This window comes from Salmonella sp. NW645 (assembly GCF_051703725.1).
In the GTDB taxonomy this organism is placed as follows: domain Bacteria; phylum Pseudomonadota; class Gammaproteobacteria; order Enterobacterales; family Enterobacteriaceae; genus Salmonella; species Salmonella enterica.
The window spans coordinates 403,700-461,370 of sequence record NZ_JAMMKR010000003.1 but is presented as its reverse complement, the minus strand read 5'-3'; the positions used below and the strand labels follow the sequence as shown (position 1 = coordinate 461,370).

The following is a 57,671-nucleotide window of genomic DNA, read 5'->3' as shown; positions in this document are numbered from 1 at the left end:
AACGCGATATTCCTAAAACCAATACTTTCTGCAAAGTTACCGACAGCCTGGCGTTGGCGCGGAAAATGTTCCCCGGCAAGCGTAACAGCCTTGATGCGCTGTGTTCGCGTTATGAGATAGATAATAGTAAACGTACTTTGCACGGCGCATTGCTCGATGCCCAGATCCTTGCTGAAGTGTATCTGGCGATGACGGGCGGGCAAACGTCCATGACGTTTGCGATGGAAGGAGAGACGCAACGGCAGCAAGGTGAAGAGACCATTCAGCGAATCGTTCGCCAGGCCAGCCGGTTACGGGTCGTTTTTGCCTCTGATGAAGAGCTGGCTGCGCATGAATCGCGGCTTGATCTGGTGCAGAAAAAGGGCGGAAGTTGCCTTTGGCGGGCGTAATTTATTCCTTTTTAGGCTATAAAAATCATCCTTCGGGCGATTTTTGCAGCAACTGATTCAAAAGGTGAGAAAAAGCGTTGACGGGCGACACCGCAAACCGTAATATTCGCCTCGTTCCCAGCGGGAACATAACGGAGCGGTAGTTCAGTTGGTTAGAATACCTGCCTGTCACGCAGGGGGTCGCGGGTTCGAGTCCCGTCCGTTCCGCCAGATACAAATCTCAGGGTGTTTTTATACATCCTGTGAAGTAAAAAAACCGTATCCCTGTAAAAGGGATACGGTTTTTTTTCGTCTTCAAGAAGTTCCTCCGTCTATCGTGGAATCTGACGCAAATGGGCCTACGCCTGGATGACGAACAGGATATTACCGCCACTTCTTTCACTGCCATGGTTATTTTGATCCCACTGACATTTAAGGCGCGGCCTCATGGCGGTGCTTAACCGGGATCGGGACATGTTCAGCGCAGAAGCAGACTGCGTAATGTTGATGTCACTCAGATAATCACGGAGAACCGCCAGACATGCGCATCATCATTCCAGGGCATCCCACTTCTCCAGCAACTCCACCGGGATCTCATTGATCACCTCCGAGAACCGTTTTCCCACCAGTCTTTCAGCCTGGCGTAACAGTGGGATGGTCGGGCTGCTGGGTTCACTGCTCTCAAACCAGCGACGAATGCACCGCAGGCGTTCCAGCGCATCATTACGATCGCGAATTGGCCCCGGTTCAGCATTGTGTGGGAGGGATATACCGGGGGGCGTGTTGACAGGCGGCACATCCTCTGCCCGTGCCGGAACGGCATTAACCATAACCGTGCCTGCGGGGTCTGGCGCTGGCGACGGAGGAATTTCCGGCGTGGTTGTCTGTACCACGTCAGGCAGTAGCGCCAACAACTGCCGCAGGCGTGAAAAATCTGGAGCCAGATCGCCTAATGTCTCACGCGCCCACACTTGCAGGCGTTCTGCGCTTTCCTGCGCTTCGCGAAACGCCGCCAGCGGTAATGCCCCACGGGCTTCGAGGTCGGCCAGTTGCTGGCGGACGGATTCGGGGGCCAGCGCATCAGCCGGGCGGGGATTGGATAACGCGCGCTCGACATCCCGTACCTGCAGGCGCAGGGCGGCACTGTTTGACAGCGTGATACCGCGAATGTCTGCCATCACGCCTTCGTGATCCAGCAGCGCCGCCAGGGCATTACTGCGCGCCAGCGCCGCATCTTCAATAGACTCTGCGGATGCGCCTTCGCCGGTAAGCAGCTGCGGATGGAGTGCATCAGACCAGATTACGCTCAGTTCTGCCAGTTGTGTGAGCATTTCCGCCAGTCCCTGTGCGCCAGCCTGCTGGATGCGACTGCGCAGCAGCAGGATCAACACCCGGATATCCTTACTGCGCGTGAGCAGACGGCGCGCATCACGCTCAATTTCCGGCCAGTTCACGGCTTCCGGCGTACTGACAAAATCACCATATTGCGCCTCCGCCTGGGGGGCGGCGCGGCTGAACAGCAGCAGGTATTCCGGATCGTACTCCGGATCGGGGCCGCAGGGTTGTTCCGCGCTTACCGGTTTAGTCAGGGACATATCCATATCATTACTCTCAGTGGGTTAAGCCGTGTTCAGGTTCAAAAATCATGCCGGTCACCGGACGGTCATGCATGGCTTTACCTGCCCAGGCCGTCCAGCCAAGCCGCTGCGCGCCGCCGATCACCGCAGGCGGTGCGGCATGGGGCTTCAACTGCAGCTCAATTTCCCAGCAATATTCAAAACCGATGAACGTACGCACCAGTTCTGTCAGCACGGGCAGATTGTTGCCGCCGGGCAGAAAACGCAGGTAATCCTCCAGCGTGAGCGGGCCGATAATTAGCCGGAATTTGTACTGCATATCCGGTACGGCCTGGCCGATAAGCGCCCCGTTGCCCAGCACCGAGGACTGCGCGGGCGTGCCCAGACGGGTGATTTCATCGTCCGCCACCGTTATCCAGTGCAGGGCGAACTCTTTCACCGCAAAAGGCACGCTGAAATAGTGCGCCAGCGTGGCGGCCAGCCCGTCAGGATTGCGCGATTCGCGTACCAGATGGGCGGAGGCCGCCAGGCGAACATGATCTGACAGCGGGCTTTCGGCGCTTTCCCGTAGATCCTGCCCGCTGAGACTGGCGATATAAAACGCAAAACGGTCGTGTTCCGGTTTGTCCAGCCCGCCACCAGCGGACTGGGCGCTGCGCCATGCCTGCCAGAACTGCGTCAGCCAGCGGTGGTGAAAAATATTGGAAAAATGAACCAGCGTCGGATCGTGACGGCTCTCTGAGCGATTTAGCGCCAGCTCGGTATAGTGCAGCGGCAACGGGCCGTTTGGCCCCCACAGTCCGAGGCTGTACAGGCTCAGGTGCAGGCGTCCATCCTGCCAGCTGACCTGGGCGATTTCCCGTGGCGCAAAGGTCATCGTCGGCGTCTGTCCCAGACGGAATTTTTCCATCCGTGGCTGCCAGATACTGCCTGCCGGAGTATCACAGAGCTGGGCATCCACGCGCCGCATCAGGTTCAGGAATCCGTAACGCCATGGGGTTTTCTGCGCCTGGTCGAGAGCGCCGGTCATACGCTCCCCCGTTGCCCGGTTCTTACCGGCCAGGTCATGACATGCCCGCGTTGCATCGAGTGCAGCGTCATCTGTGAGAAGGTATTAATGGAAACATGGCGGGCAATATAGTGTTCCAGCACCAGACCGAACAGGTAAGGACTGATACCGGAAAATCCTTCTTCGTCCACGGTCAGTTCGCAACTGACGCCCCGGCCATAGACCAACAGACCGGAGCCGGGCAGGCGGCGGGTTACTGGGGTGGTTTTGCAGCCAATCAGGCTGCGCACCTGGCGCGACTGCGGGCTGTCGTGAGCCGGAATAAACAGATTCAGCAGATCGCGCAGCGCCTGGCCGCCGGTGCGGTGATCCAGATCGGCCAGCGGCAGATAATTAAACGACAACTGCCGGATCAGCCGCCAGGCCATTTCGCGTTCAGCCAGCGGCGGCTGCGGCGGGCGCGGCGGTCTGATAAGACCCACGCCCGCCACCGGGATCGCCGCATCTACGGTCAGATCATCCCGGCCATTACGTGGAATAAGACAGGGCAGATCGCGGTTAGTCACCATTGCCGTGACGGTGATATGGCGCAGATTTTCCGGGTAGGGCGCTTCATGCTGATCAACCAGCGACAGGAAGATTTCCGAGCCGGTATAGGGGGTTCGGGTGCCATAGCGGCGGGCATTTTCTGACGAGCGGCGCGGTTCACGACGCAGTGAAAAATAACGCCCGTGGTTGCCTTCGTCATTATTACGGGTGTGATACAGCGGACGAAAAATCATCTTCCGTGTGGTTTCCGCTTCCAGGCCTTCGACTTCCTGAACAGAAAACACCTCGTAATCCAGCGGACGGGTACGATCTACCACCAGATGCTGTTCCGTCACGCTGTGAGTGACTTCAATCCGGGTGGTGGTGCGGGGAAACAGGTTGATCACCGGCGTACAGAACAGGCTGAACTGTGCAGCGTCCGTCTGATGAATCAGCCAGTCCGGCGGCAGGCGATTAAGCAGTATGACAATTTCCGCCACATTGCCCTGCACCTTTTGTAACCCGGCAGACAATCCGGTCGGGGTGAAGAAGTAAAACCGTTCCGGACAGGCGAAAAATTCATGCAGCAGATTATGGCCGTGAAACACGTTCCAGGCGAGCGGCAGCAGCCCCTGCCCTGGCTCCAGCCCTTCGTGCGCCACCGGGTGTTGAAGATTCACATTCAGTTCGCCGTCAAAGTGACCGGGTTCACCGGCCAGTGTGGCGACGGCGCTGGTATGCAGCAGCTCAAACAGGTGTGACGCAATGCGTTCTTCGCCGCAGAGGTAAAAGGGCAGCCGTGCCGGACCGGCCAGCTCGCTGAAAGTCAGTTCCCCGAAGGTTCGCAGGGTGATGCGCAATGCCCCGGCGACATGAATATTAGGCGGCAGATAGCGGTGCAGGGCGGGCATATCCGGTGGCGCGGCGGTCAGGCGTACCTCCTCGATGGACAGCGGCCACAGCGTGACGTCCTGGCTGCTGCGAAACTGGCAGGCGGTATTTTCGCCTTCCGGGATAGGGGAAACGAACGCGGTATCGCGCGGCACGGTGACCCCTTTCGCCAGGTCGCCTTCCTGCGTATCGGGATACAGCTTTACCACTGCCATCGATGGCGTGGGGGTGACGTAATTGGGGCTGACGACTTCCAGTAACCGCTGTGTGAAGCGGGGAAACTCGGCGTCAATTTTTAGCTGAGTACGGGCGCTCAGAAAGCTGAACGCCTCGATCATGCGTTCCACATACGGGTCGGCAATATCGGTTCCCTGCATCCCCAGTCGGGCGGCAATTTTGGGATGGAGGGTGGCGAACTCAGCACCAGTCTCCCGCAGGTAGCTCAGTTCGCGGTTGTAATACTCCAGTAGCCGTGGATCCATGAATAATGCCCTGTATTAAAAGAACGTAATGCGGCTCAGCTCCATATCCAGCGCGCTGCGTACCAGAAACTCCGTGGGATACGGCTGCGTCAGAATTTGTCCGCGAATTTCAAACTGTAGCGTGTTATAGCTACCCTGCCGGGTTTTATCGAGCAAGGGCGTGACCCTGAGTGTGGCGGCGTTCAGCCGGGGTTCGAAACGGATAATGGCGCGCCGGATCGCCTCGCTGATATCGTCCCACTTATGCTCATACATAAAGCTGCCCGCCAGCGGCGGCAGGCCATAGTTGAGCACTGACGCCGCCGCCTGCGGATAGCGCCGGGCGTCGATGTCACCTTCGTGGCTAATGGTATTGAGCAAAAAGGAGAGATCCCGACGAATGATCTCCTTCAGTTGTACCGGCGTGACGCTGATATCCCGGTCAATTTTCTGATACGGAGCATTGTCACACAGCCGATCAAATAGGGTGGGCAGCAGGTGGTTAGCGGGTGTAAAACGAGACGTGCTCATGCGCCATCGTTTTCCTGAGCATGAAAGGTACAATGGGCCATGTCCAGCAGGCTGATATCGCCGTGGCTGGTCAGCCACACTTTCTGCCCCAGCGCCCGCACGGTGGTTTCGCCGGGGCCGTCCTGCCAGGCGGTTTCCCGGCACAGACGCAGGGCGTCAGATGCACTTTCCGAACCGCTGTAACGGGTAAAGAGCCAGGCGCCGTGCGTATCGCCATTCATCAGGGTGATATTAATGGGTTTCCACAGCAGATCGGTCAGGCGCGTCGGTTGCGGCGATTCCAGCGAGCGTATTTGCGAAAACGGTAGCCAGATATACACGCCGCCGGTGACCAGCTCAAGTACCGGGCCAAGGCGGGAATCGCTGTCGCTCGCCCAGTCAAATGCGCCGCCGTTCCACTGCCCGCCCGTGTCTGTTATGGCTTCCAGTGCGGTATTACGGTGTTTATCAACCTCACCGGTATCGTCATGACAGGCGAGTGCCGCCAGCAGTGACTCCACCCAAACGGGCTGCGGCAGAAGAAAACCGGGTCGTTGTTCACCCTGAAAAACGGTGTGGCGGAACATTTCGCAGCGAACCAGCTCCCGGTACAGCCGGGCCTCCTGGGTATAATTGGCCTCCATCCTGGCACATAGCTGAAGCTGGTGTAGCGCCCGCGACCAGTCTCCGGCCACACACAGCAACTGAAACAGGCTGTGGCGGCAGAGCGCCTTCGCCGGATTTTCCCGAACCTTCTGCTCCGCCATCTGAATCCCCTCCGCAATAGAGTATTCCTGTAGCAGCGCGGACAGGGTAGCAGGAAGCGTGTCAGTTTTTTTCATAGGCGGTATTTCCATTTTTCTGTGTCGGAGTGATTCGGTAGTGGCTATCGATGCCAATAATACGATGCTCGCGGCGGGTCAGATCGGGCAGTATCTCGCTATGTGCGGTTTTCCCCCCCAGTTCCGGCGAGAGCAGTTGTAGGATATCGGGCATTGATTCCATCGCCAGCCAGTGCATTTCACCCTCACCGGTCGTGTCCAGCGTATCCAGAATGGCATCAATACCGGGCGCGCCTGCCACCATATCCTGTAACGTGTCGGTGTCGCCCTTTTTATCGTATAACGACGTCAAATCCTGGGTGACAGCGTCTTCATTTCGGGGAAACGGTTTAGGACGGAGGGGCTTTTCCTGCCCGGAGGGCCGCAATGCCTGCTGATATTCCTGGTAAAGCTGGTGTAGCGTGCTATCCGCTTCATGGCCGGTGTAAGAGGACGCGGTTTCCCGGACGGGAATAATATCGAACGGGTTCTGCGGATTGAGCTGTTGTTGTTTAAACCAGTCCAGATCCAGGTACTCAGCAACGGATTCAGATGACTGAACCAACTGAGGAAACGAAACATCGGGACGGGACTCATCATTGGTGCGGGCAAGGCACCAGGATGACAGACCCCATTCAATCGTATCTCCATCATTCAGCCGCATACGGTGATGAGGTTCCATCACCTGCTCATTGACGGCACAGCACAGTTCATCAGAGTGATTAACAATCCACCACGCCTCTTCGTGGCGAACAAGACTGAGCGCGATATCGTCTTTCCCATGTTGCTCAAAAAGCGGAATGTAGGGGGCGGCGGCAGTAAATACGATGTATGTCCCTGCGGGATACTGTGCGTTATCCGTTATACCCTGCGACTGTATTTTCCGTAATTCCCACATGTCTTGTTTCATTATGTCCCTTAAATGTATTTATTTTTCTGGAGGAAACGTTTAGGGAGTTTTAATTCATAAATAATTTTAACTAAATTCATAGGGAGTCATTATTGATGACACCCTTTTTATTATTTTCGTCGTGAATGCATTGTTGTATGCATAGATGTCTTTTTTGAAATATTATTTCTTTTAATTCTTCAATTGCGATTTTTATCTTGCTGTTCATTGATTATTTAATATTAACGGCTTAGTTGCTAATTAGTCCCTGATCTGTATCATTGTTTTGTTTCGATATTTTTTCGATGCTATCAATAAAGAATTGTTTATATATTTATATGCATTGATGCATTATTTTTATGAATTTTTATGTCACAAGGCATAACACATGGAAACTCCTGTTTCACGCAGTGCGTTGTATGGAAAACTGGCCGGCCCACTATTCCGGTCGCTGGAATCGGCAACGGCATTTTGCAAACTACGCTCTAATCCCTGGGTTGAGCTGACTCACTGGCTGCACCAGTTAACACAGCAGCCCGATAACGATATTCTCCACGTTCTTCGGCATTACCAGATCCCTCTTTCTGATGTGGAGAAAGCGTTACTCCGGCAACTGGATATGCTGCCCGCCGGGGCCAGCGCCATTAGTGATTTTTCTCACCATATCGATCTCAGCGTTGAAAAGGCCTGGATGCTGGCGAGCGTCCGTTACGGCGATAACAAAATTCGCAGCGGCTGGTTGCTGCTGGCCTTGTTGACCACGCCAGAACTGCGTCGGGTACTGAGCAGTATCTGCGCGCCGCTGGCCACGCTTCCGGTTGATGAACTGACGGAAATACTGCCCTCGTTGATCGAAACATCGCCGGAAGCGCAGGAGCGCCCTTACGACGGCTCCGGCCTGGCATCAGCCATTCCCGGTGAAAGCAGTCAGGCGATTCCCAACGGCGGGCAGGACGGTAAATCCGCGCTGGCAAAATACTGTCAGGACATGACGGCACAGGCGCGCGACGGCAAAATCGACCCGGTGACGGGGCGTGAGCATGAAATCCGCACCATGACGGATATTCTGCTGCGCCGTCGCCAGAATAATCCACTACTGACTGGTGAGGCGGGCGTCGGGAAAACGGCGGTCGTCGAAGGTTTTGCCCTGGCGATTGCGCAGGGGGAAGTGCCGCCCGCGCTGCGGGAAGTACGGCTGCTGGCGCTGGACGTTGGCGCTCTGTTGGCCGGAGCCAGCATGAAAGGCGAGTTTGAATCGCGTCTGAAAGGGTTACTGGAAGAGGCCGGGCGCTCGCCGCAGCCGGTTATTCTGTTTGTCGATGAAGTTCACACTCTGGTGGGCGCGGGCGGCGCATCCGGCACGGGCGATGCCGCTAACCTGCTGAAACCGGCGCTGGCGCGCGGCACCCTGCGGACTATCGGCGCCACCACTTGGAGCGAATACAAGCGCCATATTGAGAAAGATCCGGCGCTGACCCGGCGTTTTCAGGTGTTGCAGATTGCCGAACCGGAAGAAATCCCCGCAATGGAAATGGTGCGTGGTCTGGTGGATACGCTGGAAAAACACCATAACGTACTGATTCTGGATGAGGCGGTACGTGCGGCGGTACAGCTTTCTCACCGCTACATTCCCGCCCGGCAGTTGCCGGATAAGGCCATCAGCCTGCTGGATACCGCCGCGGCCCGCGTGGCGCTGACGCTGCACACGCCGCCTGCCAGCGTACAGTTCCTGCGCCAGCAGCTAAAAGCGGCGGAAATGGAACGGTCGCTGTTGCAGAAGCAGGAAAAAATGGGGATTCAGTCAGATGAGCGGCGCGATGCGCTGACGGCGCGAATTTTCTCGCTCAACGATGAACTGACTGCATCCGAATCCCGCTGGCAGCGGGAGCTGGAACTGGTACATACGTTGCAGAAACTGCGTCTCGCAGAGTCTGATGCTGATGACAAAACCACGCTGCAACAGGCCGAAACGGCGCTAAGGGAGTGGCAGGGTGACGCGCCGGTGGTGTTCCCGGAAGTCAGCGCGGCGGTGGTCGCGGCGATTGTCGCCGACTGGACCGGTATTCCTGCCGGGCGCATGGTGAAAGATGAGGCCAGCCAGGTGCTGGAACTGCCTGCCCGACTGGCGCAACGCGTTACCGGGCAAGACGGCGCGCTGGCGCAGATTGGTGAACGTATTCAGACCGCCAGGGCGGGACTGGGCGATCCACGCAAACCGGTGGGCGTGTTTATGCTGGCCGGGCCGTCCGGTGTCGGTAAAACCGAAACCGCGCTGGCGCTGGCGGAGGCTATCTACGGCGGTGAGCAAAACCTGGTAACCATCAATATGAGCGAGTTCCAGGAGGCTCACACCGTTTCCACACTGAAAGGCGCGCCGCCCGGCTATGTGGGCTATGGCGAGGGTGGTGTGCTGACGGAAGCGGTGCGTCGCCACCCCTGGAGCGTAGTGCTGCTCGACGAGATCGAAAAAGCGCACCATGACGTCCACGAACTCTTCTATCAGGTGTTTGATAAAGGGGGCATGGAGGACGGTGAGGGAACACATGTCGATTTCAAAAACACCACGCTACTACTCACCACCAACGTGGGTTCCGACCTCATCAGCCAGATGTGTGAAGATCCGGCCTTAATGCCCGATGCTACGGGGCTTAAAGAGGCGCTAATGCCGGAATTGCGCAAGCATTTCCCGGCGGCATTTCTGGGCCGCGTGACGGTGATCCCTTACCTGCCGCTGGATGAAACGTCGCGTGGCGTGATTGCCCGTCTGCACCTTGACCGGCTGGTGGCGCGGATGGGTGAACAGCACGGCGTGACGCTGACGTATAGCGAGGAACTGGTCGCACATATTGTGGCGTGCTGTCCAATGCATGAAACGGGCGCGCGGTTGCTGATTGGCTACATCGAACAGCACATCCTGCCACGACTGTCGCGCTACTGGTTGCAGGCCATGACGGAAAAAGCCGCTATCAGGCAGATTGATATCGGCGTTAATGGTGATGAGCAGATTGTTTTTGAGACAACCTCGCAGGAGGGAATATGCCAAAAGAGTTAAGTGGTGCGCAGTGGGTTTATGGCGTGACTAAGTTTGTCGGCGGAAATACAGATAAACCCCACTGGTCAATTGATGGGCATTAAATATGACATTACGTTACCCGGCGTTATTGACTCCTTTGCTAATGATGTTCGCTTTCAGTGTTCATGGCGAACCGCCTTTACCACAGGATGTGCAGCATTTTCTGAGCAATGCAGAGATGTGCCAGCATCTGGCCGGCGAATGGGACAGTTCTTTACCGGAAGAGGATAAAAAAGACATAGAAAAGGGCATTAATACCTGGTGCCCTCCGGCGAAAAAAGCACTTCCTGGGTTACGGGAAAAGTACAAAGAAAACAAAGAGATTATAAAAAAACTCTCTGAGTATGATTTTTAAACTGTGCCGTTGCACCGCTATCCGGGCGGTCGTCGGTAGATTGATAAGGAAATGAAAGAGTATGGCTATCAACAATAGCGCGCAGAAATTCATCGCGCGCAACCGCGCGCCGCGCGTGCAGATTGAATATGACGTAGAGATTTACGGTTCCGAGAAAAAAATCGAGCTGCCGTTCGTGATGGCGGTGCTGGCCGATCTGGCCGGGAAACCGCGGGAAGAACTGCCGCCGGTGACGGATCGCAAATTCCTCGATATTGATATTGATAACTTCAATGAGCGCATGAAAGCCATTGCGCCGCGCGTGGCGTTCGCTGTGCCGAATACGCTGACGGGTGAAGGTCAGTTGATGGTCGATATCACTCTGGAAAATATGGACGACTTTTCGCCGGCACAGATTGCCCGCAAGGTGGACGCCCTGAACCAGTTACTGGAAGCCCGCACCCAACTGGCGAACCTCCAGACCTACATGGATGGCAAGGCCGGGGCGGAAAATCTGGTCAATAAACTGTTGCAGGACCCGACCCTGCTGAAAACGCTGGCGAATGCGCCGAAACCGGCCGCTACCCAGCAAGGTGTGTCAGCGGATAATGAATCAGCGGAATAACGTCGAATTTTTAAGGAATTTTCATGGCAAACAGTAATATGCAGGCAACCGACGCGGTTGCTCAGGATACCGTCTCCGCATCCGGTGAATTTGATGCGTTGCTGAATCAGGCCTTCCGACCCAAGACTACCCAGGCGGCAAAAGCCGTGGAAGCCGCGGTGCAGACGCTGGCGCAACAGGCGCTGGCGAACACGATCACCGTCAGCGATGACGCTTATAAAAGCATCAGCGCTATTATTGCGCAGATCGACTTTAAACTGACCGAACAGATCAAACTGATTCTGCAACATCCCGACTGGCAGAAGCTGGAATCCTCCTGGCGCGGTATGGAGCATCTGGTTTACAACACCGAGACCGACGAAAAGCTGAAAATCCGCTTCATGAATCTGTCAAAAGATGAATTGCGGCGCAACATGAAGCGTTACAAGGGCATCGCCTGGGATCAAAGCCCGATGTTCAAGAAACTGTATGAAGCCGAATACGGCCAGTTAGGTGGCGAACCTTATGGCTGTATCATTGCGGATTACTACTTCGACCATACACCGCCCGATGTGGATCTGCTTGGCTCTATCGCCAAAGTCGCCGCGTCGGCCCATGCGCCGTTTATTGCCGGGGCTTCCCCCTCGGTACTGCAAATGGACTCCTGGCAGGAGCTGGCGAATCCCCGCGACCTGACCAAAATCGTCACCCAGAACCTGGAATATGCGCCGTGGAACTCGCTGCGGGCTAGCGAAGACTCCCGTTATATTGGCCTGACGATGCCGCGTTTTCTTGCCCGCCTGCCGTATGGCGCAAAAACCAACCCGGTGGACGAGTTTGATTTTGAAGAAGATGCGGATGGTTCTGACCATACCAAATACGTCTGGAGCAACGCGGCCTACGCGATGGGCGTAAACATCAACCGCTCCTTCAAACACTACGGCTGGTGTACGTTGATTCGCGGTGTGGAATCAGGCGGTGCGGTGGAAAATCTTCCCTGCCATACCTTCCCGACTGACGATGGCGGCGTGGACATGAAATGCCCGACCGAAATCGCCATCTCTGACCGCCGCGAGGCTGAACTGGCGAAAAACGGTTTTATCCCGTTGATCCACCGTAAAAACTCAGACTATGCCGCCTTTATCGGTGCACAGTCGCTGCAAAAACCACAGGAATACTACGATCCGGACGCGACGGCCAACGCTAACCTGTCTGCCCGTCTGCCGTACCTGTTCGCCTGCTCGCGCTTCGCGCACTTCCTCAAATGTATCGTCCGCGACAAAATCGGTTCCTTTAAAGAGCGCGAGGATATGCAGCGCTGGCTAAATGAATGGATTATGAATTACGTCGACGCCGATCCGGTTAACTCCTCGCAAGAAACTAAAGCCCGTCGTCCGCTGGCTGCCGCTGAAGTAGTGGTGGAAGAGGTGGAAGGCAATCCAGGTTATTACGACGCGAAATTCTTCCTGCGTCCGCATTTCCAGCTTGAAGGGCTGACGGGATCGCTGCGCCTGGTGACAAAACTGCCGTCAGTGAAGCAGGGCAATGCCTGATGCATTTATTTTGTGAATGTTTAAGCGAGTGAAGTCAGAGAAGATAGAGAATATAAAGAGGGATATGAAGAAAAGAATTTCGTCTCGCCCACGGTCTCGTAAAGGTGGGTACGTAATGATGACACATATCCGAATGCCAGTAACAATGCCGAAGCTTTTTATATCATTGAGTAGGAAATACATATTATGACCATAAGCCCAACTTTTCATCTGTTACCTGGTATTGTTCTGCTCTTTTCACAATATGCTGTAGCCTGGGAAGTCAGTTGCCCGGCTGTTATTGATACTCAGTCTTCTGCTGTGAGCCTGAAGTCTGATGTCCCAGCGGCGTGGCAGCTTTCTCCCCGATATATGTCGCGTTTATGGTTAAGTAGTATTGGGGTAACGCAGGGTAAACCTGAAAACCTGATGGATCTCAAACCAGAGACTAAAAAAGTAAACGGTGAAAATTGGTCTGTATGGGAAACAGAACGTGTTAGCGATAAAGAAACCGATCGCTATTGGGTTTCGTGTATTTATGGTCATGAACAGATATGGTTGACGCAACCAATACCTGCTTCTTCTACTCGCTGTAAGACTCGTAATTTTGAGGGATCGCCAGAAGACCAGTCTGTATCTTTTATCTGTAATTAGCGATTTGAGACGTGAAAATTTCAGTACAGGTTATGGTTTTTATTATCGGAAGTTATGAAGCATTATTTATATGCATTAAATAATGCAAATTCATAAAATAACTAAATACATTATCGGTACCGGAAAAATATACAGTCCTCTGTTCTCCTGAAGTTATTGGAGAAGGATTCTGTACGGCAATGATTTATCTATAAACAAAAAGATATAGATAAAATCAGGTTTATTTTAAGTAAAACTTAATAAGGATATAAAAATGGCTTATGACATTTTTTTGAAAATTGACGGCATTGATGGCGAGTCAATGGATGACAAACACAAAAATGAAATTGAAGTACTGAGCTGGCGCTGGAATATCCATCAGGAATCCACCATGCACGCCGGTAGCGGCCTCGGCTCCGGTAAGGTCTCCGTCACCAACCTGGATTTTGATCACTATATCGACCGCGCCAGCCCGAACCTGTTCAAATACTGCGCCTCCGGCAAGCACATTCCGCAGGCCATTCTGGTTATGCGTAAGGCTGGCGGCAATCCGCTGGAGTACCTCAAGTATACCTTCACCGACCTGATTGTCGCCGTGGTTTCCCCGAGCGGCAGCCACAATGGTGAAATCGCCTCCCGTGAAACGGTAGAGCTTTCTTTCAGCACCGTGAAGCAGGAATACGTGGTGCAGAACCAGCAGGGCGGCAGCGGCGGCACTATCACCGCAGGTTACGACTTCAAGGCGAACAAAGAAATTTAACGGCTGTTTTTCCGGCCAGATGTTATGTCTGGCTGGTTTTATTGTTTTGATTTTAAAGGAATTTACAGTGAATAAATGGCGTAACCCACTCGGTGGTTATGTGCGGTAGCTATGCCTTTTGCACTGCTCCTGCTTTCCGGATGCGGCCGCTACCTGACCCCTAATCGCAGCGGCCTGGCCTGAGCGTGAAAGCGTTTTACAAGGTGAATTCTGACAATCAGAAGAAAGCGGCGTCCATGAAGATACGTGTTGAGAATTAATGAGCTACACAGAATTTTTAGAGGGTAAGCAAAATGAACAGACCTTCATTCAATGAAGCGTGGCTGGCTTTTAGGAAGGTGAATCATTCCGTCGCTGATGTGGGTAGCATTATTGGTGGAAACGTTGGGAAAAATATAACTGGTGGTTATTTTCAAAATGCCTGTCCTATTCGAATGAGCTATGTTTTGAATGCGACAGGATTCCCAATAGCCCGTAACTCCCCGTATGCAAAGGTTAGTGGTGCCGATAATAAATTCTATATTTATCGCGTGAATGATATGATTGATCATCTTACTCATAATATGGGCAAGCCTGATCTTATTGTTAATAATCCGAAACAGAGTGACTTTATAGGGAAGAAAGGAATTATCGTAGTAAAAGGGCATGGCTGGAGCAATGCCAGAGGACACGTTACATTATGGAATGGCAGTATCTGTTCAGATCAGTGCCACTTATTAAATGACCCAGATAATGGACCATTTGTTCCTGAAGTTGGGACTCTGTGGATACTGCCATGAAATGGTTAATATTAGTTACTTTCAGCATAAGTGGAATGCTGGTATGGCAGCCATCTTTTGCACAAGAAGCATTGACCACACAATATTCACAGTCGGAACTCTTAAAAAATTGGGCGCTGAGTCATTGTCTGGCATTAGTATACAAAGATGATGTCGTTAAAAACGATGCCAGAGCTACGGCCAGTGCTTACCTTGAATATGGTAAACAATCTGTGGAGATTTATCATGAAATTGATGAGATTGCGAAAAAATATTCAGGGTTGAAATATAATGGCTCGATATCATCAGATTTTAATACCATGAAGTGCATAGATTTTATCCACGACAGTGAGTTAAATGAATTAATTGAAAGGCGTGTCGAGAAGTAAAATTCAAAGATATTAAAAGCATATGTTCTCTTGCTCTGATGAATTTATGGGTAATAGAGAGCTGTACAGTAATAGTTAATCTGTTCACCTAATAAAGCAGATAAATCAGGGCTTTATTTAGGTAGTTAAAAGGATAGTAGATATGTCTTATGATATTTTTCTGAAAATTGACGGCATCGACGGTGAGTCGATGGATGACAAACACAAAAATGAAATTGAAGTACTGAGCTGGCGCTGGAATATCCATCAGGAATCCACCATGCACGCCGGTAGCGGTCTCGGTTCCGGTAAAGTATCTGTTACTCATCTTTCATTTGAACATTACATCGATCGCGCCAGCCCGAACCTGTTCAAATACTGCTCTTCTGGCAAGCACATTCCGCAGGCCATTCTGGTTATGCGTAAGGCTGGCGGCAATCCGCTGGAGTACCTCAAGTACACCTTCACAGATCTGATTATTGCAATGGTATCGCCCAGCGGAAGCCAGGGAGGGGAAATTGCGTCTCGCGAATCAATTGAACTCTCTTTCAGCACCGTGAAGCAGGAATACGTGGTGCAGAACCAGCAGGGCGGCAGCGGCGGCACCATCACCGCAGGCTACGACTTCAAGGCCAACAAAGAAATTTAACGGTTGTTTTTCCGGCCAGATTTATATCTGGCCGGATTTATTGTTTTGATTTTAAAGGAATTTACAGTGAATAAATGGCGTAACCCCACTCGGCGGTTATGTGCGGTAGCTATGCCTTTTGCACTGCTCCTGCTTTCCGGATGCGGCAGTAGCGATGCGTTACCTGACCTCGAATCACAGCGACTCGACCTGAGCGTGAAAGCCTCTGATAAGGTGAATCCTGACAATCAGAAGAAGGCCGCGCCCATTGAGATACGTGTTTATGAACTAAAAAATGACGCCGCTTTCACGACAGCCGATTACTGGTCGCTCCATGACAACGACAAATCCGTCCTTACCGACGATTTAGTGCGTCGCGACAGCTTTATTTTGCGTCCCGGCGAAGAGAAAAAACTGCGTCGCCCGCTGAATGCGCAGACCACGGCAATCGGCGTACTGGCCGGATATCGTAACTTGGCCAAATCGGTCTGGCGGGTAACCTACAAAATCCCGGAAGCCCCGGAAAAAGCCTGGTACAGCAACTTTATACCGGGGAAAGGAAAAGTGCAGTTGGATGCGGAACTGGAACAAAGCGCTATTGTAATTACGGAACGGGATAAATGAATTATGAGCTGGAATGACCGCGTAGTCTGGAGTGAAGGACAATTTTTACTGCCGCAGATGTTTCAGCAGCAAGAGCGTTATCTGGAACACGTCATGCATTACCGCAGCCTGCCGCTGACCCCCTTTTTCTGGGGATTCAGCCACTACAATATTGATGGCGAAGCGCTGAACATCGGTAAACTGATACTGAAAGAGGCATCAGGGATTTTTCCTGACGGTACGCCGTTTAACGCACCGGACCATACCCCGCTGCCGCCGCCGCTGACCATCCTGCCGGAGCACCTGAACCAGCAGATTTGTCTGGCGGTACCGGTACGCGCGCCGAACAGCGAAGAAACTACGTTTGACAATAACCCGGAATCACTGGCGCGTTTCTCGGTACACGAACACGACATCCGCGACGCCAACTCGCTGGGACGTGGCGCGCAGTTATTACAGCTCAGTCATCTGCGCCTGCGGCTGCTGCCGGAAAAGGCGGTGACGGGCGCCTGGATTGGCCTGCCGTTGACCCGCATCACCGGGTTGAACCCTGACGGGCGGATAGATATCGACCACGACCTGATCCCGCCCATCATTAATTATCAGGCCAGTTCACTGATGTGTACCTGGCTGTCGTGGATCAACGATCTCATCCGGATGCGGGCCGATTCGCTGGCGGAACGGCTGACCGGCAGCGACAGCCACGGCCATGAAGCAGCAGAGGTCTCCGATTACCTGCTGCTGCAAATTCTCAATCGCTTTGAGCCGCTGTTGATTCACCTGGCGAAAACCCCGCTGGCCCCGGAAGTGTTGTATCGCTACCTGTCCGAACTGGCCGGGGAACTCTCCACCTATGTGCGTCCACAAACGCGACGGCCCGCTGAATACAAAGAGTACAAACACCTGACGCCCTATGCCGGGTTGAAATCACTGGTCGATGAGGTGCAGTTCCTGCTGAACGCGGTACTGATCCGGGGCGCGCAGCGCATCGAGCTGAAAGAGGGGACTTACGGCATCCTGAATGCGGTGGTGGCTCCTTCCGATCTTGCCGATTTCAGCACGCTGGTACTGGCGATAAAGGCTTCAATGCCGACCGATGTGCTACTGCAACATTTTGCCGCCCAGACCAAAATCGGGCCATCCGATCGCCTGCCGGAACTGATCCGCTCGCATCTGCCGGGGCTGGCTTTGCAGGTTTTGCCTGTACCACCGCGCCAAATCCCGTTTCAGGCCGGATACATCTATTACGACATCCGCCGCGAGGGAGCATTGTGGGAACACATTGCCCGTTACGGCGGGATGGCCATGCATACCGCCGGGGAATTTCCGGGGCTGGAGACAGAACTGTGGGGAGTGCGCGATAAATGACAGACAGTACCCTGACGCCGCCAGCGGCGGACATGATGTCCTTTTTGTCCACCACGCCGGAACATAAGAACAGTGAATATGAAACGCCGGTACACACCAGCCAGCGCACGGAACTCAATGTCATCGTTGAAGACGGTCCGGACAGCAAACTCCGGCTGGCTGAAATCAGCGCGGCGGCTAACCCGTTGCTCGCCGCTGCCCGGCCTTTATTGTGCGCTCTCGCAGCCATGCCCGCTAAACTGGATGCGGCCCTGGTAGAGCCTTACCGTAATCTGCTGGTACGCGAGATGCATCTGTACCAGACATTATGCGATCAGGCGAACCTGCGGCGCGAGCACGTACTGGCGGTACGTTACTGCCTGTGTACGGCGCTTGATGAAGCCGCCAATAACACAACCTGGGGACGGCGCGGCGTCTGGGCCGGAAAAAGCCTGCTGGTAACATTTCATGGTGAAAGCGAAGGCGGGATAAAACTTTTCCAGATCATCGGGCGTCTGGCGGCCAGCTTCCAGAAACATGGCAACGTACTGGAGGTTATCTACCACCTGCTGGGGCTGGGATTTGAAGGCCGCTACAGCGTGCAGCCAGACGGGCGTAAGCAACTGGACAATATTCGTCAGCAACTGCTGACACAGCTTTCACAGCGTCGCGATCCGGTCATGCCCGCGCTCTCGCCTGACTTTCAGGGGGCGATAAGCGGACGACTGCGGCGGATGCGCCGGGTGCCGGTCTGGCTGAGCGCCGGGATAGCCCTGTTGGCGATGCTGACGCTGTTTGGCCTTTACAGCCACCGGATGGATGTGCAGACCGTCACCGTACAACAGCATATTGATGCGATTGGTATAAAACTGCCGCCGCCGCCCGTGCCGGTTCATAAGCTGCGGCTGAAAATCCTGCTGGCAAACGAAATCGCCCGTGGCCTGCTGACCGTGGACGAAGATGACCAGCACAGTAGGGTGGTCTTCCGTGGCGACGCCATGTTTGTACCGGGACAAAAAACGGTGAGTGACGCAATCCGGCCAGTGATTAACAAAGCGGCGCGGGAAATCGCCCGCGTGGGCGGCGCAGTCACTGTAACGGGTCACACTGACAGCCAGCCCATTCATTCGGCTGAATTCCCATCCAACCTGGTGCTGTCGGAAAAACGGGCGGCGGAAGTTGCGGCGTTGCTGACCTCCGGCGGCGTACCTGCCGGACGGGTACATATCGTCGGCAAGGGCGATACGGTGCCGGTGGCGGATAACGGCAGTAAAGCCGGGCGGGCGAAAAACCGTCGGGTGGAAATTCTGGTAGTGGAGTGAATGAATGATAAAAAAATCGACCTATGATGTGTCTCATCATTCGGCAATATGTGGCGTGACGGGGGATTATTATCGGATCTCAGCGACATATCACATAAAACGATCTATCCGTGTTTTTTTGATCATTTTATGTTGTTTATTACCCGGTGGCGTTTTTGCCGGGTCCCTGATTAACGCAGGATTCATTTCCCCCGATAATGTCAATCTCAGTACGCAGGATTTTCTGAAATTTTATGCCATTGACAACGTACAGAAAAAAGACAATACACTGATGTATGTGTTGGGGGTAGCGGATGCCACAGAAGGTAAGACGTGGTGTGGATATGGTCAGGTTGACAGTATAACAATAAACCATACTGTGCTGGCCTGGCTTGATCGGTACTCTGTGAAAAAGCCTGATGCAAGAGCTTCGGTGCTGATAGAGGAAGCATTAGTTAAAAATTTCCCCTGTCAGGGGACTGAACCCTCCGTAAAAATTGCTTCCCGGTCATCTCCTGTGTTATCCCTGACGCCGGATGCGCTTAATCTTTCAGGTAATGACTTTTTTAAATTTTGGGTATCTGGTAATCAACTGGATAAACTCAGGGCGGGTATCTATCTGCTTGGCGTGGAGGATGCAACGGAGAAAAAACTATGGTGTGGATACGATTTATTTAAGACGCTAACATTAAATGAAATTGTCTATGTTTCTCTTAAAAATAAAACCAATGAGGAACTGAATTCTCGCGCGGCTGAACTTATCATAAATAAATTAATAGAGTATCCCTGTAATATATAAAATCATTCAAGTTGCATCAAGGCGGCAAGGGAATGAATCCCCAGGAGCGTACATTAGTTCGTGACTGGGGTGAGCGAGTAAAGCCAACGCACATGCAGCCTGAAGTATGACAGGTATACCCTGTAATAATGTTATCGCTGCCAGTTCAGATAAAGTATTGGTGGTAAAGTCTTGGTGGTAAAGGATTGATATGTTTAAGGTGATGGTCTGTCTGTTGGTGGGTATTCCTGCCATTTCTTATGCGCAGGATTATGGGTGTGCTACGGTTGGAGCATCAATGGAGTCATCGTTATTTGATGCCATAAAAAATGACCTGAATATAGATGTCGCTACTATTATAAAGGATAAAACAAAGTGTATCTAAGGTCTATGCAGAATCTCTGGCCAGGATGGATTATGAAAAAGATAAGGCCAAAAATAAAGTGGCAATATTAGATAAAAAATCCTATTCCGATAGTTACTATGAAAATCAGGTTAAATCTATCGTGGCAAAATATACCTATATTAACAAAGATAAAGAAAAAGATATTTTCATTGCATCCAGCTTCATGAATGCTGATGAGTGTTCTGTAAGATTTAATGGTTATATTACTTTATCCAGGGGATTTTAAAATATTGATTATTGGGTGGCGAGTCGAAATATAATGCAAAAATTTCTTAGTCTGCTTTTTTCCCGGCGCGCGCTGGCAGTTGTGGGCGTTCTGGTTCTGGCGCTGCTGGTCTGGTTTGTCGGGCCGCTGGTGTCATTTGATACCCTGCGCCCGCTGGCCTCCGTGGGTAGCCGGGTAGTGACCATTGCCCTGTTGCTGATGTTGCTGGTACTGTGGCTGGTCAACTGGTCGATGAGTATCATCGGCATCAGTGTCCTGTGCCTGGCGATTGGCTTCGTCACACCGCTGCTGGCCCTGGGCGATGTCCATCCGTTTGCGCCGCTGTGGGTCCGCCTGACATTAATTGGTTTCATCCTGCTGATGTACGCGCTGTACGGCCTGTACCGGCTGTGGCGTGCGCTGCGTATGGATGAACAACTGCTGCGTCGCTTCCTGCATCCGCGCGGGGAAGAGGTACCGGTGGCTGGCGAGATCAAAGCCGACCTGCGCACCGTCAACCATATTGTCACGCAGGCCATCCGGCAACTGCGGCAGTTGCGGGTGGACATGCCCGGCTGGCGTAAAATCTTCGAGGGAAAACGCTTTCTGTATGAGCTGCCGTGGTTCATGGTGGTCGGCAGTCCCGGCGATGGCAAAACCACGGCCCTGCTGAACACCGGATTGCAGTTCCCGCTGGCGGAGCAAATGGAGCAGACCTCGCGCATCCTGACGGTGCCGGGTGGCGGCACGCTACACTGCGACTGGTGGTTTACCAACGAAGCAGTGTTGATTGATACGGCCGGACGCTACGCCCGCCACGATGACGGCCGAGAAGTGAGCGCCGCGCAGCGTAACGCCGGAGAGTGGCAGGGCTTTCTCGGTCTGCTGCGTAAACATCGCCCCGGCGCGCCGCTTAACGGCGTGATCCTGACGCTAAACGTGGCGGATTTAACCGCGCAGTCACCGGCGGAACGCCTGGCGGCCTGCGCTGCCTTACGTGCACGGCTGGCCGATTTGCGTGAGACGCTGGGCATTCGCTTCCCGGTCTATCTGGTGGTCACCAAAATGGATCTGTTGCCGGGCTTCAGTGACTATTTTCGCACGCTGACCAGCCATCTTCGCGCACAAATCTGGGGCTTCTCGCTGCCGTACAGCCGCAGGCGAAAAGCGGGCGACCCGCAGGCGCTGCACGCCGCCTGCGCGCAGGAGCTGGCACGCCTGACGCTGCGGCTGGATCAGGGACTGGATACCCGGTTACAGGAAGAGTACGACCTTAAAAGCCGCCAGCGGCTGTATACCTTCCCGCGTGAGTTCGCCGCCCTCGGCGAGCCGTTGCTGGAGGCTATTGAACAGATCTTCCTCGATTCAAAATTCGATGCCACGCAACTGAATAACACGCTGCGCGGGGTCTTTTTCACCAGCGCCGCGCAGGCGCAGGCCGACGCCGTGGCCGACCAGTTGAGTATCTGGCAGCGCTTTGTCCGGGCGATAAAAACCGCCCGTGGCGAATCCTCCACCTCTCTCCCACACGCTCTGCCGGACGGCAACCGCAGCTACTTTCTGCATGACCTGCTGACGCAGTTTATTTTCCGTGAAGCGCACCTGGTGGAGCCAAACCTCCAGTGGGCCTGGCGTTACCGCCTGCTGCGCCTCGGCGGGCACCTGCTGGTACTGGTGCTGGCATTCCTGCTGTGGCAGGGGATGCAGACCAGCCAGCAGACCAACGGCGACTATCTGAATGAAATCAGCGCCCGCGCGACCCGGCTGGATGGTGAAGTGAAAGCCTACACCGGTAAACCGGCGATGGCTCCCGTCCCGGCACTGCTGGACAGCGCAAGGGAACTGTCCGCCTGGCCGGAACTGGACCCGGACGCGCCGCCGCTGACCTGGCGCTACGGCCTGTACAGCGTACCGCCGGTAACCGACAGCGTGGCGTCGCTGTACAACCGTCTGCTGGATCAACTGCTGCTGCCGCCGCTGGTGAAACGGATGGAGTATGTGCTGGCGGACGCCATTGCCCGTCAGGACAGTAAAGCGGCCTACGATGCCCTGCGCATCTATCTGCTACTGAATCTGGATAAAGATCACGAAGATAAATACAACGCGGCGGAGATCCAGTCGTGGGTGATTAACGATCTGGGGAACAGCGACAGCGTGGCCGGGTTCGGCGGGCGCGCCGCCGTGCTGACGCATATCGAAGCGCTGTTTGACGGCAGCCGGGTGGTGCATTCACCGTATGAGAAAGATGAGGCGCTGATCCGCCAGGCGCGGGCATTCCTCGACGGTCACACCAGTACCGAGCGTATCTATGCGCGGGCGCTGGCGGCAATGGAGAGCGAAGCGCCGCAGGAGTTCACGCTGGTACGCGCCGTCGGCGCGGATGCGGGAACGGTGTTTGTGCGTAGCAACGGCGCGCCGTTGGATCGGGGCGTGCCGGGTATTTTTACCCGTGAAGGTTACCGGGAGCTGTTCGACAAACGATTACCGGAATTTGTGGCGGCGGCGACGGCGAACGATGGCTGGGTGATGGGCCGGGAGAGTACGCCAAAAAAGCTGACTGACAGCCTGCGCAGCCAGATACCGGGGCAGGAGCAGTCTGTCGCCCGCGAAGTCCGCCGTTTGTACCTGACGGAATATGCCCGCCGCTGGCAGGATTTTCTGGACAGTATCCATAGTATCAACAGTGCCGGGGAAGAGGGCAGTTCCGGCCTGGCCTATGATTTACAGGTGCTGCGCACCCTGGCGTCGCCGGACTCACCGCTGATGCGGCTGGGAAAAGCGGTGGTGGAGCAGACCACGCTGGTGCCGCCGCCGGACCCGCAGGCCAGACAGAAACAACTGGCGCAGCGCGCATCCGGTAACGCGGGGAAAGTGGTACAGACGGCAAAACTGTTCCAGGATATTCACCCGGAAGAACGGCTGGAAAAAACGCTGGTGGATGACCGTTTCGCCGCGCTGCGCGAGGTCATTGCCGGGCGAACGGACGGCGGACAGAGCGGCGGTGGGACGATGCAGATCGCTTCGCTGCTGACCATGCTCAACGAGTATTACACCCAACTGACCATTGCTGATAGCGCGCTGGCGGCGGGGACGTTGCCAGCGCGCATTACTGCCGCAGACAAGTTGCAACTGGAGGCGGCGAAACTGCCTGCGCCGCTGAAAAACATCCTGCTGGATCTGACGAAGCAGGGAACGCGCAAAATCAACGCCGGGACCGGCGACGTGCTGAACACCCAGATGGAGGCGATGATGGGCGACGACTGCCGTGACGCCATCGACGGGCGCTATCCGTTCGCCGACAGTCCGCAGGAGGTCAGCGCCGAGGACTTTAACCGCATCTTCGCCAGCGGTGGCGTACTGGATGCTTTCTGGAGCAAACAACTGGCTCCGCTGGTGGATACCGCCAGCGATCCGTGGCGCTACAAACCGACCGAAGGCAACATGACGTTGCAGGGGCCGGATTTAACGCCGTTTCAGCAGGCGAAGCAGATCCGCAGCGTATTTTTTAACAGCGAGGGCGGGAAAAAATTTTCCTGGTCGATGCAGATTAGCGTGGTGGATATGGACCCGGCCATCACGGAACTGGTGATTGATATCGACGGCCAGGTGCTGCGCTACGCCCATGGTCCGGACCGGCCCCTGAAAGTGACGTGGCCGGGACCGCGCAACGGCTCGATGGCGGAAATCACCGCCAGCCCGCGTATTCGCCAGGACACCTCAACGCTACTGACCGGCGGGCCGTGGGCGCTGTTTCATCTGCTGGACGCCGGAAAGGTGCAGGAAACGGCGGTGCGGGGGCGACAACTGGTGGAATATGATTTTGACGGTCGCCGGGTGGTGCTGGAAATCACCGCCGGGCGGGATTTTAACCCGGTCAGCCGGGAGCTGTTGCAGAACTTCAGTTGTCCGGCGAGGGCGTTGTAATGCGCCGGCCAGCGGTGGTATCAGCCCCGGCGATGTTCGGCAGGCTGCCGGACCAGCGCGACTATGTGCGCTGGCGGGTGGGCGCTGAAGAGGGACGAATATGGCAGGACTGGCTGAACCGCCAGACGTGGGTGGGCAGCGGGCGGCATATCGTGTTGCCGGGAGGCCAGACGACAGATGAAGAGCGTGACGGCTGGATGCACCTGTCGCCGCGTGGCGAACATGATATGCCCGCGCCGGAACACCATCCGCTGCCGTGGAGCTTTGTAATGTCGCCGGGATTTTTGCCGATGGGGGGGACGACTGACTGGCTGACCGGAGTGCTGATGGCGTCACGGGATAGCGTGGGACGCCCGTGGCCGCTGGTGATTTACCAGCGCTGCGGTCGGGAGTGGCTGGACGAGAGTTTGCAGGAGACGCAGGGCTGGCTGTACTGGCTGGCGAGGCTGGCGGCGCAGCATATCACGCCGGACACGATGCGGCGCGGGCGGCTGACGGAGCAGGTGGACCAGCTATGGGCGATGTGGCAGCCGGGGCCGTGGTGGGCGCAGTGGCTGCGTGGGTTACGACGTACATCGCAGCGCAGCCGGGAACTGACCGGGCTGCCGGATGAAGCACCGGTAGTAGAACTGCCGGGCGTGCGTTATCTGCCGTGGCCGGGCTGGCCGGGTAAGACGCTGGGGCAGGCAACATCGGGGCAAGGCTGGTTCTGGCAGCAGAACAGTGAAGGGCGGTATGTGGATGCGCTGCGACTGGTGGAGAAATAATGAACATGGTGGTTTTAAAAACACCTGCTAAGGAATGAAGAAATGGGTGCTTATGATAAAGCGTGTAATAACACAGAGGCGGTAAGGTTTATTCAAAAATATAAGAATGATTGTGAGATAATCGCTAATCAACTTGAAGTGCCAGTGGAATTTATACTGGCGGTTGCAGCAAAGGAAAGTCGTTATGGGCAGGGAAGGATTGCAACTGAATATAATAATTTTTTTTCAATGCATGGTCCGGCACCATTGCAGTTGAGTAAAGTTCATCCTCAGGGAAGTCACGACGTGTGGGTTGCCACCTATACGTCTTTTTTAAATTGCGCGAAATCATTCGCCATCAGGTTTGGTAGTGCAGTCAGAAAGATAAAGGACCCTAAACAATTTGCACAAGCATTGATTGAGTCACGATTTAATTCAGGTAAAAGTAGTAATGGAGGGCATACCGGATACGCCAGTGAACAGGTGGCTATGATTGGTATGGTTAAGCGGAGAATGGCATGTTCAGTAAAATAGTGTCATTGCTTTTGTTTACTATTTTATCCGTGAGCAGTTATGCCCAGGTTCTTGTATCAAATATCCCGGTGTTTGATTTGACTAAATTAAATCAGGAAGGGCTTACCGAGACACAGGCTCAGGCATTATTGGTTTTATCATTAAAAAATAAAAAATATAATATTACATTGCCTGGCGTTTTTATGGACGAGGCCTTAAAAAATGATCAGGGTAAACCATTTCATTCTGGATATTATAGCTTTGGTGTGGGCTATGACTCTCCTTCTGCCGGTGCTACGGATATCTGGGGATTATTCTCCGTCAGTCCGAAAACAGGAGATATCTGGGAAGAATATTCATGTGAGAGAATATCATTTCCGGCGCTACAAAAAATACAACAAGAAATAATGAAAAAAACTGGCGCGACATTTGCCAGTGAAGTGGTACAGCGCCGGGGGCTGGGTTGTACAGATGAATAGCGGGGTAGTTGGAGCTATCGGGCATACGTTACTTGTCAGGGCAAGGCTGGCGGAGAAATAATGAGCATGGTGGTTTTAAAAACACCTGCTAAGGAATGAAGAAATGGGTAATTATGATAAAGCGTGTAATAACGTGGGCGCGGTAAGATTTGTCCAGGAGCACATGAAGGTTTGTGAAATAATTGCAAAAGAGCTTGACGTACCGGTAGAGAATATACTGGGTCTTGCTGCTGCCGAAAGTCAATATGGTACAGGTCGTATTGCCAGGGAATATAATAATTACTTTTCTCTCCAGGCTCCTGCATCATTTCAGTCAGGTCGGGTTCATCCAAAGGATAGTAACAAAACTTGGGTGGCTATTTTTCTTCGTTTTCAGTTTGTGCGCGATCTTTTGCTGTCAAGTATGGTGACGCTGCTCGGGGGGAAAAAGATGCTCTGGCCTTCTCTGAAGCTCTGGTAGCTGCTGGGTTTAATTCAGGATCTCATATTACTGGTGGTACGGATAATTACGCCAGGATAACTGCTGGAATAATTATTATGGTCGGTCGGAGAATAGCATGCCCCGTAAAATAATGCTTGTTTTTTTTCTCTTTATATCTGAGTTCTGTTATGCCCAAGTGGTTGTATCTGAATTTAATTTGTCAGATATAAATCGCGGTGGAATGACGAAAGCACAGGCAGAAAAACTACTCATTATTGCACTTAAATATCAAAAATATGATTTATCGCTGGATGGCGTTTTTGTTGACGGTGATTTGCAGGATAAACACGGAAATCCTCCCCATCCGGGATATTATGATTTTAGCCTTGGCTATGATACACCGACTGCCGGAGCAATAGATTATTGGGGACTGTTTTCAGTAAGTTCTCAAACTGGTGATATATGGGAAATAAATAAATGTGAGAGAGTTATATTTCCGCAGTTGCAAAAAATACAACAAGAAATAATGAAAAAAACTGACGCGACATTTGCCAGTGAAGTGGTACAGCGTCGGGGGCTGGGCTGTACAGATGAATAGCGGGATAGTTGGATCTACCGGGCATACGTTACCTGCCAGGGCAAGGCTGGTTCTGGCAGCAGAACAGTGAAGGGCGGTATGTGGATGCGCTGCGGCATATCACGGAAGTTGATAATTCAGGTGATGTCCGAAGATAAAAGGTATGGCATCAACGCGATATGCTTCGGGGATCCCTAAGGAAATCGAATGAGTAAGTTACAGTTTGACCCTCATAGCCCATTGGCTGAATATTTTTCCAGAACAAAGATAGACGGGGAATTTATCAAAAACGATTACGGTGATAGAGGTGAATTTGTCATAAATAGTGAAACGGGAGCTATTTCATTATTGCTAAAATGTAAATATACATGGGTTAAAAATAGCGATGTGAAGGACGACTGGACGTTTATAGAAAAATCATTGTTTATCATTAATGTTTATACGACAGTTTGTTCCGAATGGAATGGTAAAATATTTTTTTCTGTTTCAGGAAGTTCAGATTTCGCCAGGAAGTTTCAGGGGAAGCCTCTGCCATTTGATATACAGATGATCCCTGTCAATCATGGCGAGCACTGGGATGTGACTGCATTGAAAGTGAGACCAGGGGATGATGTAAGGACTTATGTTATCTGGGGTTCTCGTATCCTCCATATTGATTCCGAGGATGTGGTCGCAGTGCGGAAATGTCTTGATCCAGCCCAGACAGTTTGCTCTAACCAGATAAATGTACCTCATGAAATTGGACATATGATTGGTTATCTTGATGATGAGTATGCTCTGGATAAATCAGGCAAAGCAACAACGGCATATAGATCGGATGCTGCCGCATTAATGAATATTGGAATGGAGCTTCGAAGTCGTTACCTGGAACATGTTAACACATTTCTGAATGTAATAATCCCTGATACTTACTTTACAGTTATGAGTGTAGATAAATGATACAAACAGGTATTCTGCTCATTCATTTTCTGATGCATGGCGTAATGTTTAATCCCCCCCTTCAACCCTCTGTCACTGCGCTAAATGGCATGAAATACGAGCTGGTAAATGTAACAAAAAAAGATGATCAGGCAACTCAGTATTATGAAAAAAATAATATACAAAGCGGAGAGGTTGATGCTTCTTTTGTTGAAAAATATGGCAGGCCTGAACATGAATTTGTCAGGCCTCGCTATATGTTTATTGGTGAGTATTATATTGGGCTGGAAAAAACCTATAGGTCAACGGATCCCAGATATAGCAATGTACCGATTAAAGAAATGTTCTGGCATCTCCATGATGATTTGAATTTGACATGCTGGTTTCATTATAAGGACGAGCAGTGGCGAGTGTTCTCTTATATTTTTTGGCCACCCGGTGCTGTATTCTAGTTTGCTATAATAATGAAGAGATATTCTCATTCTGCTTCAGAACATCAGTAGAGCATGAGATAGGTCACACACTTTTATATCTTGAAGATGAGTATGACCTGCCAAAACCACCTGAGAATTTTGATACCAATTATTTGTCTTTAACCAAAGGGGAAAGATTTCCATCGAATGAGTTAAGAGTGGCAAATGATATATATGGTTGGGATATTGATGGAGTGATGAATATTGGAACAGAACTTCGGGAACATTATCTGAATGATATTCCTGTACAATTAAATGTAATAATTCCTGATGCCAGTTTCTCGCTTGCGGAGTTAAAAAAATGAACAGTTTTTTTTGCTTTGATGTCGTTATTGCTAATCGCTACCACAGGGGGGGATATTTTGCTCAGCCTCCAGTATATGAGCAAAGAAGTTATATAAAGAACGGAGAGTCTGAGGCTTTTTTATTAAAAATATGGTCGTCCGACACGTGAGTTTATAAATCCTCGTTACAAATTTGTCGGAGAGTATTCCATTGGCATTGAAAATACTTATCGTTCAACGAATCCTGAATTCAGAAAAATTCAGATAAAGGAAATATTCTGGAATTTGAATAAGGATTTAAATTTGACATGTTTCTTTCATTATAAAAATGGGCAGTGGCAGGCTATTTCTTATTTTTTCTGGCCGCCAGGGGCTTTATTTTAATCCGATATTTAAGGAGTAAATATCATGAGTTTTGTATCTACGGGTAATAAACCAGCTGGAAATGGTGGACCCGTCATCACCACGCCGCCAATAACCGGCGAAAGTGGCGATACGAGCACAGGTTCAGCCGCAACCGGTGTTGCTGATGCAGCCGAACAGATGGCAGAACAGGCAGCGGCGGAGCTGTTTGGTGCGCTGCCGGAGCCGTCAGGGCTGGTAAAAGCGGCAGTAACCGCAGCGCAGGCCGCCGCAGCGGCGGCGGGGATATCGGATATAGTTAGTGCCGCCCAGGATGCGGCGGCGTCGCTTGCTGCCGGCGGGCCGGGAGCGCATAACGTCACGGTCAGCGGCAGCGCTGTGCCGCCGCAGATGCTGCTTTTTGCCGGTATAAATGGTTCGGAGAAACTTGGCAGCCTGTTTACCTACATTGTACAGCTAAAAACGCCCGACACCCTGAATCTGGGCTATGTCTCCCCCGCAGCCAACCTGCCGCTCAAAGCCATGGTGGGCAAAGATCTGTGCGTCAATATCGAACTGGATGGTGGCGGTAAACGACATATCAGCGGGCTGGTCACGGCGGCGCGGGTGGTGGGCCATGAAGGGCGTTCGGTTACCTATGAGCTGCGTATGGAGCCGTGGGTAAAACTGCTGACCCACACCAGCGACTACAAAGCATTCCAGAATAAAACCGTGGTGGATATTCTGGATGAAGTGCTGGCGGAATATCCCTACCCGGTGGAAAAGCGGCTGGTGGAAAGCTACCCGGTACGCACCTGGCAGGTACAGTACGGTGAAACTGATTTTGATTTTCTTCAGCGACTGATGCAGGAGTGGGGCATCTACTGGTGGTTTGAGCACAGCGAGAACAGTCACACGCTGGTGCTGGCGGATGCCATCAGCGCTCATAAAGCATGTCCGGACTCGCCGCTGGTCGAGTGGCACCAGGAAGGGCTGAAGCTGGATAAGGAGTTTATCCACACTATCACGGCAAACGAGAGTCTGCGGACTGGACAGTGGGTGCTGGATGATTTCGATTTTACGAAGCCACGTTCATTGCTGGCAAACACGGTGGCAAACCCGCGTGAAACCGGTCATGCCACCTACGAGCATTATGAGTGGCCGGGAGACTACTTCGACAAGAGTGAAGGCGAGATGCTGACGCGCATTCGTATGGAAGCGCAGCGCAGCCCCGGCAGCCGGGCTGGCGGGGCTGGGAATATCCGCACCCTCATGACTGGCTACACCTTTACGTTGATGAATCATCCGACGGCAGAGGTCAACCAAGAGTACCTGCTGGTACAGACCACGCTGTTTTTACGGGACAATGCGCAGCACAGCGGGCAAAACCAGCATTTTACCTATGTCACCACGTTTGAACTGCACCCCACCCGCGAGGTGTACCGCCCGCAGCGAACCATCAGCAAACCCCACACCAAAGGGCCGCAGAGCGCCATCGTCACCGGCCCGTCGGGCCAGGAAATCTGGACCGATCAATACGGGCGGGTAAAGGTGCAGTTTGGCTGGGACCGTTACGGCAAACGGGATGAAAACAGCTCCTGCTGGATACGCGTCAGCTACCCATGGGCGGGCAAAGGCTTCGGGATGATCCAGATCCCGCGTATCGGCCAGGAAGTGCTGGTGGATTTCAAAAACGGCGATCCGGATCTGCCGATCATCGTGGGGCGGACCTACAACCAGGACACCATGCCACCGTGGGGACTGCCGGGAATGGCGTCGCAGAGCGGGATCTTCAGCCACTCGCTGTATGGCGGGCCAACGAACGGCAACATGCTGCGTTTTGACGACAAAACCGGCGCGGAGGAAGTGAAGTTCCACGCGGAAAAAGATCTCAACACCACGGTGAAGAATAATGAAACACATACGGTAATGGTGGATCGCACTAAAACCATTATTAAAAATGAAACCAACAGTATTGGTGAGGACAGAAACACCACGGTAACGAAGAATGACGGCCTTTCCGTAAAACTGGCGCAGACGATCAATATCGGCACCACTTATCGTTTAGATGTCGGCGATCAATTCACGCTTCGCTGCGGCAATGCGGCGCTTGTTTTACATAAGGACGGCTCCATTGAGTTTTGTGGCAAGCAACTGATGTTACATACCAGCGATGTCATGCAACTGATTGGTAAAGGTATTGATATGAACCCGGATGGCGGCACAGCCGTAACCGCCGATGATATTGCCCCTCTTCCCACCTCTGAATGATCTGAATTAAACCTGGAGTTCTCATGGATCGACCATACCGCATACAGGAAGGGTGTTTTGTCCTGCCTGAAACATTTACGGATCGCAGCGTCAATATTTTTATCCTGGAGGGCAATGAACGAACATCGCCCAGTCTGAATATTTCCCGCGATACGCTAAAACCTGATGAAGACCTGCCCGCCTATATTGACCGCCAGATTGCGCTGATGAAAAAAAATCTCGGTCAGCACCGGGTATTGTCGCGAGCGCCTGCACAGGCAGGAACGGGCAATAATGCCCTTATGGGGGAACAAATTGCCGCCACCCATAAATCCGGGAAAACGGAAGTGTACCAGCGTCAGGCCGGGTTTATTGCAACCCCTGGCAAGGTACTGGTCTTCACCCTGACCAGTCCCCGTCCTTTTGATGATAAAGCAGACCTACTCTGGAACACCTGGCTGGCAGGCTTTCAGCCGGATAAAAACGAATAATCACACGGAGGTGTGACCATGTATGAAGCAGCCCGTGTGGATGATCCTATCTACCACACCAGCGCGCTCGCCGGGTTTCTTATCGGCGCTATCATCGGCATCGCCATTATCGCGCTTGCCGCCTTTGCCTTCTTTAGCTGCGGTTTTCTTGCCGGGCTGATTCTGGGTTTTATGGCCGATCAAATAGCCTCCGGGGTATTGCAACTGGGCGAAGCCATCGGGCGCTCCATCCACCACACGGCAGGAAAAATCCTCACCGGTTCGGAGAATGTCAGCACCAACAGTCGCCCGGCGGCGCGCGCGGTACTGAGTACGGTGAAATGCGATAACCATATCGCAGAAAAACGCATCGCCCAGGGGTCGGAAAATATCTACATTAACAGCCAGCCCGCCGCCCGTAAGGATGACCACACCGAATGCGATGCGGTGATTGAAGACGGTTCGCCGAATGTGTTTCTCGGCGGCGGCACACAGACGGTACTGGAAATCAGTTCTGAAATTCCGGACTGGCTGCGCAAGGTGGTGGATGTATTGTTTGTCGTGGCGAGTCTGCTCGGCGGGCTGGCCGGGGCGTGGCGGCAAGCGGCAAAGCTGGGGACGAAATTTGGCACTAAATGTGCCGCTAAGTTTATCGGCGGGGAGCTTGTCGGGATGGCCGTGGGTGAGGCTATCAGCGGGCTGTTCAGCAATCCGGTGGATGTGACCACCGGGCAGAAAATCCTGCTGCCGGAAACGGACTTCACCCTGCCCGGTCGCCTGCCGGTCACCTGCTCGCGTTTTTACGCCAGCCACCTGGAAACCGTGGGACTGTTGGGACGGGGCTGGCGGCTGAACTGGGAAACCAGCCTGCGCGAGGACGATGAACACATCACGCTGACCGGCGTACAGGGGCGGGAACTGTGTTACCCGAAAACGATGCTGACGCCCGGCCACCAGATATTTGACCCGGAAGAACAGTTATACCTCAGCCGCCTGCATGACGGGCGTTACGTGCTGCATTACACCGATCGCAGCTATTACGTATTTGGTGATTTTGACAGTGACGGCATGGCATACCTGCTGTTTATGGAGACGCCGCACCGCCAGCGCATTGTCTTCGGGCACGAAGGAGGCAGACTGGTACGGATAGCCTCCAGCAGCGGGCATCACCTGTTACTGCACCGCACACAGACCCCGGCAGGGGAGCGGCTGTCGCGAATTGAACTGGTGCAGGGCGGCACCCGTGGCAACCTGGTAGAGTACCGGTATGACGATAACGGTCAACTGACCGGCGTGGTGAACCGGGCGGGAACGCTGGTGCGGCAGTTTGCTTATGAAAACGGGCTGATGACGGCGCACAGCAATGCGGCGGGGTTCACCTGCCGCTACCGCTGGCAGGAACTCGACGGCGCGCCGCGCGTGACGGAGCACGACACCAGTGACGGTGAACATTACCGCTTTGACTATGATTTTGCCGCAGGCACCACCACCGTCACCGGCAGGCAGGGGGAGTCATGGCAGTGGTGGTACGACAGGGAGACGTATATCACCGCGCACCGGACGCCGGGCGGTGGAATGTACCGCTTCACGTACAACGAAGACCACTTCCCTGTCAACATTGAGCTGCCCGGCGGTCGCACGGTGGCGTATGAATATGACATCCAGAACCGGGTGGTGAAGACGACAGATCCGGAAGGCCGGGTGACGCAGACGCAGTGGAACGGCGAGTTCGACGAAATCACGCGCACGGCGCTGGACGATGACGCTGTCTGGAAAACGCAGTACAACGCCCACGGCCAGCCAGTGCAGGAGACGGACCCGGAAGGGCGGGTGACGCAGTACGCTTACGATGAACAGGGGCAGATGTGCAGCCGGACGGATGCGGCGGGCGGCACGGTGGTGACGGCGTTCGACAGCCGGGGGCAGATGACGCGGTACACCGACTGTTCAGGGCGCAGCACAGGATATGACCACGATGAGGACGGCAACCTGACGCGGGTGACGGACGCGGAAGGGAAGGTGGTACGCATCAGCTACAACCGACTTGGGTTGCCGGAGACGGTGAACTCACCGGGGAAACAGCAGGACAGGTATACCTGGAATGCGCTGGGGCTGATGAGCAGCCACCGGCGCATCACGGGGAGCGTGGAGAGCTGGCGGTATACGCCGCGCGGTCTGCTGGCGGCGCACACGGATGAGGAGAAGCGCGAGACGCGCTGGCAGTACACGCCGGAAGGCCGGGTGACCGCGCTGACCAACGGCAACGGGGCGCAGTACCGGTTCAGTCACGATGCGGACGGCAGGCTGGTGCGTGAGGTGCGCCCGGACGGACTGAGCCGTACTTTTATCCTGGACGACAGCGGTTATCTGACGGCGATACAGACCACGGGCACGCAGGGCGGCGTGCGGCGGGAGACGCAGCAGCGGGATGCGCTGGGCCGTCTGTTACGGACGGAGAATGAACACGGCCAGCGGACGTTCAGCTACAACCGGCTGGACCAGATAACGGCAGTGACGCTCACGCCCACGGAGGCGGGGCAACAGCAGCACCGGATGCAGGCCGACACGGTGCGTTTTGAGTATGACCGCAGCGGCTGGCTGACGGCGGAGCACGCGGGGAACGGCAGCATACGTTATCAGCGCGATGCGCTGGGCAACCCGACGGACATCACGCTGCCGGACGGGCAGCACCTGACGCATCTGTATTACGGGAGCGGGCATCTGTTACAGACGGCGCTGGACGGCCTGACGGTGAGCGAGTATGAGCGCGACAGCCTGCACCGTCAGATAATGCGCACGCAGGGGCAGCTTGCGACGTACAGCGGCTACGACGACGACGGGCTGCTGAGCTGGCAGCGCAGTCTGGCGCCCGGCAGTGCCCCTGTTCTTCCCGGCCAGCGCCCGGCGCGGCAGGGCTGCGTGACGTCGAGGGACTATTACTGGAACAACCACGGCGAGGTGGGCACGATTGACGACGGCCTGCGTGGCAGCGTGGTGTACAGCTATGACAGAAGCGGTTACCTGACCGGGCGCTCAGGTCAGATGTATGACCATGACCGTTATTATTACGATAAGGCGGGCAACCTGCTGGATAACGAAGGGCAGGGTCCGGTGATGAACAACCGGCTGCCGGGCTGTGGTCGTGACCGTTACGGTTATAACGAGTGGGGCGAGCTGACCACGCGGCGCGACCAGCAACTGGAGTGGAACGCGCAGGGGCAGCTGACGCGGGTCATCAGCGGCAACACGGAGACGCACTACGGCTACGATGCGCTGGGGAGGCGAACCCGCAAGGCGACGTACGGGCGGCACACGGGCCATACGGCGCGGAGCCGGACGGACTTTGTGTGGGAGGGGTTCAGGCTGTTGCAGGAGAACGTGCAGCAGCAGGGCTGGCGGACCTATCTGTACGATGCGGAACAGCCGTACACGCCGGTGGCGAGCGTGACGGGGCGGGGAGAAAGCAGGCAGGTGTGGTATTACCACACGGACGTGACGGGCACGCCGCAGGAGGTGACGGTGGCGGACGGGACGCTGGTGTGGGCGGGGTATATCAGGGGGTTTGGAGAGAATGCGGCGGACATCAGCAACAGCGGGGCGTACTTTCACCAGCCGCTGCGGCTGCCGGGGCAGTATTTTGACGACGAGACGGGGCTGCATTACAATCTGTTCAGATATTATGCACCGGAGTGTGGACGGTTCGTCAGTCAGGATCCGATTGGGTTAAGGGGCGGGTTAAACCTTTATCAGTATGCGCCGAATCCGATTAGATGGATCGATCCTTTAGGACTTGCTATCCTGGAGCATCAATCTAATTTTGATGCGGCAAGGAGAACCGGATTTGAAAATGCGGGTATGACAAACCCTGAGGATGTCACTTTCTCGAAAGTCGATCCCAAAACTGGTACTGTTGTTGAGTTTAAAGGTCCAAATGGGGCTAAAGTTGCTTATGATGCACCTCATGCAGATATGGATGTGACAGCAGGGCATGATAAACCACATGTTGGTTGGCAATCCGCAGGAAAAAGAGGTTCCGGAGGAGCTAATAGAGGTAATATTACTTATGATGGCCCACAACATCCGCATCGCTCTGACTCTAAGGGAGATGATAAATGTTAAATTCAAATATGTCTGAACTTAGAATCGAACTGGAGAATGCGATTAAAAATCTCGGTATTCATGACTATCGTGTCGATAAACCCGAACAAATCGTTTCTGAGATAAAAGAGATATATGTTAATGGTAATCCTAGAACCTGGTGGTTATCATTAAAACATAGACAATATGTCTTTTCTTATACCGATAATTCTGGATATAAAAACATATCACAAATAGTAAGCAAACAACTCAATGAAAGCAATGTAATCAACAAACATATATTTTTGATTGCTGATGAAGATAATGAGCAAATATATGTATATAACGTTCCTCTTAACTCCCTGCCTGAAATTATAGAAAATTGCAGATATTTTGAATATTATGTTGCAGATCATGAACTATCTTGGCTTATATGTGAAAATGATCATGGTGATTTGATTGTATGTTCAACCATTAAATAAAGCGTGAGTGCTCTTTAGCGATATAGTTGCCTGTATTTAGGCGTTACTAGCCGAAGATGGCACGATTGTCTGGCAGGGGAAACAGCAACTCTGAGGTCGGGAAGATAGCATAACCCATTAACCTGGATAGATCCGCTAGACCTGAATCCAGTTGATGCGACAGGTTATAGTGTTTATGGTTTATTTGCTCCTGGAGCAAATAAACCTTATTACATTGGTATTACTAATGATATGGATCGACGAAGGGCCGAGCATTAAAGCACTGGCAGGTTATCAAAAGAAAATGGAAGGATGCTGCCACTTGATGAAAATGTAATCTAATGGAAAGTCAGAGGTTACGAGCAATATTATATAGAGAAATATAAAACCAGAACCGGAACCATAGGTGAAAAAAATTCCTCAACAAATAGAGAGAATAAATATAATTCATTTGATCATGGGCGAACAGATCCCAGCGCACAAGCATTTAAAAACTCTTAAAATAGTAAGGGAGTTGGCTCCTATAGGGGGAAATGCGGATGAGTTATTTTAAAGTTTGGGACTGGGATAAGAAGCTGAGAACGATGTTGCGCTTTGTGAAGCTCGGAGACATATTTTGTTTTAAATTAGATGGAGATAGATATTGTTTTGGCAGGATAATATCTAAAATAATAACTGGGCATGTTGCTGAGTTATTTGATTATATGTCAGCCGCTCCAGAAATTACAGAAAAAAAGATTAATAAGGTAAAAAGAATTTATTCGCCCATTGTAATTGATACTTATGGCTTGTTTGATAAAAAGGTATACAAAGATGGTGACTGGAGAGTTATTTGTCATCAGAGTAACTTTTCCCCTATAGATGTTGAAAATGTATATTTTACATACGGTCTTGAAAGTTTATGTAAAAGAGTTGATGTGTTTGGTAATAAAATTTCCATATCTAAAGAGGAATCTCTAAAATATCATAAGTTAAGTCCATATGGTGATTTTGATATTAAAAAGCTATTAAATAATATCTGAAGATAAAGCCGGGACAGATCCTCAAATCTTCCCGGCTTTTATTATTTAACCCCCATCAAATCCCGCCTTCGAGCCTGCTCCGCTTAATCACCGGAATATCTCCGGTATCGTTCAGCGCCCCCGGAAAGGTTTTCAGCCACGCTTTCACCTTCTTTTGATTAATAAAAGTCATGCTCATCCCTTCAATACAGCCTCACAGTTCGCGGGTATTTTGCAGCGTGATCACGATGCAGTCTTTCATCACCCGAATTTTAACGGGCATCCCGTTAATAAACCCGGCCTGCGGCATCCATTCGCCGCATAAACGAACTGAACGTCCCTCAACCCATGAATAGAACTCACAGTGGGTAAAATCCGGCACAGTATCAGCGCGAGTTTGCGTATGACGACAACGACTACATGACGATGCCCCGGGAGCCGGCCAGTGATGAGCAACCGGCTGCCGGGGCAGTATTTTGACGACGAGACGGGGCTGCATTAAAATCTGTTCAGATATTATGCACCGGAGTGTGGTTGGTTCGTCAGTCAGGACCCGATAGGGCTGAAAGGGGGATGGAGTCGATATCATTCTCCGCTGAATCCTATTACAGATAGTGATCTTCTTGGTCTTATTACTTGTGGCGCTGATAGAGGTGATCCTGGCACGTTATTAAGATGAAAAATGGTTGAAAATAATTGCATTAGTGAATGCTCATTTATGCCTTTACCTACAAAAAGTAACGGATTTGCTTGCTGGAATTGTGTTAACGAATGTAAAGGAAATCAAGGCTATTGATGTTTTTACTACAGGAATAAGTATGGTTAACGATAAGGATACAGCTATATTAATTAGTGATTTAATGTTGAGATTCGGTAAGGAGCTTGATGAATCTGTTGCTGTTGTTCAGTCCCGTTGTGATGAGGATGAATTTAAGGTATATCGAGAAGCGGTTGGTTTTATCATGGGTGAAATGCTTATTAAAATAATGAATCCATTATATGAAAAACATCCAGAAATAAAACCAAAAGGATTGAAATAAAACATCTGGAACCGGATGAATAATGTGTAAAAGCCGGAGGGGTTATCTTTTCCCGGCTTTTTATTATCAATTACTCATTAACTCCTGTTCCGTTCTTTTACGTTTAATCACCGGAATATCTCCGGTATTGTTCAGCGCCCCCAGAAATTTTTTTAACCACTGTTCTGCATTCCGTTTATTAATGCGGGTTACACCCATCCCTTCAATACAGCCAAAGAGTCCGCGGGTATGCTGCGGCGTAATCACGATGCAATCCCTCATTACCCGCACCTTGACGGGCATCCCGTTAATAAACCCCGCCTGCGGCATCCATTCACCGTACAAACGAACTGAAAGTCTCTCAACGCGTGAGTATGTAAGTATCCCGCATAATCGAGCCATTCACATTTAGAGATCATCCGGCATAATCAATCTGCCAACGCAGGAGATCGCTGTGCGTAAAGCCCGTATTACTGCGCACCAGATCATCGCTGTGATTAGATCAGTCGAATCCGGACGGACTGTTAAAGATGTCTACCGGGAGGCCGGTATTTCTGAAGCCACCAGGGACAACTGGAAGTCTGGATACGGCGGCAGGGATACGCGTGGAATCACAAAAGGCTCCACCGTATTTACTGTCTGCTCAAGCTGAATTTTCGCCGTAAGGGTAAACAACGGCTGCCGGTACGCAATCCCTCGCCACTGGTCACGCCGGAAGCGCTGAACCAGAGCTGGTTTATGGGCGTCGTTTTCGCACGTTCAATGTTGTTGATGACTGTAATTGTGAAGCGTTGTCGGTTGAAATCGATCTGAATCTGCCAGCTCTGCGAGTGGTCCGTGTACTCGACAGGATTACAGCAACCGCGGTTATCCGGCCATGCTGCGTATGGATAAGGGACCGGAATTTATCTCGCTGGCACTGGCTGAATGAGCAAAGAAACATGCAGTAAAGCTGGTGTTTATCCAGCCGGGTAAGCCGAAGAAAAACGTTTTCATCGCGCGCTTTAACCGGACATACCGTACAGAAATACTCAATTCTTATCTGTTCAGAACGCTGAATGAGGTGCGGGAAATTACGGATAAAGGGTTATCAGAATATAACTGCGAACGTCCACATGAATCGCGGAACAATATGATACCGGAGAAATACCGCTAACAACATTATCTGGCCGGAATCTTAAAAATGCATGGAACTAAAACGGGTCTATTTACAGGGGCACCTGCGATGAATTTCGCTGCACTGAAAAGCGATACCGGATGAGAGCTGCTTCAAATTAATGTGCCATGTTCACGGGGAGGTGGTGCGACGTTTGCATAATCCAGCAAGAACTGAAAGGAAGGGGAGAGCTTTTTCATGCCTGTATAATCAGTCTGGCCTGTGTCAGTCAGCTCTTAGTGTTGAGACTCTCGTTGGAGCGTTATAATTGCTTTTCCGTTTCGGAAAACAAGATTTTCCATTAAAGATCTTCCCTGCGAGGAAAAGTTAACTAATAATCTTACCGTCGAGTTAGGAGATGTATGTTTAAATATAAACAATGTTGCAACGATGCCTGATAATTATCCTCTCTTCGAAGATAAGTTTCCCACACCCAGTGTGGTGGGTGTCATTGTAATGTTATCACTTGAATGTAAATGGAAGGTATAATTGCTTTTTGACTAGTATTCTATTCCACCCTGACAACACGATGTTAACATCAACACTGTTTATATTGGCAATAACGCAATTTTTTTCAGATTAAGAGGTGCTCTGATATATAGATTTTTATGACATTACTTATTTGAATTGGTAACAAATACCAATAAGCACAAGCTGTTATTACCAGCCACGGATTTTTCCATACGGTAAGATTTGGTATGGTGTTATGTATTCTGGATGTGCTGGATTATTTTAATTTGGTTAAAAAAAGGTGGTTATTCAAATGAAAAGCATAAAAAAATTGATTATCGCAAGTGCGTTGAGCATGATGGCTGCTAGTTGTTATGCTGCTGGATTTTTGCCGGGCACAGAGCAACAGACATCAGTGGATATTAGCTTTGGCGCTCCCGAAAATTTAACCGTATCGCTTGAGCAAGTGCCGGGCTTAACGGCTGGGAGGGGGCATGATGGTATGGATATTGCGAAGCTTACAGTTAGTTCTGCTTCTATTAAAGAATTCGGGGTCAGGGGGGTTGCTAGCCCGATACTGGGCAGCGCTGGCCATGCATGGAAAATAACTGGTAGAAATAGTGGCAAGTCAATCGTTGTGGGCTTCTCACCTAATATAGCCACAGCTAGGGGCCCGGAAATGTGGAATGGGGAAACCTGGAGCACCTTTGATACCAATACCCCAGTTAATATTATTACAATAGGGGATCAGGATATCCCACCTGATACGTACCCACTGACTTTAGATGTAGTGGGATATCGGGCGTAATAGTAAACAACTATTAGTGTATTGCGCCTTGTTTAAGGCGTAATACACATCAAATTTTTCATTTTTCTTTTACAATTTTTGATATGAAAACAATTAATTTTGTTTTAATGGCGGTAGCTTTTTTCGCCTCTAATTCTATGGTTTCAGTATATGCCGCTAGGCAGCAATTAAATTCAGCCACTAAATCATTCAGCGTGAAGCTGGGAGCTACACGTGTGATTTATCACGCTGGTACACCCGGCGCGACGCTCTCGGTGAGCAACCCGCAGGATTACCCTATTTTGGTTCAGTCTTCAGTCAAAGCAGAAGATAAAAATTCGCCAGCCCCCTTTATGGTGATGCCGCCTCTATTTCGTTTAGAAGCGAACCAGCAGAGTCAACTGCGTATTATCCGTACTGGTGGTGACATGCCAACGGATCGTGAGACTTTACAGTGGGTCTGTATAAAGGCGCTACCACCCGAAAATGAACCGTCGGATACACAGGCTAAGGGCGCGACCCTTGACCTCAATTTGTCCATCAGCACCTGTGACAAGCTGATTTTCCGCCCGGATGCCGTGAAGGGGACGCCGGAAGATGTTGCAGGAAATTTAAGATGGGTGGAGTCGGGCAACAAACTTAAGGTGGAGAACCCCACTCCGTTTTACATGAATTTAGCCTCTATCACAGTAGGGGGAAAGCCCATTACAGGGCTTGAGTATATCCCCCCCTTTGCTGACAAAACACTAAATATGCCAGGTGGCGCTCATGGTGATGTCGAGTGGAAAATTATTACAGACTTAGGTGGTGAAAGTCATCCGTTCCACTACGTTTTTAAATAAATTCAAGGATTTAGCGGCAGAAAATGAAGTTCAAACAACCTGCCTTGCTACTGTTCATCGCGGGAGTGGTTCATTGCGCAAATGCGCACGCTTACACATTCGATGCATCAATGTTGGGCGATGCAGCGAAAGGGGTTGATATGTCGCTCTTTAACCAGGGGGTACAACAGCCAGGGACTTATCGAGTGGACGTGATGGTGAATGGTAAACGTGTCGACACCCGTGATGTGGTGTTCAAATTGGAAAAGGATGGGCAAGGAACGCCTTTTCTGGCTCCTTGTTTGACGGTCAGTCAGCTTTCACGCTACGGCGTAAAAACGGAAGATTACCCTCAGTTGTGGAAAGCAGCAAAGACCCCAGATGAGTGTGCGGATCTGACCGCCATTCCACAGGCTAAAGCGGTACTGGATATCAATAATCAGCAACTGCAACTGAGTATTCCGCAGTTGGCGTTGCGTCCGGAATTTAAGGGGATCGCTCCTGAAGATCTCTGGGATGATGGTATTCCGGCGTTTCTGATGAACTACAGTGCGAGGACAACGCAGACGGATTACAAAATGGATATGGAGAGGCGTGACAACTCTTCCTGGGTACAACTGCAACCGGGAATCAATATAGGTGCGTGGCGTGTCCGCAATGCGACCAGCTGGCAGCGGAGTAGTCAACTGTCGGGGAAGTGGCAGGCAGCATATACCTATGCTGAGCGTGGACTGTACTCACTAAAAAGTCGTCTGACTCTGGGGCAAAAGTCTTCGCAGGGGGAGATATTTGATAGTGTGCCATTTACCGGTGTGATGTTGGCATCGGATGACAACATGGTGCCCTACAGTGAGCGGCAGTTTGCTCCGGTAGTGCGTGGGATTGCCCGCACGCAGGCTCGGGTGGAGGTCAAACAGAATGGTTACACCATTTACAACACCACTGTGGCGCCCGGACCGTTTGCACTGCGGGATCTGTCGGTAGCAGACAGTAGTGGTGATCTGCATGTCACCGTGTGGGAGGCCGATGGCAGTACACAAATGTTTGTGGTGCCGTATCAGACCCCGGCGATAGCACTGCACCAGGGATATTTGAAGTACAGCCTGTTGGCGGGCCGATACCGATCGTCAGACTCTGCAACGGATAAGGCGCAGATCGCGCAGGCTACGTTGATGTATGGTCTGCCGTGGAATCTCACTGCATACGGCGGTATACAGAGTGCAACGCACTATCAAGCTGCATCGCTTGGTTTGGGGGGATCTCTCGGGCGGTGGGGGAGTTTATCTGTCGATGGAAGCGACACACACAGTCAGCGTCAGGGGGAGGCGGTACAGCAAGGAGCCTCCTGGCGACTGCGTTACAGCAACCAGCTGACTGCGACGGGGACAAATTTTTTTCTGACGAGATGGCAGTATGCCTCGCAGGGCTATAACACCCTATCCGATGTGCTCGACAGTTATCGACATGATGGTAACCGTCTATGGTCGTGGCGGGAAAATTTGCAGCCGAGCTCGCGTACTACCCTGATGTTGAGTCAGTCATGGGGGAGGCATTTGGGCAATCTGAGTTTAACCGGTTCCCGTACCGACTGGCGTAATCGCCCCGGTCATGATGACAGCTACGGACTGAGTTGGGGAACCTCTATCGGAGGGGGCTCGCTGTCATTGAACTGGAATCAAAACAGGACGCTGTGGCGCAATGGCGCGCACCGTAAAGAGAACATAACCAGCCTGTGGTTCAGTATGCCATTAAGCCGCTGGACGGGGAATAATGTAAGTGCTAGTTGGCAGATGACTTCACCATCACACGGTGGTCAGACGCAACAAGTGGGGGTCAACGGAGAGGCATTCAGTCAGCAACTGGATTGGGAGGTGCGTCAGAGTTACCGTGCCGATGCCCCGCCAGGTGGTGGTAATAACAGCGCATTGCACTTGGCATGGAATGGGGATTACGGCCTGTTAGGTGGTGACTATAGCTACAGCCGGGCGATGCGCCAGATGGGAGTCAATATCGCGGGAGGTATAGTTATCCACCATCATGGTGTGACGCTGGGGCAACCTTTGCAAGGCTCAGTGGCGCTGGTTGAAGCGCCAGGGGCCTCGGGGGTGCCAGTTGGCGGCTGGCCTGGCGTTAAGACGGATTTTCGTGGCGACACTACAGTGGGCAACCTGAGCGTCTATCAGGAGAATACAGTCAGCCTCGATCCGTCGCGACTACCGGATGACGCAGAGGTCACACAAACCGATGTGCGCGTGGTGCCAACCGAAGGGGCGGTGGTGGAAGCGAAGTTTCACACTCGCATCGGGGCCAGGGCACTGATGACGCTGAAACGGGAAGATGGTAGCGCCATTCCTTTCGGGGCGCAGGTTACAGTCAATGGGCAGGATGGCAGTGCTGCTCTGGTGGATACTGATAGCCAGGTTTATCTCACTGGTCTGGCGGATAAGGGCGAACTGACGGTGAAATGGGGAGCACAGCAATGTCGGGTTAACTACCGCCTACCTGCCCACAAGGGAATCGCGGGCTTGTATCAAATGAGCGGTCTCTGCAGATAGCCGATTCTGAAGGAGAGAACAATGTGGATGAAAATACAGCGAATGAAAACGGTTATCTATAGCGTAACCTTACTGGTCGCTGCCAGTAGCTTGATGCCGATAGCGAACGCCGCAGAAAAACTTCAGACAACGCTACGTGTAGGGACTTACTTTCGGGCTGGGCATGTGCCAGATGGGATGGTGCTTGCGCAAGGCAGGGTGACTTATCACGGCAGTCACAGCGGGTTTCGGGTATGGAGCGATGAGCAAAAGGCGGGTAACACGCCTACCGTATTGCTGCTGAGCGGGCAACAGGATCCTCGCCATCACATTCAGGTTCGCCTGGAGGGTGAGGGGTGGCAACCAGATACGGTGAGTGGTCGTGGCGCCATTTTAAGAACCGCTGCAGATAACGCCAGTTTCAGTGTGGTCGTTGATGGCAATCAGGAAGTGCCTGCGGATACCTGGACGCTGGATTTTAAGGCCTGTGCATTGACACACGAGGAGGCGTAGACATCTGTTCCACTCATACTACCTGTATCAGTGAATAAGGCGAATACTGTATATCAGGTTCGAGGATGTATTGAAAATTTACTCAAGGCAAATATGGTTAGCAATCTTCATTGCAGAAAAATCAATTGCTGATTTATTTTAAAATCTGAAATTCATCTTTTTTGTAGGGAGAGGAATGTTATGTTTCGTAAAATAATTTAACAGACACTGATGCCTTTATTATTTTCTGTTTTGTGGATTTGTTTGATTCACTCTTTTGTGAGCGGGGCTTTATAAGCCCTTGGTATAAGGTTTGTTTATCTGTCAGGTATTCATATGTGATATTTAAGATTTTATGTTTAGGGGGCTTTTTCTTGTCCCCTCAGGCGTAAAAATAATTTATTTTTTACATAAAGGAATAAAGCATATGTCTTATGCACGACATTTACCGGTATTAATGTATCACCATGTCAGTGATAAACCCGGACAGATAACCTTATCTCCCCGTACGTTCCGGGCGCAGATGAAATGGCTGGCTGAATCTGGCTGGAAAACCGTTACCGCTGCAGAGGTGGAAGCTTTTTATCATGGTGCAAGATTGCCTCGTAAAAGCGTCATGCTGACCTTTGATGGCGGCTGGCTGGATAACTGGTTGCAGGTTTTTCCGGTGCTGCAGGAGTTTAATCTGCATGCGCATCTCTTTCTTGTGACCAGTTTGATCAGTGACGGACCGGTCCGTATTCCTGCAGGCGAACCGGTGTACTCTCATGATGAGTGTCAGATGCTGGTTAAACAAGGCCGGGCTGATGAGGTCATGCTGCGTTGGTCAGAGGTTCGGGAGATGCACCTCAGTGGCCTTGTTGAGTTTCACTCGCACACGCACACCCACCGACGCTGGGACCAGAAACCTGTGTCCCGTAATCCGTCGGATTTGCTTCGTGTCGATATTCTTCTTAGTCGTAAGCGGATGAGGGAGATGCTGGGTTACTGCAGTCAGCATCTGTGCTGGCCTGAGGGCTGGTATTGTTCTGATTATATTCATGTGGCTGAAGAGTTGGGGTTCACATACCTGTATACCACAGAAAGGCGTATGAACAATCCAGTCATCGGTTCACAGCGTATTGGTCGTATCAACACAAAGGAGCGAAAGAATGTGGGCTGGCTGAAACGTCGTCTGTTTTATCACACCACGCCCGGATTTTCTTCGCTGCTGGCCCGGCATAAGGGGGCACGTCGGATAGCTGACTGAGCCGGAGACCAGGATGAAAGTGCTGCATACCGAATCCTCCCCCATCATCGGCGGGCAGGGGTTGTAGGCTATATCCCAAATGATGGTGCTGATTTTGAGCAGAAATAAGATAACACCGGAGGCCGTGATAGACCCGGTTGCGCAGAATCTGGAGGCCGCAGGTCACTGGCGCAGGGCTTCTACCCGCTGGCTTTTGGTCATGGGAGATTTTGAATGTACAGAGGCCCAGCGGGAGTGGTTGTTGTTGCGCCGGAATTATTGCCTTGCGCAGATATCTTCCCCTGGCGCCAGTAAAGCTGGATATCAGCGACGTGACGAAATGAGAGGAGCCTGCACATAGGTTTATGTTTTGAGTAAGCGTCTTATTTAAACCGTCTGTTCTTTTTCCTCCACTTTCACAAATAATGTCGAGCCGGGTGGGGGGGACTCAAGTAAGAATAATCTGGCGATGTTTTGCTTGTTTCCACGGGATACTTTGTTAGGTGAACGATACAATTAATGCGTTCCAGACTGCGTCACAGAAAAGGACAATGCCTTTGCAGAACGGGCGCATGACAATGAACCACTTTATTATTGGTATCTGGTTCGGCGACAACCTTGACGATCACTTCTGAGATAGGGTATTTACACTGAGTGGTAAACAGGTTCAATTAGTAACCGGAGATGGATGCAAAATCATGATCGATTCAGATGCTATTTTGCAGCCAATAGATTTTTTATTATGATGATATCAAGGACATTGAGGCACACAATGACGCATCAGTAAGTCGTTGATAGCTCCTTTAATATAAGAATTTCTTTTATCAACGGAAGATAATGATGGAACTGATCAATAATCGTGGTATGCGAGACTGGATGATATTTATTAAAGTGGCGGAAGTAGGGAATCTTTCCCGGGCTGCACGGGAATTAGATATTAGCATTTCTGCTGTCAGTAAATCGCTTAGTCGCCTTGAGAATTCTATTGAGGTTACTTTACTTCGGCGCGATTCACATCACTTAGAATTGACTGGAGCTGGTCAGACAGCCTATGCAAGCATGAAAAGGATAACATCTTCCTTTCAGTCCTTGCTGGATGAATTGCGAAATCCGGATAAAATTATCAGAGGGAGTATAAAATTTTCGGCTCCGGCTATTGTCTGTGAGTTTCTTGCCAATAAGTGGATATGGGAATTTACAGCTAGCTATCCGGATACAAAAATCTACCTGGATTCACGAGAGCGTAGCGATTTTTTTAGTAAATCCCTGGAGTTTGATGAGCTGGTTTTTAAAAGTGGCATAATCGAAAGTGAGGATCTCGTGTATCGAAAGATAAGCCCTTTAAAGTTGGTTCTTTGTGCGAGTCCGAAATATATCAGAAAATATGGCAGGATCTCACACCCTGGCGATTTGGAAAATCACATTATTGTGGGTCTTCACAACCATGGTCTTTCCGGACCTCTTACTCTTTTCCGTCAAGATGAATCATACACTATTAGTGGCGCTGTTAATGTTCATTTATCTTCCAATAATCTTTTGAGTGTTCTTAATTTGGTTTTAGAAGGAAAGGGTATCAACCTCATGACTCCGGCCTGGCTTGCCACCAAATACTTAAAAAATAATGAACTTGAAATTATACTTCCTGAATGGAGGGTTCCAGATCTCCCCATTTATCTTGTATGGCGTCATCGTCAGTATTATTCTCCTTTATTTCAACGCTTTCTGTCTTTTATTGAAGATAAATGGAATAATCGCCCACAAATTGATTTTCTGAATGATGATTAACCCGTTTGGAATGGTTTTGACACGTTCCTGACTTAAACCCACATGATGATGACTGAATTGAGGCATCGAGATATGCGACTGGCCGGCCAGTCGTCTTTTGACGATGCCCAATACAAAACATGATGCCGACTGACGGAAATGATAATACCCGGAAACAGGACGGGGCTGTTTTTGGGCAGCCGGAAGTTAAGCCCATACCAGAAACGTTGCAGTGTACTGAAAAATGGCGCCAGGTTGCACTGTAAGTATCCCGCATAATCGAGCCATTCACATTTAGAGATCATCCGGCATAATCAATCTGCCAACGCAGGAGATCGCTGTGCGTAAAGCCCGTATTACTGCGCACCAGATCATCGCTGTGATTAGATCAGTCGAATCCGGACGGACTGTTAAAGATGTCTACCGGGAGGCCGGTATTTCTGAAGCCACCAGGGACAACTGGAAGTCTGGATACGGCGGCATGGAAGCTTCTGATATTAAATCTTGAGGATGTCAACGCCAGGATTTATGGTCGTTTTTCGCTATTTTTAATATCCGCTGTTTGATCACTTCTGCTGTCCGCTTTCCGCCATTTCATCTTCACTGATTGGCGTTGCGCTTTTGGTCAGCGCCCCGACTTTGCGTTTTTCCTTCAGTTGGTAACTTTCTCCTTTGATATTCAGTGTGGTTGAGTGATGCAGTAGCCGATCCAGGATCGCTGTTGCCAGCACGTTATCACCGAACATCTCTCCCCAGTCTGCGAAGCCTTTGTTTGACGTCAGGATAATGCTCGCTTTTTCATACCGTCGGTTCAGCAGTCGGAAGAACAGACTGGCTTCCTCACTGGTCATTGGCAGGTAACCTATTTCGTCCAGGATCAGCCCCCGCGCATAGCTCAGTTGTTGTAGCTGGCGCTCCAGGCGGTTTTCCAGCTTCGCTTTCATCAGCGTCTACCAACCTGTCCTGCGGCATGAACAACACCCGATGGCCCACATCTGCCGCTTTCACACCGGGGGCAGCGGCCAGGTGGGTTTTCTCCACTCCGGGGGGGGGGGCCAGCAGGATCACATTCACGCAGCGCTCCACGAACGCCAGACCGGCCAACTCCCGGACGACCTTATGATCGATGCCTGGCTGGAAGCTGAAGTCGAACTGCTCCAGCGTTTTGACTCATGGCAGACGAGCCTGTTTCAGCCGGGATTCCATTCCGCGCTGATGTCTGCCGTTCTATTCCTGCTGCAGCGCCATGCACAGGAATGTCGACTTATTTTGGGCTGACAGAGGCATTGGTCGTTAAGACTTGTATATTCATGTTGCTTACTCGCACAAAAGGGGGAAAGGAACCGTAAACAACATTGACAGGTAAGGGACTGGCATCAATTTGAATGGTGTTTTTTTATAACATTATGTTTTAAAAGGTGAATTATATTTTCATGGTGAATTATTCTGTTTTCTATTGTTATTTATGGAATATTTAACCAATATTTCAGCTAAAAATAGTGTATTATATTGATTACACTTGGCTGGAGAGGTGTAAACATCAAGCATAACCATATGATGTATATAAGTTTTTGTTTGCTGATATCATATTTTTGACAGATATTGAGCAAGTAAATCTGATCTAACTGTAACTTTAGTTTTCTAAATTAATTACCTTGCTTACTTTTTTTTACCTGGTTTTGTAAAACCTCATAATGATCAGTCTATTTGTGGCTTTGTTTAAGGTTTATTTGGTTTTGTAGTCTGAATTGTATCTCCCTCCTGGAGGGCTTTCTTTAGATTCTCTGTCTCCTACGTTGTTATGTTACGTATTTGTTGCTTTGAAGGAGGGGGAAATACAGTTCCATTTATCTGAGTAAGTCAGGTACACAGTAACAACTTTCTTATGAAGAATTTCCAAAATTTTTACTGCGGCGTTATTAATTGTTCAGCGATTCTTACAGATCTGTCGTTCGCTTTTGGTGAATGAAATCCGTGGACTTTTATTTACTAATTTTTCCTTTCCTGAAAAAAACAGAGGTATTGAGCGAAAAATTTTATTCCGTATGATGCCCTCCACACAAAATGTATTAACACTGAATCGTAATTTGCTTCTTTATGCTGATAACTTTCTGTCTATGCTAATACTAAAATTTAGATGACTTTTATACGGTAAAATCTGGTATGAATTTTAAAGATACTCTTCCCGGGGTGTTTCTCTGTGTCGCTATGTTTGCATGTGGTCATGCCAGGGCGAATATGCTCGTTTATCCTATGGCGGCAGAAATTAATAGTAGCCGCGAAGAGGCCACCTCGCTGTTCGTCTATTCTAAATCAGATCATGTGCAATATATTCGAACAAGAATCATGCGTATTGAACATCCTGGTATGCCACAGGAGAAGGAGGTACCAGCAGGGAATGATATAGAGACAGGACTTGTTGTCTCCCCGGAGAAATTTGCCCTTTCCCCGGGAACAAAAAAAACAATACGTGTTATCAGTACTCAGGCACCGGAAAGAGAGGAAGCCTGGCGGGTATACTTCGAGGCTGTTCCTGAACTGGAAGATGATCCACAGGCAGGTGGAAAGCAAAATTCATCCGTAAGTGTGAATCTTGTCTGGGGGGTGTTGCTGCGTGTTTCTCCGTCAGACCCCAGGCCTGCGCTGGTAACGAACGGTCACCACCTGCTGAATACGGGAAATACCCGGCTTTCTCTTATTCGGGCCGGCAACTGCGACACCACATGCCACTGGCAGAATATAGACAAAAGTATTTATCCCGGCGGGAGTGCTGATATTCCGGCCGGAATAAAAAGTAATGCATTTCGTGTGGAATATCGTACGGGTGCAAATTCACCGGTAATCTCTGCTGATTTAACAGCAGCCGGAAAGTAAAAACACACGGAGCGTACGCTATACCCTACATTTATTCTCAGGGGGAGCGGATGTATACCGAGTGTACATATATCACTGTAATAAACAACAAAGCAAGGTTATTTTTTATGAACATGAAAACATCTTTTATTGCCGCAGCTGTGGCATTGGCCACCGTTTATTCTTTTTCTGTTTCTGCGGTTCAGAAGGATATTACCGTCACTGCCAATATTGACAGTACACTTGAACTGCTGCAGGCCGATGGTTCATCCCTCCCGTCGACTATGAAGCTGGATTTCATGCCGGGTAAGGGCCTGGTCCATAAATCACTCCAGACCCGCCTTTACAGCAACGATCAGACCAAGTCGGTTAATGTAAAACTGTTGAATGCTCCACAACTTATCAACGTCCTGGATCCCACCAAAACCATTGATATGGAAGTGACTCTGGGAGGACGGTCACTGACCACCACCAATTCTGTACTGGAAGCTAAAACCCTGTTCCCGGACGGAAAAACTGGCGATGCTTCAGCTCCGCTGAACCTGGATATTGGTCAGAAGGCTGGAGCAGCCTTACAAAACCTGCCTGCCGGTGAATACAGCGGATTGGTCAGTCTGGTGATTTCACAGGCTGTCACTGCCGGCTAATAACCGGTTATTAGCTCTTCATCTGATCCGGTTTTGGGGTGTCACCGTTCGTACCTGAACCGGATCCGGTATTGATTTTATTATTCATTGCAATTCAGGTCTCTTTACGTGAGTCGTTATTTCTGGATGTATTATTTACTGGGATTGTGCAGTTTTACCAGCCAGGCAACTCTTATTCCCCCTCCTGGATTTGAATCTCTGCTGGAAGGACAGACTGAGCAAATTGAAGTGTTGCTACCAGGGCATTCACTGGGATTATTTCCGGTGGTGGTTAAACCGGACACCGTGCAGTTCATGTCCCCATTGATGGTACTTGAAAGCAGTGGGCTTGCCGCGTTGCCGGCCGCAGAACGGCAAAAAGCGCTGGCTGCACTCAGCCGTCCGTTGCTACGTAACAGCAATCTGGTCTGTGGTGTCTCAGAAGCAAAAGACAGCAGCGAGTGTGGTTACGTGGCAACAGATAAAGAGGATGTTGCGGTTATTTTTGATGAGAACAACGGTCAGTTATCTTTGTTTCTTAACCGGGACTGGTTGCCGGATGAAGAACGACGTGATAAACGCTGGCTGACTCCGACCCCGGAGGGTGTCAGCGCATTTATTCACCGCCAGACGCTGTATCTGAGTGATGATCTCCACAGTCGTAATATGACACTGAATGGTAGCGGTGCCCTGGGGCTTGGTGACGGTCGTTATCTGGGAGGCAACTGGGCGGCTATCTGGAATCAGTCAGAACATTACAATAACAGTCAGACCTGGTTTGACAATCTGTTTGTCCGTCAGGATCTCGGCAATCAGTATTATCTCCAGGCTGGTCGGATGGATCAGCGGAATCTGTCCAGCGCCACGGGGGGGGATTTTGGGTTCAGTCTGCTTCCCCTGAGCCGGTTTGATGGATTACGAACCGGGACCACCCAAGCTTATGTGAACCATGAGGTGGACCAGAATGCCACTCCGGTTATGGTTCAGGTTACCCGAAATGCCCGTATTGATATTTATCGTGGCAGCGAGTTGCTGGGGAGTCAGTTCCTGACCCCGGGAATGCATACCCTGGATACTCACTCTCTTCCACCGGGAAGCTATCCTCTGGCGTTGCGGATATATGAGGATGGAATTCTGCGACGAACGGAGAGCCAGCCCTTCAGTAAGGGGGGTAATAGCTTCAGTGCACAGACCCAGTGGTTTATTCAGGGCGGGCAGGAAGATACCGGGGATAAAGCCAGCCATTATGACGGTGAGACTGTCATGGCTGCCGGATTCCGAACTGGGCTGCGGAAAAATATCAGTCTGACCGAAGGTATCTCTCTGGCACATGAGGCCTGGTACAGTGAAACCCGACTGAATTCACAGCATGCAGTGCTGGATGGCACGCTGGACCTTTCTGCCGGGATACTGCATGGGACAGACAGCACGAGCGGTAACACTGAGCAGGTGACATACAACGACGGATTTTCCGCGAGTCTGTGGCGTAACCATACGGAAAGTGATGCCTGTAGTGGTCGTCATCCACAGTCAGTGCATGCCAGTATGACCTGCCAGACTTCGATGAACGCCTCCCTGTCGGTTCCGGTGGGGAACTGGTATGCCCTACTGGGATACAGTACCAGCAGGACAGAAGGTCGGCCGGTTTACCGGGGATATGATGATAACAGTGACAAAGAAAATGTGTTCTGGCGACAGGCATACATCCCTGCCTCTCACCGCGAATCTGCTCAGGCTAGTGCAACGTACAGCCTTAATATGGCTGGCATGAATATTAATACCCATGGGGGAGTATGGCGAACCCGAAATGACGGAGTGAATGATGATGGCTTGTTTATGAGTGTCAGTGTGTCATATGCCTCTCAACCACCGACAATGACTGGCAGTAATGGGTATACCTCAGCCGGGACCGATATTCACAGTAGCCGGAATCAAAAAACACAGACGTCCTGGAATGTGAACCATGTGAGATCCTGGCAGCAGGATCTGTATCGTGAACTGTCGGTGGGTTTCTCCGGTTATAACGACGACAGCTGGAGCGGGAGTCTCGGCGGACGCATGAGCGGCCGTATGGGTGAACTGAGCGCCACTATCAGTAACTCCCATCAACGTAATGCGGGCAGCGCCAGTTCACTCACCGCTGGCTACAGCTCGTCTCTGGCGTTATCCCGTAATGGACTGTTCTGGGGAGGTGGTCAGGACGGTGAACCGGCCTCTGGCATGGCGGTGAACGTGGAGTCAGAGGGGGACGAGGGCAGTAGCGGGAAAGTAGTCAGCGTTCGTGGCAGCAGCCAGCCGTTCAGTCTCGGTTTTGGTCAGCAGTCGCTGTTGCTGATGGAAGGCTATAACGCCACGGAGGTGACCATTGAGGATGCAGGGGTTAGTTCACAGGGTATGGCAGGCGTAAAAGCGGGAGGGGGAAGCAGGCGTTACTTCCTGACACCCGGGCATCTGCTGGTTCACAACATCAGCGCCAGTATGAGCCGACTGTACGTTGGCCGCGTACTGGACAAGGATGGCAGACCGCTGCTGGACGCACAGCCACTGAACTATCCATTTTTGTCGTTGGGACCTTCCGGGCGATTTAGCCTGCAGAGCGAGCATAAAGAATCCAGCCTGTGGCTGCTGTCTAAAAACAGGATCCTGCGTTGTCCGATGTCAGTACATAAACGTCGGGATGTTATGCAGGTAGTGGGTGATGTGCGGTGTGAATTAAGTGACGTGGAGGCCCTGCCACAGGCGTTGCAAATATCGCCGCGGGTCATCCGTTTGCTGAACGTGGCAGGTTTGCTGCGCCATTCCGTTCAGGAAGCCTGACGTAGAGATAAAGGCGATTACTATGAAGAATAAAATGAAGTGGACAAAGATAAACCATTATTTACATCCGAAAATTTGTTCGGCCTGCGCAATCTTGCTGATGGCTGGCGCTACACTGCCACAAGTCGCCGATGCGGAGACTACCTACGACCGGACCAGCACCGTCGACCTGAATTACGACAGGAGTAATGTACTAGGCTTTGAACGCATGTTTGAGCAGCATATAGATACGAATTATCTAGGATGGGTATGTAGATCCAATAGTAATGAAAACGAGGGGGCGTGTGACGATACAAATCTGATATGGGATAAACGGGGGGTAACAAAGATTCGTCTGCGTTTCAGAGAACAAATCAGTCATGCTGAAACTACGCTCATACTGGACGCTCGTGCTGGAGGAGCATGTGGATATTTTACTATTAATGGAGCCTGTACTTGTGTATATCCACATAACTACGTAACGGCCGGTATTTCCGCCGAAGAGCTAGCGAAAATACCGAAAGCCGGTATATGGAAAGCAACGTTGGTCTTGGATGTACATAGATGGCTAGACGGAAAAGTTGGTGTCGGGACTGCAGATATCACGCTGAATGTGACAGACCACTTTGCAGAAAATGCGGCTATTTATTTTCCGCAGTTTGGTACTGCAACACCTCGGGTGGACCTGAATCTGCACCGGCTGAATGCCTCACAAATGTCGGGCAGGGCTAATCTGGATATGTGTCTGTATGACGGAGGTGTGAAAGCCCGTTCATTACAGATGAAGATAGAAGGAAGCAATAAGTCAGGTACGGGATTTCAGGTTATAAAGAGTGATTCTGCTGATACGATTGATTATGCGGTCAGTATGAATTATGGGGGACGAAGTATTCCTGTCACCCGTGGCGTGGAGTTCAGTTTGGAGAACGTGGATAAAGCAGCAACGCGTCCGGTGGTACTTCCCGGGCAACGGCAGGCGGTACGTTGTGTGTCAGTGCCCCTTACCCTGACAACACAACCCTTTAACATCAGGGAGAAGCGTTCTGGTGAATATCAGGGAACGCTGACAGTGACAATGCTGATGGGAACACAAACCCCCTGACAGTAATTATTTATTTTATTGATATCTTTCTTATATGGTTTTTTAAATCAGAGTTCTCTTTATATACTTGTTTTATTTAATAAAGAGAATCTATTCACTTATGAAAATCAATGCGTGAGGTTCTGCTTTCCTATGACTGAGTATTTAGATGATAAAGATAAAGAATTATTGAAAGAAATCCAAAAAGATTGTGCGCAAACTTTATGGCAACTTGCATATAAAGTGGGACTTACGCCCACACCATGTTTCAAACGTTTAAAAAAACTTAAAGACAGGGGGGTTATCATTGGTCAGTTCGCTTTATTGGATAAAGAAAAACTAGGTCTTTCACTTAATGTCTTTATTATGATTAACATATCTGAGGAGCAATACGCTAGTATTTCTGAGAAAATAAAGTCAATGCCTGAGGTTATTGCCTTTTATCGAATTTCTGGATCATTTAATTATTTAATGCATACAGTATTTACAGATATGAACGATTACTATAGTTTTTATGAGAAAATAATATTAACTAATTCTTCAATTAGTGGATCTGCATCGAGCTTTGTTCTTGAGCAAATAAAGGAAACAAACGAACTGCCAGTGTGAAAGTGTGATGTGTACTTACTGATTTAATACATTATTATCCTTCTTACGGAACAACAACGGCAGATTGCGGCTGTTGAACAAGGATTTTAATCAGCAGTGGTGAAATTAAGCGGCACAGAATAACACAGCGGAATATCACATGGTTAAATATCACCCCGTGCATGTAACAAAAAACCGCATTAAAACAGATGATGTTACTGATATTTATTTCGTTGAACCCTTCTGGAAAGAAGGCGAAAACCACATAATTGAGTCATTGATGTTTTTTGAAGAGTTACAAAAGTCATTTAATTTATTCAACCATAAATATGGGTTAAATAAATATATACTCAGGATCCCCTGGGAATTTGTGCTCATACATATGGAAAGGATCAGTAAATTAAATAGCGTCGGGTTATTTGCTGTTTCTGTTGACTTTAATAACAACCACAAATTTCTGAGCGAGTACATCAGGAGTCGCAGAGATTATGGTATGGAAGTTTGGTTTGATTTTTGTGGTAAACATTCTTATTCCAGTGAAATTAAAAACCTTGGGTTCTTTTTTCAGGCTTGCGTAGTGCCTCGTGATCCTAATTTTATTAGTAGTGTTTATCATTATCATAAGTTCCAAAAGATTCTTGTCGGGGATATAAATGATGTAGAACAGAGAGCCGTGTACCAGAACGAAGTTGATTACATGTATGGAATGCAATGGCCATCGTCATATGACGGTTTTTTCTTTCGGGATCATAAAAAAAATGAAACTTGGTATATATAACAGAAGGAGTGAAAATTTGAATCAAAAATATCTTATTTATTTTTTGTTTAATTATTGTTTTGTTTTTTATTACGATTAAATATAAAGAACATCATTGTTCGTGCGGTGGGGAGGCTGGAAGTTTAGGGGATGACCGTTTATCAACAATTTTATTACAGCCACCATACGAATGGTTTATATATGCACTAGATGTATTATTTTAGTTTAATATATCGATGGTTGCTATTTGCATTGATGATGTTCCGTTACATTAAGGAATATACATCTGTATCTCGTTATACGCACACTCACATTACTAATCATTATTAATATGAGTGTGGTTCTTGTTTTACGCATGCATGGTTGCATGTGACGTTAAATTTAAATGAGCTGACTGTATGAATTCTAAATACTTTAGAGAGGTGTTTTTTGTCTCGGTAGTTGTTATATTATTATTTTATTTGGTGTTATTTGCAGCCAGTGCTCATGCTGAAGGCGGCTTCAGCTCTGGAGGCATTGGGTTATTTATGACGGGAACAAGAGAGATGCTACTGTAGAGATAATAAATTCTGCTAAAGATTCCCCAATTCTTGTGCATTGACATCCTCCACGTCCTGAAGGGCGTGGGTTCCTGCTCCAACGGGCTGCCTGACTGCACGCTCCTTCCACAGGCAAGCACGGCGTGTCCCGCTCTAAAATGTTACGCGCGCCGTTTACATCGGCGTTCGCAGTATATCTTCATACCAGACACTTGTAAGTATCTCGCATAATCGTGCCATTCACATTTAGAGATCATACAACAGGACGGGGCTGTTTTTGGGCAGCCGGAAGTTAAGCCCATACCAGAAACGTTGCAGTGTACTGAAAAATGGCGCCAGGTTGCACCTGTTCAACGATTTTCTGAAGGCGCAGGAGTATTCATTACTGATATCCTCCATTGCGCCTTCGGGAACCCACAGGACCAGCTATTTTACCGATAGTGTTTAAAAGGCGTAAGTAATGCCGAGCATGAAGTCATTGGAGGCAGCCTTTGTGTCTGCATCATAAGCGGTATGTTCATCACCAGCATAGTGATTTTTTGAAATGCTTACTTTGCCTGCATTAATGTATTTATAACTGGCGTCAATCATAATATTATCTGTTACAGCATATTTTGCACCGATACCTGCGCCCCAGGCAAAGTTATTTTTTGAAGCAGACAGAGTTTCATTAATACCAAAACCAACAGGAATGGTGTTATTACTTAGCTTCACATGAGCGAGGCCAACGCCTGCGCTGATATAGGGTGTAAATGCCGTACTATTGTGAAAATCATAATAGCCATTAACCATGTAAGTGGTCATTCGGACCTGATTTTTTACATTTATGTGTACTGGCTGACCAAATGCAATAATATCCT

The 57,671-nt window shown here is 50.7% G+C and carries 52 protein-coding genes, 1 tRNA gene and 12 pseudogenes (2 of these 65 running past the window's edge); 54 read left to right on the top strand and 11 right to left on the bottom strand.

Annotated features, from left to right (window positions below; all coding sequences use genetic code 11):
• Positions 1 to 389, top strand: partial view of a DNA polymerase III subunit epsilon gene (gene dnaQ, locus NA389_RS09425; protein ID WP_001562201.1) — the 3' portion only. It extends 343 nt beyond the left edge of the window; only the last 389 of its 732 coding nucleotides appear in the window; its start codon lies off the left edge, out of view; it ends in the stop codon at positions 387 to 389.
• A gap of 133 nt (positions 390 to 522) precedes the next feature.
• A tRNA-Asp gene (locus NA389_RS09420) sits at positions 523 to 599 on the top strand.
• Between the two features lie 320 nt (positions 600 to 919).
• On the opposite strand, the gene NA389_RS09415 is transcribed toward NA389_RS09420, so the two are convergent.
• The 6 genes from NA389_RS09415 to tagK are packed head-to-tail and all read right to left on the bottom strand — an operon-like array spanning position 920 to position 7,075.
• Positions 920 to 1,969 carry an ImpA family type VI secretion system protein gene (locus NA389_RS09415; protein WP_000367624.1) on the bottom strand — a complete coding sequence of 350 codons (1,050 nt, stop codon included), beginning with the start codon at positions 1,967 to 1,969 and terminating at the stop codon, positions 920 to 922.
• 10 nt (positions 1,970 to 1,979) lie between these two features.
• On the bottom strand, positions 1,980 to 2,975 hold the full coding sequence (gene tssG / locus NA389_RS09410; protein WP_000145238.1) for a type VI secretion system baseplate subunit TssG: 996 nt from the start codon (positions 2,973 to 2,975) through the stop codon (positions 1,980 to 1,982).
• Entirely contained in the window at positions 2,972 to 4,855 is a 1,884-nt protein-coding gene (gene tssF / locus NA389_RS09405; protein WP_000371504.1) for a type VI secretion system baseplate subunit TssF, read from the bottom strand. Before tssF ends, tssG begins: the two co-directional genes overlap by 4 nt.
• Before the next feature lie 15 nt (positions 4,856 to 4,870).
• On the bottom strand, positions 4,871 to 5,365 hold the full coding sequence (gene tssE, locus NA389_RS09400; RefSeq protein WP_000108007.1) for a type VI secretion system baseplate subunit TssE: 495 nt from the start codon (positions 5,363 to 5,365) through the stop codon (positions 4,871 to 4,873).
• On the bottom strand, positions 5,362 to 6,186 hold the full coding sequence (locus NA389_RS09395; RefSeq protein ID WP_000750541.1) for a type VI secretion system accessory protein TagJ: 825 nt from the start codon (positions 6,184 to 6,186) through the stop codon (positions 5,362 to 5,364). Before NA389_RS09395 ends, tssE begins: the two co-directional genes overlap by 4 nt.
• Complete coding sequence (gene tagK / locus NA389_RS09390) at positions 6,173 to 7,075, bottom strand: type VI secretion system-associated protein TagK (RefSeq protein ID WP_000806689.1); 903 nt, start codon at positions 7,073 to 7,075, stop codon at positions 6,173 to 6,175. The genes NA389_RS09395 and tagK overlap by 14 nt, the downstream gene beginning before the upstream one ends.
• A gap of 367 nt (positions 7,076 to 7,442) precedes the next feature.
• On the opposite strand from tagK, the gene tssH reads away from it, so the two are divergent.
• From tssH to NA389_RS09230, 32 genes and pseudogenes are all read left to right on the top strand, one after another.
• Positions 7,443 to 10,106 (top strand): type VI secretion system ATPase TssH, encoded by a 2,664-nt coding sequence (gene tssH, locus NA389_RS09385; protein WP_000449780.1) that lies wholly within the window; start codon positions 7,443 to 7,445, stop codon positions 10,104 to 10,106.
• Between the two features lie 85 nt (positions 10,107 to 10,191).
• On the top strand, positions 10,192 to 10,482 hold the full coding sequence (locus tag NA389_RS09380) for a hypothetical protein (RefSeq protein ID WP_000175471.1): 291 nt from the start codon (positions 10,192 to 10,194) through the stop codon (positions 10,480 to 10,482).
• Between the two features lie 61 nt (positions 10,483 to 10,543).
• A complete protein-coding gene (gene tssB, locus NA389_RS09375; RefSeq protein ID WP_000996815.1) occupies positions 10,544 to 11,086 on the top strand; it encodes a type VI secretion system contractile sheath small subunit in 543 nt (180 codons plus the stop codon).
• Between the two features lie 23 nt (positions 11,087 to 11,109).
• A complete protein-coding gene (gene tssC, locus NA389_RS09370) occupies positions 11,110 to 12,618 on the top strand; it encodes a type VI secretion system contractile sheath large subunit (RefSeq protein ID WP_000013884.1) in 1,509 nt (502 codons plus the stop codon).
• Between the two features lie 186 nt (positions 12,619 to 12,804).
• A complete protein-coding gene (locus NA389_RS09365; protein ID WP_001602342.1) occupies positions 12,805 to 13,251 on the top strand; it encodes an STY0301 family protein in 447 nt (148 codons plus the stop codon).
• A 253-nt stretch (positions 13,252 to 13,504) separates the two neighbouring features.
• Positions 13,505 to 13,990, top strand: coding sequence for an Hcp family type VI secretion system effector (locus NA389_RS09360; protein ID WP_000312803.1), 486 nt, complete (start codon positions 13,505 to 13,507; stop codon positions 13,988 to 13,990).
• A gap of 67 nt (positions 13,991 to 14,057) precedes the next feature.
• Positions 14,058 to 14,241, top strand: a pseudogene (locus NA389_RS09355) (type VI secretion system lipoprotein TssJ); the annotation flags it as partial.
• 42 nt (positions 14,242 to 14,283) lie between these two features.
• Positions 14,284 to 14,769, top strand: a complete 486-nt coding sequence (locus NA389_RS09350; protein ID WP_001081548.1) for a type VI secretion system amidase effector protein Tae4 — start codon at positions 14,284 to 14,286, stop codon at positions 14,767 to 14,769.
• Positions 14,754 to 15,137 carry a type VI secretion system amidase immunity protein Tai4 gene (locus NA389_RS09345; RefSeq protein WP_000379083.1) on the top strand — a complete coding sequence of 128 codons (384 nt, stop codon included), beginning with the start codon at positions 14,754 to 14,756 and terminating at the stop codon, positions 15,135 to 15,137. The genes NA389_RS09350 and NA389_RS09345 overlap by 16 nt, the downstream gene beginning before the upstream one ends.
• A gap of 142 nt (positions 15,138 to 15,279) precedes the next feature.
• On the top strand, positions 15,280 to 15,765 hold the full coding sequence (locus NA389_RS09340) for an Hcp family type VI secretion system effector (RefSeq protein ID WP_000119439.1): 486 nt from the start codon (positions 15,280 to 15,282) through the stop codon (positions 15,763 to 15,765).
• Between the two features lie 66 nt (positions 15,766 to 15,831).
• Positions 15,832 to 16,368: a type VI secretion system lipoprotein TssJ gene (tssJ, locus tag NA389_RS09335; RefSeq protein WP_001045934.1), complete on the top strand. Its 537-nt coding sequence runs from the start codon at positions 15,832 to 15,834 to the stop codon at positions 16,366 to 16,368.
• A 3-nt stretch (positions 16,369 to 16,371) separates the two neighbouring features.
• A complete protein-coding gene (gene tssK, locus NA389_RS09330; protein ID WP_000118735.1) occupies positions 16,372 to 17,715 on the top strand; it encodes a type VI secretion system baseplate subunit TssK in 1,344 nt (447 codons plus the stop codon).
• Complete coding sequence (gene tssL / locus NA389_RS09325) at positions 17,712 to 19,016, top strand: type VI secretion system protein TssL, long form (protein ID WP_079917117.1); 1,305 nt, start codon at positions 17,712 to 17,714, stop codon at positions 19,014 to 19,016. The genes tssK and tssL overlap by 4 nt, the downstream gene beginning before the upstream one ends.
• Before the next feature lie 4 nt (positions 19,017 to 19,020).
• On the top strand, positions 19,021 to 19,794 hold the full coding sequence (locus NA389_RS09320; RefSeq protein WP_000592732.1) for a Rap1a/Tai family immunity protein: 774 nt from the start codon (positions 19,021 to 19,023) through the stop codon (positions 19,792 to 19,794).
• Positions 19,795 to 19,996: 202 nt separating this feature from the next.
• Positions 19,997 to 20,405, top strand: a pseudogene (locus NA389_RS09315) (Shiga toxin A subunit).
• A 33-nt stretch (positions 20,406 to 20,438) separates the two neighbouring features.
• Positions 20,439 to 24,308, top strand: a complete 3,870-nt coding sequence (gene icmF / locus NA389_RS09310; protein ID WP_001168968.1) for a Type VI secretion protein IcmF — start codon at positions 20,439 to 20,441, stop codon at positions 24,306 to 24,308.
• A complete protein-coding gene (locus tag NA389_RS09305; RefSeq protein WP_001254138.1) occupies positions 24,308 to 25,075 on the top strand; it encodes a TagF domain-containing protein in 768 nt (255 codons plus the stop codon). Before icmF ends, NA389_RS09305 begins: the two co-directional genes overlap by 1 nt.
• 42 nt (positions 25,076 to 25,117) lie before the next feature.
• Entirely contained in the window at positions 25,118 to 25,588 is a 471-nt protein-coding gene (locus NA389_RS09300) for a glucosaminidase domain-containing protein (protein WP_000501513.1), read from the top strand.
• Positions 25,573 to 26,046 carry a hypothetical protein gene (locus tag NA389_RS09295; RefSeq protein WP_000491748.1) on the top strand — a complete coding sequence of 158 codons (474 nt, stop codon included), beginning with the start codon at positions 25,573 to 25,575 and terminating at the stop codon, positions 26,044 to 26,046. The genes NA389_RS09300 and NA389_RS09295 overlap by 16 nt, the downstream gene beginning before the upstream one ends.
• A gap of 103 nt (positions 26,047 to 26,149) precedes the next feature.
• Positions 26,150 to 26,619 (top strand): annotated as a pseudogene (locus NA389_RS09290) (glucosaminidase domain-containing protein).
• The gene (locus tag NA389_RS09285) at positions 26,604 to 27,065 is read left to right on the top strand and encodes a hypothetical protein (RefSeq protein WP_001667179.1); all 462 of its coding nucleotides are present in this window, start codon (positions 26,604 to 26,606) and stop codon (positions 27,063 to 27,065) included. Before NA389_RS09290 ends, NA389_RS09285 begins: the two are co-directional and overlap by 16 nt.
• A gap of 8 nt (positions 27,066 to 27,073) precedes the next feature.
• Positions 27,074 to 27,202: pseudogene (locus NA389_RS09280) on the top strand (TagF domain-containing protein); the annotation flags it as partial.
• 49 nt (positions 27,203 to 27,251) lie between these two features.
• Positions 27,252 to 27,983: a hypothetical protein gene (locus NA389_RS09275; RefSeq protein WP_000040884.1), complete on the top strand. Its 732-nt coding sequence runs from the start codon at positions 27,252 to 27,254 to the stop codon at positions 27,981 to 27,983.
• Positions 27,980 to 28,414: a hypothetical protein gene (locus NA389_RS09270; protein ID WP_023213608.1), complete on the top strand. Its 435-nt coding sequence runs from the start codon at positions 27,980 to 27,982 to the stop codon at positions 28,412 to 28,414. The genes NA389_RS09275 and NA389_RS09270 overlap by 4 nt, the downstream gene beginning before the upstream one ends.
• Positions 28,366 to 28,740, top strand: coding sequence for a hypothetical protein (locus tag NA389_RS09265; RefSeq protein ID WP_133217632.1), 375 nt, complete (start codon positions 28,366 to 28,368; stop codon positions 28,738 to 28,740). The genes NA389_RS09270 and NA389_RS09265 overlap by 49 nt, the downstream gene beginning before the upstream one ends.
• Positions 28,737 to 29,103 (top strand): annotated as a pseudogene (locus NA389_RS09260) (hypothetical protein). Before NA389_RS09265 ends, NA389_RS09260 begins: the two are co-directional and overlap by 4 nt.
• 24 nt (positions 29,104 to 29,127) lie before the next feature.
• Entirely contained in the window at positions 29,128 to 31,332 is a 2,205-nt protein-coding gene (locus NA389_RS09255) for a type VI secretion system Vgr family protein (protein ID WP_000011497.1), read from the top strand.
• A gap of 23 nt (positions 31,333 to 31,355) precedes the next feature.
• Positions 31,356 to 31,802, top strand: a complete 447-nt coding sequence (locus tag NA389_RS09250; RefSeq protein ID WP_000375833.1) for a DcrB-related protein — start codon at positions 31,356 to 31,358, stop codon at positions 31,800 to 31,802.
• 18 nt (positions 31,803 to 31,820) lie between these two features.
• Complete coding sequence (locus tag NA389_RS09245; RefSeq protein ID WP_000272659.1) at positions 31,821 to 35,900, top strand: polymorphic toxin type 47 domain-containing protein; 4,080 nt, start codon at positions 31,821 to 31,823, stop codon at positions 35,898 to 35,900.
• Positions 35,894 to 36,340 (top strand): protein SciX, encoded by a 447-nt coding sequence (gene sciX, locus NA389_RS09240; protein ID WP_000935097.1) that lies wholly within the window; start codon positions 35,894 to 35,896, stop codon positions 36,338 to 36,340. Before NA389_RS09245 ends, sciX begins: the two co-directional genes overlap by 7 nt.
• A 385-nt stretch (positions 36,341 to 36,725) precedes the next feature.
• Entirely contained in the window at positions 36,726 to 36,872 is a 147-nt protein-coding gene (locus NA389_RS09235) for a hypothetical protein (RefSeq protein WP_000723740.1), read from the top strand.
• Positions 36,859 to 37,341, top strand: a complete 483-nt coding sequence (locus tag NA389_RS09230; protein ID WP_023208170.1) for an Imm26 family immunity protein — start codon at positions 36,859 to 36,861, stop codon at positions 37,339 to 37,341. The genes NA389_RS09235 and NA389_RS09230 overlap by 14 nt, the downstream gene beginning before the upstream one ends.
• A gap of 193 nt (positions 37,342 to 37,534) precedes the next feature.
• On the opposite strand, the gene NA389_RS09225 is transcribed toward NA389_RS09230, so the two are convergent.
• Positions 37,535 to 37,630, bottom strand: coding sequence for a SymE family type I addiction module toxin (locus tag NA389_RS09225; protein WP_023136376.1), 96 nt, complete (start codon positions 37,628 to 37,630; stop codon positions 37,535 to 37,537).
• Positions 37,631 to 37,777: 147 nt separating this feature from the next.
• On the opposite strand from NA389_RS09225, the pseudogene NA389_RS09220 reads away from it, so the two are divergent.
• Together NA389_RS09220 and NA389_RS09215 are read left to right on the top strand one after the other, a co-directional pair.
• Positions 37,778 to 37,951: pseudogene (locus NA389_RS09220) on the top strand (RHS repeat-associated core domain-containing protein); the annotation flags it as partial.
• A gap of 130 nt (positions 37,952 to 38,081) precedes the next feature.
• Positions 38,082 to 38,360, top strand: coding sequence for a hypothetical protein (locus NA389_RS09215; protein WP_012664366.1), 279 nt, complete (start codon positions 38,082 to 38,084; stop codon positions 38,358 to 38,360).
• Between the two features lie 66 nt (positions 38,361 to 38,426).
• On the opposite strand, the gene NA389_RS09210 is transcribed toward NA389_RS09215, so the two are convergent.
• A complete protein-coding gene (locus NA389_RS09210) occupies positions 38,427 to 38,741 on the bottom strand; it encodes a SymE family type I addiction module toxin (protein ID WP_072103250.1) in 315 nt (104 codons plus the stop codon).
• 52 nt (positions 38,742 to 38,793) lie between these two features.
• Here NA389_RS09210 and NA389_RS09205 point away from each other — a divergent pair, with 52 nt between their 5' ends.
• The 11 genes and pseudogenes from NA389_RS09205 to NA389_RS09155 form a co-directional block, all read left to right on the top strand.
• The gene (locus tag NA389_RS09205) at positions 38,794 to 38,991 is read left to right on the top strand and encodes a transposase (protein ID WP_001224072.1); all 198 of its coding nucleotides are present in this window, start codon (positions 38,794 to 38,796) and stop codon (positions 38,989 to 38,991) included.
• Positions 38,925 to 39,495, top strand: a pseudogene (locus NA389_RS09200) (integrase core domain-containing protein); the annotation flags it as partial. The gene NA389_RS09205 and the pseudogene NA389_RS09200, both read left to right, overlap by 67 nt.
• A 763-nt stretch (positions 39,496 to 40,258) precedes the next feature.
• On the top strand, positions 40,259 to 40,753 hold the full coding sequence (locus tag NA389_RS09195; RefSeq protein ID WP_000835833.1) for a Saf-pilin pilus formation protein SafA: 495 nt from the start codon (positions 40,259 to 40,261) through the stop codon (positions 40,751 to 40,753).
• 83 nt (positions 40,754 to 40,836) lie between these two features.
• Positions 40,837 to 41,574, top strand: coding sequence for a pili assembly chaperone SafB (safB, locus tag NA389_RS09190; RefSeq protein ID WP_023251637.1), 738 nt, complete (start codon positions 40,837 to 40,839; stop codon positions 41,572 to 41,574).
• Positions 41,575 to 41,597: 23 nt separating this feature from the next.
• Positions 41,598 to 44,108 carry a fimbrial biogenesis outer membrane usher protein gene (locus NA389_RS09185; RefSeq protein ID WP_000669621.1) on the top strand — a complete coding sequence of 837 codons (2,511 nt, stop codon included), beginning with the start codon at positions 41,598 to 41,600 and terminating at the stop codon, positions 44,106 to 44,108.
• Between the two features lie 21 nt (positions 44,109 to 44,129).
• Positions 44,130 to 44,600 (top strand): AfaD family invasin, encoded by a 471-nt coding sequence (gene afaD, locus NA389_RS09180; RefSeq protein WP_000266931.1) that lies wholly within the window; start codon positions 44,130 to 44,132, stop codon positions 44,598 to 44,600.
• A 406-nt stretch (positions 44,601 to 45,006) separates the two neighbouring features.
• Positions 45,007 to 45,828 carry a polysaccharide deacetylase family protein gene (locus NA389_RS09175; protein WP_000119391.1) on the top strand — a complete coding sequence of 274 codons (822 nt, stop codon included), beginning with the start codon at positions 45,007 to 45,009 and terminating at the stop codon, positions 45,826 to 45,828.
• 82 nt (positions 45,829 to 45,910) lie between these two features.
• Positions 45,911 to 46,148, top strand: a pseudogene (locus NA389_RS09170) (PerC family transcriptional regulator); the annotation flags it as partial.
• A gap of 496 nt (positions 46,149 to 46,644) precedes the next feature.
• Complete coding sequence (locus tag NA389_RS09165) at positions 46,645 to 47,592, top strand: LysR family transcriptional regulator (RefSeq protein ID WP_000970302.1); 948 nt, start codon at positions 46,645 to 46,647, stop codon at positions 47,590 to 47,592.
• A gap of 119 nt (positions 47,593 to 47,711) precedes the next feature.
• Positions 47,712 to 47,831, top strand: a pseudogene (locus NA389_RS09160) (hypothetical protein); the annotation flags it as partial.
• Positions 47,832 to 47,911: 80 nt separating this feature from the next.
• Positions 47,912 to 48,073 (top strand): annotated as a pseudogene (locus NA389_RS09155) (transposase); the annotation flags it as partial.
• Positions 48,074 to 48,137: 64 nt separating this feature from the next.
• Here the strand turns inward: NA389_RS09155 and istB are convergent.
• A pseudogene (gene istB / locus NA389_RS09150) lies at positions 48,138 to 48,840 on the bottom strand (IS21-like element helper ATPase IstB); the annotation flags it as partial.
• 894 nt (positions 48,841 to 49,734) lie between these two features.
• Here istB and tcfA point away from each other — a divergent pair.
• The 6 genes from tcfA to tioA all read left to right on the top strand — a co-directional run bounded on the left by tcfA (position 49,735) and on the right by tioA (position 56,293).
• A complete protein-coding gene (gene tcfA, locus NA389_RS09145; RefSeq protein ID WP_001009507.1) occupies positions 49,735 to 50,445 on the top strand; it encodes a fimbrial chaperone TcfA in 711 nt (236 codons plus the stop codon).
• A 50-nt stretch (positions 50,446 to 50,495) separates the two neighbouring features.
• Positions 50,496 to 51,071 (top strand): fimbrial protein TcfB, encoded by a 576-nt coding sequence (gene tcfB, locus NA389_RS09140; protein ID WP_000287812.1) that lies wholly within the window; start codon positions 50,496 to 50,498, stop codon positions 51,069 to 51,071.
• Between the two features lie 108 nt (positions 51,072 to 51,179).
• Positions 51,180 to 53,867, top strand: coding sequence for a fimbrial outer membrane usher protein TcfC (gene tcfC, locus NA389_RS09135; protein WP_000092513.1), 2,688 nt, complete (start codon positions 51,180 to 51,182; stop codon positions 53,865 to 53,867).
• 22 nt (positions 53,868 to 53,889) lie between these two features.
• On the top strand, positions 53,890 to 54,948 hold the full coding sequence (locus NA389_RS09130) for a CfaE/CblD family pilus tip adhesin (RefSeq protein ID WP_000791808.1): 1,059 nt from the start codon (positions 53,890 to 53,892) through the stop codon (positions 54,946 to 54,948).
• 132 nt (positions 54,949 to 55,080) lie between these two features.
• The gene (gene tinR, locus NA389_RS09125) at positions 55,081 to 55,536 is read left to right on the top strand and encodes an Lrp/AsnC family transcriptional regulator TinR (protein ID WP_000141547.1); all 456 of its coding nucleotides are present in this window, start codon (positions 55,081 to 55,083) and stop codon (positions 55,534 to 55,536) included.
• Positions 55,537 to 55,675: 139 nt separating this feature from the next.
• Positions 55,676 to 56,293, top strand: a complete 618-nt coding sequence (gene tioA, locus NA389_RS09120) for a protein TioA (protein WP_000241748.1) — start codon at positions 55,676 to 55,678, stop codon at positions 56,291 to 56,293.
• A gap of 601 nt (positions 56,294 to 56,894) precedes the next feature.
• Here tioA and NA389_RS09115 read toward each other — a convergent pair.
• A pseudogene (locus NA389_RS09115) lies at positions 56,895 to 57,007 on the bottom strand (hypothetical protein); the annotation flags it as partial.
• 56 nt (positions 57,008 to 57,063) lie between these two features.
• Here NA389_RS09115 and NA389_RS09110 point away from each other — a divergent pair.
• Positions 57,064 to 57,252 (top strand): hypothetical protein, encoded by a 189-nt coding sequence (locus NA389_RS09110; protein WP_031603649.1) that lies wholly within the window; start codon positions 57,064 to 57,066, stop codon positions 57,250 to 57,252.
• A gap of 3 nt (positions 57,253 to 57,255) precedes the next feature.
• Here NA389_RS09110 and pagN read toward each other — a convergent pair whose 3' ends face one another.
• Positions 57,256 to 57,671 carry the 3' portion of an adhesin/invasin protein PagN gene (gene pagN, locus NA389_RS09105; protein WP_000787612.1) on the bottom strand. It continues 304 nt past the right edge of the window, so the window shows 416 of its 720 coding nt (coding positions 305–720); the start codon falls outside the window, past its right edge; it ends in the stop codon at positions 57,256 to 57,258.

What these genes read in the sequence shown, in the direction of transcription:
- NA389_RS09210 (WP_072103250.1), bottom strand. Translation starts at nt 38,741, where the DNA reads ATGGCTCGATTATGCGGGATACTTACATACTCACGCGTTGAGAGACTT.
- afaD (WP_000266931.1), top strand. Translation starts at nt 44,130, where the DNA reads ATGTGGATGAAAATACAGCGAATGAAAACGGTTATCTATAGCGTAACC.
- NA389_RS09245 (WP_000272659.1), top strand. Translation starts at nt 31,821, where the DNA reads ATGTATGAAGCAGCCCGTGTGGATGATCCTATCTACCACACCAGCGCG.
- tcfA (WP_001009507.1), top strand. Translation starts at nt 49,735, where the DNA reads ATGAATTTTAAAGATACTCTTCCCGGGGTGTTTCTCTGTGTCGCTATG.
- tssH (WP_000449780.1), top strand. Translation starts at nt 7,443, where the DNA reads ATGGAAACTCCTGTTTCACGCAGTGCGTTGTATGGAAAACTGGCCGGC.
- NA389_RS09295 (WP_000491748.1), top strand. Translation starts at nt 25,573, where the DNA reads ATGTTCAGTAAAATAGTGTCATTGCTTTTGTTTACTATTTTATCCGTG.
- NA389_RS09165 (WP_000970302.1), top strand. Translation starts at nt 46,645, where the DNA reads ATGATGGAACTGATCAATAATCGTGGTATGCGAGACTGGATGATATTT.
- NA389_RS09415 (WP_000367624.1), bottom strand. Translation starts at nt 1,969, where the DNA reads ATGGATATGTCCCTGACTAAACCGGTAAGCGCGGAACAACCCTGCGGC.
- tioA (WP_000241748.1), top strand. Translation starts at nt 55,676, where the DNA reads ATGGTTAAATATCACCCCGTGCATGTAACAAAAAACCGCATTAAAACA.
- sciX (WP_000935097.1), top strand. Translation starts at nt 35,894, where the DNA reads ATGTTAAATTCAAATATGTCTGAACTTAGAATCGAACTGGAGAATGCG.
- NA389_RS09305 (WP_001254138.1), top strand. Translation starts at nt 24,308, where the DNA reads ATGCGCCGGCCAGCGGTGGTATCAGCCCCGGCGATGTTCGGCAGGCTG.
- NA389_RS09255 (WP_000011497.1), top strand. Translation starts at nt 29,128, where the DNA reads ATGAGTTTTGTATCTACGGGTAATAAACCAGCTGGAAATGGTGGACCC.
- icmF (WP_001168968.1), top strand. Translation starts at nt 20,439, where the DNA reads ATGCAAAAATTTCTTAGTCTGCTTTTTTCCCGGCGCGCGCTGGCAGTT.
- NA389_RS09270 (WP_023213608.1), top strand. Translation starts at nt 27,980, where the DNA reads ATGATACAAACAGGTATTCTGCTCATTCATTTTCTGATGCATGGCGTA.
- tssK (WP_000118735.1), top strand. Translation starts at nt 16,372, where the DNA reads ATGAGCTGGAATGACCGCGTAGTCTGGAGTGAAGGACAATTTTTACTG.
- NA389_RS09350 (WP_001081548.1), top strand. Translation starts at nt 14,284, where the DNA reads ATGAACAGACCTTCATTCAATGAAGCGTGGCTGGCTTTTAGGAAGGTG.
- safB (WP_023251637.1), top strand. Translation starts at nt 40,837, where the DNA reads ATGAAAACAATTAATTTTGTTTTAATGGCGGTAGCTTTTTTCGCCTCT.
- NA389_RS09250 (WP_000375833.1), top strand. Translation starts at nt 31,356, where the DNA reads ATGGATCGACCATACCGCATACAGGAAGGGTGTTTTGTCCTGCCTGAA.
- tcfB (WP_000287812.1), top strand. Translation starts at nt 50,496, where the DNA reads ATGTATACCGAGTGTACATATATCACTGTAATAAACAACAAAGCAAGG.
- NA389_RS09130 (WP_000791808.1), top strand. Translation starts at nt 53,890, where the DNA reads ATGAAGAATAAAATGAAGTGGACAAAGATAAACCATTATTTACATCCG.
- tssL (WP_079917117.1), top strand. Translation starts at nt 17,712, where the DNA reads ATGACAGACAGTACCCTGACGCCGCCAGCGGCGGACATGATGTCCTTT.
- NA389_RS09365 (WP_001602342.1), top strand. Translation starts at nt 12,805, where the DNA reads ATGACCATAAGCCCAACTTTTCATCTGTTACCTGGTATTGTTCTGCTC.
- tssG (WP_000145238.1), bottom strand. Translation starts at nt 2,975, where the DNA reads ATGACCGGCGCTCTCGACCAGGCGCAGAAAACCCCATGGCGTTACGGA.
- tinR (WP_000141547.1), top strand. Translation starts at nt 55,081, where the DNA reads ATGACTGAGTATTTAGATGATAAAGATAAAGAATTATTGAAAGAAATC.
- NA389_RS09175 (WP_000119391.1), top strand. Translation starts at nt 45,007, where the DNA reads ATGTCTTATGCACGACATTTACCGGTATTAATGTATCACCATGTCAGT.
- NA389_RS09360 (WP_000312803.1), top strand. Translation starts at nt 13,505, where the DNA reads ATGGCTTATGACATTTTTTTGAAAATTGACGGCATTGATGGCGAGTCA.
- tssF (WP_000371504.1), bottom strand. Translation starts at nt 4,855, where the DNA reads ATGGATCCACGGCTACTGGAGTATTACAACCGCGAACTGAGCTACCTG.
- NA389_RS09230 (WP_023208170.1), top strand. Translation starts at nt 36,859, where the DNA reads ATGAGTTATTTTAAAGTTTGGGACTGGGATAAGAAGCTGAGAACGATG.
- NA389_RS09300 (WP_000501513.1), top strand. Translation starts at nt 25,118, where the DNA reads ATGGGTGCTTATGATAAAGCGTGTAATAACACAGAGGCGGTAAGGTTT.
- NA389_RS09225 (WP_023136376.1), bottom strand. Translation starts at nt 37,630, where the DNA reads ATGCCGCAGGCCGGGTTTATTAACGGGATGCCCGTTAAAATTCGGGTG.
- tagK (WP_000806689.1), bottom strand. Translation starts at nt 7,075, where the DNA reads ATGAAACAAGACATGTGGGAATTACGGAAAATACAGTCGCAGGGTATA.
- NA389_RS09320 (WP_000592732.1), top strand. Translation starts at nt 19,021, where the DNA reads ATGATAAAAAAATCGACCTATGATGTGTCTCATCATTCGGCAATATGT.
- NA389_RS09340 (WP_000119439.1), top strand. Translation starts at nt 15,280, where the DNA reads ATGTCTTATGATATTTTTCTGAAAATTGACGGCATCGACGGTGAGTCG.
- NA389_RS09395 (WP_000750541.1), bottom strand. Translation starts at nt 6,186, where the DNA reads ATGAAAAAAACTGACACGCTTCCTGCTACCCTGTCCGCGCTGCTACAG.
- tssC (WP_000013884.1), top strand. Translation starts at nt 11,110, where the DNA reads ATGGCAAACAGTAATATGCAGGCAACCGACGCGGTTGCTCAGGATACC.
- NA389_RS09285 (WP_001667179.1), top strand. Translation starts at nt 26,604, where the DNA reads ATGCCCCGTAAAATAATGCTTGTTTTTTTTCTCTTTATATCTGAGTTC.
- NA389_RS09380 (WP_000175471.1), top strand. Translation starts at nt 10,192, where the DNA reads ATGACATTACGTTACCCGGCGTTATTGACTCCTTTGCTAATGATGTTC.
- NA389_RS09185 (WP_000669621.1), top strand. Translation starts at nt 41,598, where the DNA reads ATGAAGTTCAAACAACCTGCCTTGCTACTGTTCATCGCGGGAGTGGTT.
- tssE (WP_000108007.1), bottom strand. Translation starts at nt 5,365, where the DNA reads ATGAGCACGTCTCGTTTTACACCCGCTAACCACCTGCTGCCCACCCTA.
- NA389_RS09275 (WP_000040884.1), top strand. Translation starts at nt 27,252, where the DNA reads ATGAGTAAGTTACAGTTTGACCCTCATAGCCCATTGGCTGAATATTTT.
- NA389_RS09195 (WP_000835833.1), top strand. Translation starts at nt 40,259, where the DNA reads ATGAAAAGCATAAAAAAATTGATTATCGCAAGTGCGTTGAGCATGATG.
- tssB (WP_000996815.1), top strand. Translation starts at nt 10,544, where the DNA reads ATGGCTATCAACAATAGCGCGCAGAAATTCATCGCGCGCAACCGCGCG.